A 57,460-nucleotide genomic window follows, 5' to 3' on the forward strand; every position below is an offset into this window, starting at 1 on the left:
ATGGAGACAACATAAAAAATAGAGAAATCCGAATTTGAATTCATTCAAATTCGGATTTCTCACTAATTGAAGCTAGTTATGTCCCAGCCTCTTTCAACACTTTATTGCGTTACGCGTGCTGTCCAACGAGAAAGGTCGGCATCTTTCGCGTCAACAAGCTCTGCAGGGAAGATAAATGTCCATGGCTTTGTTGAGTTTGGTTGCACAGTTAATATTGGATCCATTTTAAATGAACCTTTTGCAATTTGTTTGCCTGTTGCGTCAATAATTTCTAGTGGTAATTGTTCTAGGTTAATAGCTTTATTATGTCCGTTACGAATGAAGATAGACACATTAAAATTACCGTTATCAGCAAGTTTCGCTTGTAGGCCGGTGAAGTTTACTTCTGTTTCACCTAACTTAGGTAAAGTTTTTACGATTTTTGCAAGTTCCTCTTTTTGTGCTTCAGGTAGTTGTTTTTCCCATGATGGGTCTAATTCTAATTGGTGACCGCGAAGGGAAACAAGGTTAAATGCGATTTTCCAGCCATCTTCTGGTATTTCATCGACTTTTATCGTTGATTTTTCAAATTCAAATACCCATGGACGAGCACTTTCTGCTGGAATTGTGCCAAGTGCTGCAAAGTCGAATTTTTTAGATGCTACAAGCTCGTCATTTTTATCCATAATAAACAGCTCAATTTCACCAAGCTCAATTGCTTGAGGTAATGATGAGCGGAAAAATGCACGCACATGCCATTTTTTAGAGCGCATATCTTCTTCTATACTAATAGAAGAAAGTGATAATTGATTTGGCTTTAATGGTTCTAGCTCATTAGCAAGGAAATTAAATATATATTTTTGCTCTTGAGGCACTTCCCAATCTGGATGATAAGATAATTTCGTCACAACATCCTGATTATTGTCTGTATTTTCTACTTCGATGTTTTGAAGTAGATCCTTAGAATCGATTGTATTTTCTTGCCCTAGTTTGTCTGATTTTTTAAAGAATGAGAATAAGCCCATTATTGTACCTCCATTTGTGCTTCAATCATTTTCATGAAGCCTGTAATTTCAATAATAATAGAACGACGTAATTCTTGGAAATTCATTCCAAATAACTCGAGGCCTTCACGTTGGTAAATTCGCATCGGGTCTTCTTGTTGGTAATGACGTAAGCCGATTCCTTCTTTTAAATGTGCCATGTTTTCTAAATGTTTTACCCAGCCATTGTCTAGGTAGCTTAGCATCACTTGTGGAATAACATTCATTACTTTTGCGTTGTCAGAAAATTTTTCCATATGATCAAGCAACTCTTGTTCAGAAGGTTGAATATCAGCTAAAATTTGTTTTACTTTACCCACTTCACGGTCTATTGTGACAGGAGTAATAAATAGTGAATTGAGAGAGCTTTCCATTTGATCGTAATCCCATTCCACTGAAGGGAGTTCATCTGGAGCAGCTTCGCGAACAGCAAAATCAACCGTTTCACTTAGCATTTTTTTTAGCTCACCCATTAAATCTTCACCAGCTAAAATTTTATCACGTAGACCGTAAATAACTGTACGCTGGTCATTGATAACATCATCTAATTTTAGGTTGTAATCACGCATACCGTATTGAGAGCCTTCAACAATACGTTGTGTACGGTTAATAAGTTCTTGAACCTCTTTATTTTGGATAATGCCTTTTTCATCAACAATCATTTTTTCTGAGAATTTTTCAACCTCTTCTTTTGCATAACGGCGGAACATATCATCTTCAATAGAGAGAATGAAGAGGCTTTCACCTATGTCACCTTGGCGACCTGAACGACCACGTAGCTGATTATCTACACGGCGGCTTTCATGCTTTTCGGTACCGATGACATATAAGCCTCCAAGCTCGTGAACGGCTTCATCTAGCACAATATCTGTACCTCGGCCGGCCATATTTGTTGCTACAGTAACACGACCTTTCTGACCAGCTTGTGAAATCAGCTCAACCTCTTGCTCAACTGTTTTAGCGTTCAGCAATTGGAATTTTAAGCCTGCTTTCTTTAAGTATTCGGCTACTGTTTCAGATTGCAGTATTGACGTTGTCCCAATTAAAACAGGTTGTCCCTTGTCGTGACGACGTTTAGCTTCAGCTGCTACGAACTTATATTTATCTTCTTGTTTGTTGAAAATAATATCAGGCTGATCGACACGTTGACGTGGACGGTTTGTTGGAATTTGAATAACTTCCATGCCGTATACTTCACGGATTTCTTTTTCCTGAGTTTTCGCCGTACCCGTCATCCCAGAAAGCTTCGGATACATACGGAAATAGTTCTGAATTGTAATCTGTGCCTGTGCTTTATTTTCTTCAGTAATCGTTACGCCTTCTTTTGCTTCAATTGCTTGATGTAAGCCATCAGATAGCGAGCGACCTTCTAAAATGCGACCTGTGAACATATCAACAAGCTCGATTTTGTCATCTTTTACGATGTAATCAACATCACGCTTGAACATTACGTGTGCACGAACTGCTTGGATCACATAATGGTAAAGTGTTTGGTGTTCAAGATCATAAAGATTATCAACATTGAAGGCAGCCTCAACCTTTTCAATGCCTTTATCTGTTAAAGAAGTAGCTTTTGTTTCTTCATCAAAATCGTAATCTTCTTCTTCTTTAAAACGTTTTGCTAGCATAGAGGCAATGCGATGTAGTTCATCATTCGCAGCCATTTTCCCAGCGATAATAAGTGGTGTTTTTGCCTCATCAATAAGGACACTATCGACTTCATCGATAATGGCGAAGTGATAAGGACGCTGTACTTTATCAGCTAAGCTATGAGCCATGTTGTCGCGTAAGTAGTCAAATCCGAACTCAGTACCTACACCATATGTAATATCGGCGTTATAGGCTTCTTTTTTGGCATCTGGCTCCATCATCGGTATATTTAAACCAACTGTTAAACCAAGGAAACGATGGATTTGGCCGACAAGCTCGTAGTCACGCTTAGCTAGATAGTCATTAACAGTAATAACGTGAACACCTTTACCTTCTAATGCGCGTACATACGAAGGAAGAGAAGCGACAAGCGTTTTACCTTCACCTGTAGGCATTTCTGCAATATTGCCTTCAGTTAAAACAAGACCACCGATAAGCTGTACATCAAAATGACGCATACCTAATACACGTTTTGAGGCTTCGCGTACAACAGCAAATGCGTCTGGGATGATAGATGTAATTGGTTCACCTTGCTCTAAACGATCCTTGAAAATAAAAGTCATTTCTTTTAATTCATCATCTGACTTATTTACATATTTTTCTTCAAGACTATTGATTTGATCTACTATTTTATAGTAGCGTTTTAATTGACGAGCACTAGTTTGCTCATTGTTGCGTTTGAAAATTGAGAACATGAAATATACGCTCCTTTTAAGTTGTCTAAATGCTAGACACTACATTATTTTATCAAATTTTACGAATGATGACTACATTTGACATGCAGCATTCTTCCAATTTGAAAAAGAAGAATAATATTTGTGAAATGGTGGAAAATAAATAGAAAAAGTATATTTCGGCGTCTGTTCGTGCTATAATCAATTAGAATTTAAATGTAGATTATTTTTTTGAGGAGGAGAGACATGCTTTACGTGTCTTTAATAGCAGCATTTGTTGCTTCAATATTGTTAACTCCACTAGTTAAACGATTAGCATTCAGAATAGGTGCTGTCGATGCACCAAACTATCGAAAAGTACATGCACGAATTATGCCAAGACTTGGGGGATTGGCGATTTTCCTTGCGTTTTTAATAGCTGTGGCTATATTCCAACCGATTTTGATATACAATGAAAATGGCAGCGATTTTTTACTGGCAATTATAATTGGAGCTTGTATTATCGTAGCAACAGGTGTCATAGACGATATGCGTGAAATTTCCGCAAAAGCAAAATTAATTGGTCAGCTTGTTGCGGCACTTATCGTTATTTTTGTAGGTGGCATTCAAATTGATATGATTAATTTACCATTTGTAGGTGAATTAAATTTTGGATTACTAAGTATCCCTTTAACAATTCTTTGGATTGTTGGTATTACAAATGCCATTAATTTAATTGATGGCTTAGATGGCCTAGCAGCAGGTGTTTCAACGATTGCTCTTATTACTTTAGCCGTTATGGCATTTATTATGGGCAATATGTTCGTTTTAGCAATCGCAGCCATTTTAGCAGCAGCAACATTTGGATTTTTATTTTACAATTTTCACCCAGCGAAAATCTTCATGGGAGATACAGGAGCCTTATTCCTTGGCTTTATGATATCAGTGCTCGCATTGCTTGGATTTAAAAATGTAACGGTCGTAACATTAATTATCCCAGTTATTATACTAGGTGTGCCAATTTCTGATACATTCTTCGCGATTGTTCGTCGCGTGCGTATGAAGAAAAAATGGTCTGATCCAGATAAATCACACTTACATCACCGTTTACTAGATATGGGCTTCACACATCGTCAAACAGTACTCATTATTTATGGGATTGCCATCATGTTTGGTTTAGCAGCCATCATTTTCTCAATGGCAAAGGTATGGGGTGCCATTTTACTCGTAGCTGTCATTTTAACTGCAATTGAAATTTTGGTTGAAGTCATCGGACTCGCGGGTAAGAACTATAAACCACTATTGAATTTTGTGCGGATATTTAATAAATAAAACATTCAAGCAATCATCCATTTTACGGATGGTTGCTTTTTTACTTTATGTGATCTTACTTAGGTGGCATAGAGGGAAGTGGGCTTGTAAGAAGTTCGAATCTTTGCGAAAAAGCCCTCAGGTAGAGTGGAGAATTACTCGGGTGAGGTGGGGAAGTGCTCAGGTGGGTCGGAGAACGGCTCGGGTAAAGAGAAAAACTTTTATGTTATGGCAGCGTTCCTTGCTTGGTTAGCGGCGGAATTTCGGATTTTAGCGGCGATATTTGCCTGATTAGCGGCGCAACTTTATGTTTTAGCGGCGTTCTTCCTTAGGTTAGCGGCGCAACTCACACTTTTAGCGGCGAATCCCAATATAAGCTGCCCAATTTGACAAAAACTACTCAGGTAGGCTGTTAAACTCCTAGGGTACGGTGGATATCTGCTCAGGCAAGGAGGAAATCCGCGTAGGTAAATCTCAGAACTGCTTAGGCAAGGAGAAAATGAGAAAATCCGCTCAAGTGTAGAACTCAGAACTGCTCGAGTAACATAGAGCAAAACTCAGGTCAATAAGTGCTCCAATCTATAATTTCCACGTTAAGCAAACATCACGAAATCATGCCAAACAAAAAGCCTTTCCACAATTTAAAGTGGAAAGGCTTTTATAGTTACTGAGTGCTATCTTTATCTGTTGAATCTTCGCCAGCAGCGTTATCTTTATCAGTATTTTTATTCGTTAAGCTACTAGATGCTTTATTTGTGTCAAGATGGTTTTTTAGCGTTTGTGATACTTCATCAACCGATTCTTGATTTAATTGGTAGTAGTAAATACCAGTAGACATATCATCTGTACCATCTAATGTTAAAGAATCGATACGTGGCATCCCTTGTGATAAATAAGATAGGAATGACTTCATTTCGCTAAATGTCATATTTGTCTTCATGTTATCACCAAGTGCTCTAATGACATCATCGTATTTTGTAATGGATTCTACCGAAGAAACTTTATTGATGATCGCTGTTAAAATCTCTTGTTGACGTTTGCCGCGTTCAATATCATTGTCTTGCTTACGTGTTCTTGCGAGTGCAAGTGCTTGACTTCCGTTTAAATGCTGTAAACCAGGCTCTAAGTTGATGGCATTGCGATCGAATTCGTCTTTTTCGTGTAACTTGTACGGTACATCAGCTTCAATTCCACCTAATGCATCAACAACGTCAATAAACGCATTAAAGTTCATACGAACATAGTAGTCAATTGGCACATCTAATAGTTTTTCTACTGTATCAATTGTTGAAATTGTTCCACCATGAGCATGTGCATGAGTAATTTTATCATTACGTCCCATTGAAGGAATATATACATAAGAATCTCGGGGGATACTCAACATTTTAATTGTTTTTGTCTTATTATTTAATGTTGCTAGAATAAGGGCATCTGAACGTGAGTTCTCAGAGCCTTGCCCGCGATCTTCACTATCATCAACACCGACAAATAGGATTGAAACGTTATCGTGTACTGGTTCAACCTTCTCATTACGAAGTGCTGAAATGTCTCGACCTTTTAATTCTTCATGTGCTGAGTCAGCTGCATGCTTTACTTGCTTCGTAATATATACACCATAAGCAGTTGCGCAAATTAGTAAACTAGCAACAAGAAGAAGGGAAACTTTTATAATTATGGAAGCTTTGGAAGACCTCTTTTTGCTTTTAATTCTATTTTTCATTTTTAATATATTCTCCTCTGAATTTTGGGAATAATAAAGCGATTAAACTAAACTTATTCAAGTAATCTTAGAAAATGTGTAAAAGATAAAATAGCTCAATATTAAAATTATACTATGGATATTTAGCATTCGACAATTAAAACTATTTATTTCACAACAAATTCAATAAATTGAGCATTCTCAAAAGCAATATTTGCTTGTCCGTTTGTCATTTCTGTTACCCAGTTTTGGAATTGTTCTTCTTCCTCTTTTAATACGGATACAATAATTTCGACGCCTTCTAAATAGCGAATTTCTTCTAAAGTATATGAAGAACCTCGAATTTCATTTTCTACTTTACCTAGCCAAGTGTAATCAATGGAAATGTTCATAAAATGGTGAAGCTTGCGTTCAACTACTTGGGCAGCAAGTAATCCTTCTGTTGTCGCTTTTCCATACGCTCGAATAAGACCGCCACCGCCAAGCTTAATGCCACCAAAGTAGCGTGTGACGACAACGACCGTATCTTTTAACCCTTGTTTTTTTAGGACTTCTAACATAGGGACGCCAGCTGTGCCACTAGGTTCCCCGTCATCATTTGCTTTTTGAATATGATCATGCTCTCCAATAATATAGGCTGAACAATTATGTGTAGCATTATGATGCAATTTTTTTATGCGTTCAATAAAAGAAATTGCATCCTCTTCCGTTTCTGCACGTTCTATATAAGTAAGGAAGCGAGATTTTGAAATAACAATTTCACTTTCTCCGTATCCTTTTACAGTTAAATAGTTTTCTCTCATCAGTATCAATCTCCTTTAAAGTAGAGTTCTATTCTATAATTTTCATAAAGAAAAAGCATTAAATTTTAACATGAGAATGCTATAATAGGTGTAGACTATGTAATTGGTCTATTGAAATAGTAAGTAATCATAAGACATTAGACTGGGGAGTATACTATGTTTTCAAATGATACCTTCGATTTAAAGTCGCTTGATGACATATTTAATCGAATGTTAGAAACAATCATGAGCTCAAAAGATGATATCTTTATTATAAGCGAACAAAGCCGAAGAAATTTCGAAGATATGAAAATAGAGCTAGAAATTGTTCGAAAACAAGTTTCAATTGTTATTGATGAAGGCGATGCTTTAGAAAAAAGTACACAGCTCGCTAAGCAAAGACTTGTGTTAGTAAGTAAAGCTTTTGATAATTATACCGAAGAACAAGTTAGAGAAGCATATGAAACTGCACATGATTTTCAAGTGAAACTCTCCGTTATTAGAACACAAGAAAAGCAACTACGTGATAAAAGAGATGATTTAGAGAGAAGATTAAGAGCGTTACTCGATACGATTGAACGTGCAGATCATATTGTCAATCAAGTAAATGTCGTTTTGAATTACTTAACTTCAGATTTAAAAAATGTTGGTTTGGCACTTGAACAAGCAAAAATGAAACAAGATTTTGGTATACGAATTATTGCAGCACAAGAAGAGGAGCGCAAACGTCTATCTAGGGAAATTCATGATGGACCTGCTCAAATGCTGGCAAATGTACTGATGCGCACTAATTTAATAGACAGAACGTATCGTGAAAAGGGCATTGAATATGCTTTGGCTGAAATTGCTGATTTAAAGAAAACGGTGCGTAATGCATTATCAGAGGTGCGACGTATAATCTATGATTTAAGACCAATGGCACTTGATGATTTGGGAATTGTTCCGACATTAAAAAAATACTTATCGACAGTGACTGAATATAATCCTGGAGTTGAAGTTCATTTCCAATCGAGAAGCACCGAAAAGCGTATACCATCAAATTATGAAGTATCTATTTTCCGGTTAGTGCAAGAATGTGTTACAAATGCCATGAAGCACGGGAAATGTAAAGATATTTGGGTAAAACTGGAGTGGTTGAAAAATGCCGTAAATATCGTTGTAAAGGACGATGGTATAGGTTTCAATCCACAGGAGGTTAAAGACCATTCCTTTGGGATTTTAGGTATGAAAGAACGTATCGAAATTTTGGATGGGACAATCTCAATTAAAAGTGAGATAAATCGAGGTACGACGGTTTTATTTAAAATTCCGTTAGAAGTAGTGTAAAACGATTGTTGGAGAATTTTAGGGGGTAAAGACAAATGACGAAGATTATAATTGTAGACGATCACCAGCTATTCCGCGAAGGAGTAAAACGTATTTTAGATTTTGAAGATACATTTGACGTAGTAGCAGAAGGTGACGATGGTACGGATGTGGTTTCTTTATATGCTGAAAATCAACCAGATGTTGTACTAATGGATATCAATATGCCGGGGAAAAATGGAGTAGAGGCAACGGCAGAATTAATTAGTGAATTCCCAGATGCGAAGGTTATTATGTTATCCATTCATGATGATGAAACATACGTAACACATGCGCTAAAATCTGGATCACTTGGCTATATGCTAAAAGAGATGGATGCTGACGAAATTGTTGAAGCCATTAAAGTAGTTGCGAATGGTGGATCTTACCTACATCCAAAAGTAACTAAAAATTTAGTAGCGGAATTCCGTCGTCTTTCTGAGCATGAAAATAAAGGTAACTTCCATCAAACAGAAATTCGTCGCCCATTCCATTTACTAACAAAACGTGAATGTGAAGTATTACAATTATTAACAGATGGACAATCTAACCGTACAATTGGTGAGACCCTGTTCATTTCTGAAAAAACAGTTAAAAACCACGTTTCAAGCATTTTACAAAAAATGAATGTAAACGACCGTACACAAGCTGTTGTTACAGCCATTAAAAATGGTTGGGTTGAAGTACGCTAATAACATATATTGAAATTAAAGCTGTTTTTAAAGGCTACTATCTTATTTAGTAGTTTTTAAAGCAGTTTTTTTAGTGAAAGTTACCCACAATAGCCAAATGTCATATAAAAGGTGTAACAATTTATACATAGTAATAGTGCAACATTTTAAAACCATGGGCGTCATAAGGAAGGCGTAACACCTAAATGTTGAAAATGCACAACAAAATTCCTACAACGGGATTTATATGCTACAATATGCGCGGGAGGTTTTTTGATGTTAAAGAAAAGTTTTCTAGCAGTTTTTACCCTATTAATGTTAACTACATTAGTGTTAACTGCCTGTGGTAATAAAAAAGATGATGAAATGAGTGCAGAAGAAAGACAAAAAATCATTGATGATGGAACCGTCGGGTTTGAAAAGAATGGTGGGGAAATAACAAAGGCAGAAAATATCCCTGCTGAAGAAAACAAAGCGATATTAGCAGCCTTTAATGAATATATTACGGCTTTCAATTCAAAAGAAATTGATCGTTATATGCAAACACTCTCAAAGAATCCAAAAGGTTTCAATTATGAGGGAGAAAAGAACTACATTAAAGAAGTATTTAAACAGTCAGACGTTAAACGAGATGCTAAAGATACTACGATTATAAAATATAGCGAAAATGAAGCACAGGTCTATTCAAATTTAACATCGCATATAGTACAAACTACAACAAATATAAAGCATGAAAGTGCAGGACAACAAGTGACAGTATTCGTCAAAGAAGATGGACTCTGGAAGGTTACTAGCGTCTTCTATACTGGAGATGAAACGAAATCAACTACTGGCAAATAAAATGAGGATATCTTCATTCAGGCTCATCACTAAGAGTTGAGGTTGGGTGATTTTCTGAGATTAGCGTCAAGAGCGAGCTAGATAGAGGAACGAAGGCAAAAAGCATCACGCCCAACAACTCATTGGACTTGCCTAGCTGGAACGGAAATCAACCCCAAGTTATAGTGATGAGCCTGTATTTATTTAATAGAAGGATTAATTGAATGAAGATAAATCTGTATACATAGAAAATGAATGTGAAATGGAAGCTAAGTTTAACAATTTAGCAGATGTCTAGAAGGTTGAAAAAGGGGAGTGTACTTACTTCTATTCGACATTTAGACGAGATTACGTAACGTCGTAATTCATTTCACATTCATTTCTTTTTATCTGTAGTAAAAGCGAAGCGACAGCAACAATTTTTTTATCTGTGCGAAAGCGAAGCGACAGCAACAATTTTTTTATCTGTGCGAAAGCGAAGCGACAGCAACAATTGCGCCGAGGCGCAATTGCATGTAAACTATTTAGAATAGGAGAGTGGACATGGATGAGGACAGCAATCGTAACAGATAGTACTGCATATATTCCGGCTGAGGAACGAGAACGCTTAAACATTCATATGATTCCGTTAAGTGTAAATATCTCAGGGCAACTATTTGCAGAAGAAGTAGATATCACAGCATCTGAATTTTATGATAAAGTACGCGGGGCAAAAGAATTCCCAAAAACAACGCAGCCCCCAATTGGAGAATTTGCCTCTCTCTTTGAAGAGCTGGCAAAAGAGTATGATGAAGTAATATCAATTCATTTATCAAGTGGAATCAGTGGAACATATCAAGGTGCAATTCAAGCAGGCGAGATGGTAGAGGACATTGATGTGTACGCTTTTGATAGTGAAATATCCTGTGCGGTACAGGGTTTTTATGCTTTAAGAGCAGCTGAAATGGCGGCTCAGGGCTCTTCTGCAAAAGAAATTCTCGCTACATTGGCAGACATGAAGCAATCAATTCGTGCTTACTTCATTGTAGATGACTTAGCGCACTTACAACGTGGGGGACGTTTGTCTTCAGCAGCGGCATTAATTGGCGGCTTATTACAAGTAAAGCCAGTACTGCATTTTGTGGACAAGGTTATTGTACCTTTTGAAAAAATTCGTACGCGTAAAAAAGCATTAAAGCGTGCGGAGGAGCTACTAGCTGAGGATGTTCAAAAGTATGAAGCACTGGACGCTGTCGTGATCCACGGCAATTGCCAGGCTGAAGCAGAAGAATGGCTAGCACAACTAGCAGCAACCTACCCGAGCGTGAACTTTAAATTAAGCTATTTCGGTCCCGTCATTGGCACGCATTTAGGTGAAGGCGCAATGGGGCTAGGCTGGACAAAAAAATAATATTAAGTGAGACAGTCTCTACAGCAAATTTGTAGAGGCTGTTTTTTTATTTTTGGGTATACCGTTTTGTCGGGTGAAGCGGGGGATCGCCTGTAATTCTTCAACATCGCTGATAAAAGTAAGAGAATCGCTGATAAACCCGTGAACATCGCTGATAAAAGTAAGAGAATCGCTGATAAACCCGTGAACATCGCTGATAAAAGTAAGAGAATCGCTGATAAACCCGCGAACATCGCTGATAAAAGATCAGAAATCGCTGATAAACTCACGAAAATCGCTGATAAAAATCAGTCACATGAAAGGAGCAAAGCAATGACATACAAAGGTTGGTTGTTGCCACCTGCATTACGAGATTTTTATGAAGGACGTATTTGGTTAAAGGAGCATGCCCCATTTTCCAAGGAAGATATCGAGAAATCAATCAATCTTCAATACTTCCATATAATAGAAGGGATTCAAAAAGAGCCACATTTAAGATGCAATCGGTGCCGTAATGATAATCCTCAGCAATTTACAACGTTTGATTGTTCAAAGTGCCAGCAGCAATGTGTATATTGTAGACATTGTCTGAATATGGGGAGAGTGAGTAGCTGTACGCAATTGATGATTTGGACAGGCCCTCACGCAATTAGAACAAGAAAGCATGCACTCAAATGGGCGGGGCAATTTACAGTGCTTCAACAGCAGGCGGCAAAGGAAATGCTAGAAAGTGTTAAAGTAAAACGTTCCCATCTTATCCATGCAGTATGTGGGGCTGGAAAAACAGAGCTACTTTTTCCGACTGTTCATTATGCGTTAGAGCAGGGCTTACGGGTATGTATCGCTACGCCTCGTACAGATGTAGTGCTAGAGTTATATCCACGCTTTCAAACAGTTTTCCCGCAAACGATGATCCATGCTTTATATGGTGGTTCACCAAAACAGGTTGGTTATGCCCAACTTGTGTTGGCGACAACTCATCAACTGTATCGGTTTGAGCGGGCGTTTGACGTCATGATTGTTGATGAGGCGGATGCCTTTCCATATACATTTGATGAAACCTTACAAAGCGCAGTGCAAAAGGCAAAAACAGAAAACGCACCAATAATGTTGGTCACAGCAACACCTTCGCATAAATTACTTACTCAATATCAAAATGAGAGCTATTCATTTATCCCAAAGCGCTATCATAATCGTCCATTACCAGTCCCTCGATTTCATTCCCTATGGAACTATGAAAAAAGCTTGAAACGAGGAAAGATCCCGCGAAAGATAAAGCAATGGACAGAGGAACGCCTTGCACGAAAAGAGCCTTTTCTATTATTTTTCCCGACAGTAGAGTTAATGAAAATAGCTACGCCTCTTTTTCAGTTATTAGATGGAAGCATCATGGCAGTACATGCTGAGGATCCTGGACGTAAAGAAAAAGTGCTTAAATTACGAAATGAAGAAGTTCCGGGTTTACTGACTACGACCATTTTAGAAAGAGGGATTACGATCAAGAATGTACAGGTTGCAGTGATTGGGGCAGAATCAACCATTTTTACTTCAAGTGCACTTATACAAATTGCAGGACGAGTTGGTCGAAATGCCAATTTTGCAGATGGAGACGTTGTATTTTTCCATCATGGTATTACGATTGAAATGGATGATGCGCGTACTAAAATTCTTTATTATAATAAGAAAGGATTTTCACAATGAATAAAATTGAAACACTATGCTTATTATGCTCACAGCCTTTGCAATCAGCAATTTCATGGAAAATGCTTTTAACCAAACAATTTCACCCAACCATTTGTGATAGATGCTCGGCTCGATTTGAATATTCCTCAACAGTAACAGCACTTTACCAATATAACGATGCGATGAAAGATTATTTGCATCAATATAAATTTCTACAGGATGTAGCTCTCGCTAAAGTATTTCGGCAGGAACTATATGCGCGCTTCAAACATGAAAAAGCAACCATTATACCGATTCCTATGCACCCACTTAAGCAAAGGGAACGTACCTTTTCGCATATGGAGGAGTTATTAAAGGCAGCTAATATTCCTTTTTTGCAACTCTTAGAAAAGACGACGACAGAAACTCAAAGCTCCAAAAATAAAGAGCAGCGTATCCATGCAGCTTCTCTTTTCCGTTTGATGGATGGAGCACATGTAGAGCATAAAGAATATCTTCTTTTTGACGATATAAAAACGACAGGAACTACTTTACAGCATGCCACCGAGATTTTAATGAATGCGGGTGCTAGAAATATCAAAAGCTTCACACTAATTAATGGATGAAAATGCTAATGCATTGTGTATAATAGATTACGAGTAAATAAGATTCGTATCTAGCAGTTATATGTAAGAGGAGGAAGAGTGATGGCAGAGGTTCGTAATTGTCCGAAATGTAATGAGTTTTTTAATTATACAGGGGTCAGAGAAGTATGTCATAAGTGCGCTCAATCTGAAGAGGACTTATATCAAATCGTTTATCGCTTTTTACGTAAACGTGAAAACCGTGCTGCGACAGTAGAACGTATTGTTGAAGCAACTGGAGCTGAAGAGGAGTTATTGTATAAATGGGTACGCAAGGGACGCTTACAGACTGCGATGTTCCCTAATCTTGGCTATCCATGTGATAACTGTGGTCATCTAACGACAAAAGGTAAGCTATGTACAAAATGTCAGGATGAATTAAAGTCGGAGCTACGTACATTTGAAGCGGCGAAGGAGTTCCGTGATAGTGTTGCAGAACGTGATCGTGTAACATATCACGCAGAACGAAAACGCTAAAGGCCTAAAGTGTGTTAATTTTAAACAAAATTAGCACACTTTTTTATATTTGAAAACTTAACATTATGTGAGACAATCCGAAATAATAGGAAGATAAGCTTTTTAGATAGGGGGTTATTAAATGAAAATTACATCTTATGGGATTAATGCAGTGAACGCCTATAAAAATCAGGTGCGCGATGTAAAATCAAGCGCTAACAAGGCATCTTTTGCAGATAAAATCGAAATTTCAAAAACTGCACAGGAGATGCAAGGAGTTTCAACATACAGCACAGAGCGTGCAGAACGCGTACAACAACTAAAAAAAGATATCAATTCAGGTGAATACAAAGTGGACGCTCGCAAAGTTGCAGAAGATATGCTGAAATATTATCGTTTCTAAGGAATATCAGAAAGGGTGCTTAGCAAAATGTCTACAGAAGCGATCTGTTCTACATTAACAAAGTTAGAAAGAATGCATAAAAGCTTACTTGAACTAGCCATTAAAAAAACCGAAATCATTACAGCTGGCGATATCGAAGCACTAGACCAAATGCTCAAGGATGAGCAGGCACATGTAGCAGCCATCGATAAGCTCGAGCAACAGCGTCAGAAACAGGTAACGGATTACCTTGGGGCAAAAGGATTTGCTTCAACTGACAAAGCAACTGTCGCAGATGTCATCAAGGCTGCTGAACAACAGACTGAAAAAGACACGCTCTCAGCTGTTCGCAATAGATTATTGCAAATTATCAATGACTTAAAAAAACAAAACGATTTAAATCAAAAACTAGTGTTCCAATCACTACAATTTGTCAATCTGACATTGGATAATGTACGACCTCGGACTGAGCAAATGAACTACTCTGGCAGTGAGGTTCGCGGCACAAATTCAATGGCCAAAAAATCATATTTCGATTCTCAAGCATAGTTTCTTGCACCCATGCAAGAAACATTTGCTTGAAATTAAAAACGTTATAAAAGGGAGGAAAAAAAATGCGCTCAACATTTATGGGCTTAGAAGCAAGTAAACGCGGTTTATTTACACAACAAACGGCTTTATATACAACTGGACATAATATTTCCAATGCAAATACATTAGGTTACTCTCGCCAACGAGTAAATATGCAAGCGACGCAAGGTTTCCCACAAGCAGGTTTAAATCAACCTAACTATCCAGGACATCTCGGAACTGGGGTAGAAGCGGGATCGATTCAACGTGTGCGTGACGAATTTATCGACCGTCAAGTCCGTCAAGAAACAAACAAGTTAGGCTATTGGGAATCACGTTCAAATGCGATTTCTCAAATGGAAGATATCATGAACGAACCGTCTCAATATGGTTTAAACGCAGCATTAGAACAGTTCTGGAAAGGACTTCAAGATGTCAGTACAAACCCAGAAAATGCAGCCTCTCGTCAAGTAGCGATCAAACGCGCTGAACACCTAGCTGAATCATTTAGATATATGGACAAGCAGCTGAAAACAATTCAGGGTAATTTAGGAAACGAAATTAATGTAGCGACGGATCGTATCAACTCACTCTTAAAGCAAATTGCTGCTATCAATAAACAAGTGCAGGAAGTAGAACCGAATGGTCATGTACCGAACGATTTATACGATGAACGTGATGTGTTAATCGATGAATTAAATAATTACATACCTGTATCCATTAAACGTGTCGAATCTGGCGGAAATGCTAGTGCTGTGGCTGAAGGAAGCCTTACAGTTGTGCTCAAATATGGTACAGAGGAAATTGAACTAGTGAATGGTAGAGACTTCGCTACTATCGAAGTAAATGGCACTGTCGCAGATCCAAGTGGTTCCAAGCAAATTAATGGCAACGACTTGTCCAATGTGTTCTCATCTATTCAAGTAAGTGGACTTGGTAAATCAGAATCCATTACATATGACCAGTTAGAATCAGGTAAAGGGAAACTGTTATCTCTTATTGATTCGTACGGATATGATAGTCCAGATGGGCCAAAAGGTTATTACGTTGAAACATTAGAAGACCTTAATGATTTGGCAGCTAAATTTGCTAAAGCCTTCAATGACCTGCACAAGGAAGGTTATGATTTATCAGGTGTTAAAAATAATGATGATTTCTTTACTGGGGAAAACGGAGCAATAACTGCAGGCAATATTAAGGTAAACGATGTTTTCATAAAAGATCCTTCTAAATTAGCTGCTTCTGACGCAGCAAATGAAGAAGGAAATGGTAAATTTGCACTTGAACTTGCTAATCTTCAATCCAAAAGCCAAGCTGATTTAAATGGTGCGACATTTAACTCTTTCTATCAAGGAATGATCGGTAAACTAGGAACAGATGGTGAAGAAGCATATCGCTTAAACATGACTTCAGAAAAATTATTAGTAACACTTTCTGGTAATCGTGCCTCAGTAAGTTCAGTGTCCCTTGATGAGGAAATGACAAATATGATTACGTTCCAACAAGCATATAATGCCAACGCACGTATGATTACAGTTGTCGATGAAACATTAGACAAAATCATTAACGGCATGGGCCGTGTAGGACTATAGAAAATACTCTAGTATTATGATAGAAAGGGGCTTTAAAAAAATGCGCGTAACGCAATCCATGTTATCGAATAACATGCTTTTAAACTTAAATAACAGCTACGGTAAAATATCTAAGCTACAAGACCAAATCACTTCAGGTACAAAGATAACTCGTCCTTCCGATGACCCAGTTATTGCAGTAAAAGGAATGGGCTATCGCCGTGATTTAGGTCAAGTAGAACAATATACACGTAATATGAATGAGGTTAATAACTGGTTAGATACAACAGACGAATCGCTCAACCAAGTTGGTGAGCAGATGAAGCGTGTGCGTGAGCTAGTGATTCAAGCGGCCAACGATACGAACACACCGGATGAACGTGCGAAAATTAAAGCTGAAATCGATCAAATTCGTCAGCAAATTCAAGATGTAGGAAACACAAAGATTGCTGATCGTTATATTTTTAGTGGTACGAAAACAGGTCAGCCGCTTTTTGAAAATGGCGCACTTAATACAAATTTAAATTCTGAAGACGTAAAGATTGAAGTTTATGATGGCATTCAGATGAACGTGAATACTCCTGGAGCTGAACTATTTCAAAATATTGATGATATGATGGGGGAAATTTCAGATCTTTTAGATCCTGAACGTCCTGGTGGTCCAGCTACTGGTGAAGAAATCGGTAATGCGCTTGGAGGAGTAGCTGAACAAAGCACTGGAGATGATATTACTGCAATCCATAATAAAATTCTCGAGGCTCAGGCTGATGTCGGGGCACGTCAAAATCGTGTAGAGTTAATGGAGAATCGTCTTGCTATCCGAGAAGTAAGTGTAACAAAGCAAATGTCCGATAATGAAGATGTTGATTACGCAAAAGCAATTACAGAAATGATCACTCAAAATTCCATTCATCAAGCAGCATTATCTGTAGGTGCACAGATTATTCAACAAACATTAGTAGATTTTATTAGATAAAATAGTCTTTCAATTTGATTCAGATTTGAGAGATCTTAACGAATAAGATTAAAAGAAGCGTTTGGACATTTTGTTCAGACGTTTTTCTTGAAAGGAGAGATGTAGATGAGACTCCCACAAATTCAAATTCATACAACAGATGCGAAAATAGACCTTAATATATCAAAGTCACAACAGTATATTAAACAACCAAACGCAACACAGCGTATTAAACAACCCGCAGCCATTCTCGAAATAAATACAACTCGCAGTGTACTAAAAATCGATTCTTCACAGGCTAGACGCGATTTAGGATTAATCGGCCCCTTTGAATCAAGCGCAAACTACGCAGAACAAGGAAAACAAGAGGTTCTTAAGGGGATGGCGCGAAGAGCAAGAGAAGGGCGTCAAATGATGGATAATGCTGGTAAAGGACATGGGCGTGCGACAATTCAGGGTATTGCAAAACAAAACCATGGTCCTCACCAAGTGCAATTTAATATTAAGTTTGTACCATCTGTAGGATCAGTCAAAATCGACTATACGCCTGGGGCAACGGACGTTAATATCCAGCGTAGAGAACCAATTATTGACGCAAAGGTGAACAAACCAATTCACGAATACACGCCAGGTAAAGTAACTGGTACAATGGTACAAAGACCAGATGTTAACATCGATGTCATCATTTAAAGGAGCGTATGAAATAATGAAAATTGCTACAAAATTTTTAGGTGAAGTCGAACTTGGGGAACAGGATATATTAACGTTTGAGCATGGATTACTTGGATTAGAGAATGAAAAAAATTTTGTATTATTACCTATAGATGCAGATCTTCCTTTAGCGATGCTGCAATCTGTTGATAATGTGGAAATTGGTTTTGTAGTTGCCTATCCGTTCGCCTTCAAAAAAGATTACAGCTTTGATATAAGTGAAGATGATCGTGAGCAGCTAAAAATTGGAAAGGAAGAGAACGTACTTACATACGCTATTGTAACAATGAAGGAAACATTCCAAGAATCCACTATGAACTTGCTTGCGCCTTTAATCATTAACATGGATAAAAAATGCGGTAAACAAATTGTTCTTCAAGATAATAAATCTTATCCATTACGTTATCCAATGCAAACATTGGAAGGAAGTGCGAAATAATGCTAGTCCTTTCTCGAAAAAAAGATGAATCTATCATGATTGGCGATCAAATCGAAATTAAAATACTAGCTGTCGAAGGTGAGCAAATTAAAATCGGCATTGTCGCGCCAAAAACAGTTAAAGTACACCGTTCCGAAGTTTTTGAAGCTATCCAAGCACAGAATAAGGAAGCTTTATCAGCATCATCAAGCTTCTTAGAACAGTTAAAGAAGAAATAAAGTATATGTGCCGTAGTTATAATTGCAAACTAGTAATTTATTACATAAAAAAATAAAAAAACTTTAAAAAAACTATTAAACATTTCCAACTAATTACGATATATAGATTGTGAGGGGCAGGAAGTACATAAATACTACCTAATCCGAAATTCCACACGGATGTGGAATAACAAAACAAACATTCAAGGAGGAATTCCAAATGAGAATTCAACACAACATTTCAGCTTTAAACACACACCGTAACTTAGGCTTCAACAACGCTCAAGCTTCTAAAAACCTTGAGAAATTATCTTCTGGTTACAAAATCAACCGCGCTGGTGACGATGCTGCTGGTTTAGCAATCTCTGAAAAAATGCGTGGACAAATCCGTGGTCTTGACATGGCAACTAAAAACGCTCAAGATTCAATCTCTTTAATCCAAACTGCTGAGGGTGCTCTTAACGAAACACACGCTATCCTACAACGTATGCGTGAATTATCAGTACAATCTGCGAACGATACTAACGTTAACGCTGACCGTGACGCACTTCAAAAAGAAGTAGAACAATTACGTGAAGAAATTACTCGTATTTCTACAGACACAGAGTTCAATACTCAAAAATTATTAAACTCTGATTTCAAAGATAAAGTATTCCACATCGGTGCTAATGAAGGTCAAAGCATTAAATTATCTATCGCAGACACTTCTTCTAAAGCATTAGGTCTTGAAGAAGGTGCACAAGTAGTAACAGCAGGTGCTGGTGCAACAGCTGGTGCTGGTTCAACTGGTGCTACATGGTTCTCAGCAGGTGCAACTATTGTATCAGCAGTAGCAGCAACATCAGTAGCAGCAGCTATTGATGAAGTGAAAGCTTCAGCTGATGGTTTCTACAGTGACACAACAAGTGCTTTAGTTAAATCAGCTGCTAGCGGTCAAGCAGTTACAGTTGGTGGATTGGATATCTCATCTCAAACTTCAGCTGACAAAGCAATTACTACATTAGATGCAGCAATTAAAACAGTTTCTGATACACGTTCTAACCTAGGTGCTGTTCAAAACCGTTTAGAACACACAATTAATAACTTAGGTGCAACTTCTGAAAACTTAACAGCTGCTGAATCACGTATCCGCGATACAGATATGGCTGCTGAAATGATGTCGTTCACTAAGAACAATATCTTAATGCAAGCTGCACAATCTATGCTTGCTCAAGCTAACCAACAACCACAAGGTGTTCTTCAATTATTACAATAATTGAAATAATGGAAAAGCCAATCCTGGAATATGGGATTGGTTTTTTCTATTTTTACAATTAGAAAAATATGAAGCTGTATTTAAAAGAAAGTAGCCATATACATAAAAGTATTATCTTGATTGTCGATATAATATAAAAAGAATGATAAAAATTTTAATTAGAAAGTTGGTCAATATATGCTAATAGATCAGAATATAGATATTCTTATTAAAAACAATAAACATTGGATTGGGAATAAAGAAAATATTACACAACCTATTCATTATTTGATGACAGATATAGAATTAAATGTGGAGTATTTTGAAAACAATACAGGGAAAATTTATGAAGTAAAAGATGTTTATGATGATAATTTTCAAATAAATAAAGAATTAAGACAAATTATTTTTATTATTGGTATGAATTCTTTAAAAGAAATTGAAGAGCTATACAGAAAAAAACATGAAGATACATATATTATTGTTATAGAGCCAAGTCTTTCTATTTTTAATTATAATTTGAATTTTAAAGATTTATCAATTTTTAAAGATGAGAAAATTTTTCTATTTGCAGATGATGATATAACTATGATTAATGAATTTTTAAGAATAATTTTTTCTGATTTCAAAATGCTGTGTCTATTAAAAAACAGTGAGGTATATCTAACCTATTTTTATCGACATTTTGAAATTCAAAAAGCAAAAAACTGTGTGAAAGATATTAAAGAAATAATACGTAGTATGGTGTTATCATATGGTAATGATGTTAAAGATAGTTTAATCGGCTTAAAACAAAATCTAGATAATCTTAAGTTTATTCCTAACTCAAGAAATCCATTAGGTGTAAAGGATAAACTAAAAGGCTATCCAGCAATTGTTGTAGCAGCAGGTCCTTCATTAAATAATAATATACAACATCTAAAATCTGCTCAAGGAAAGTCTGTAATAATAGCAGTAGATACTATTATTTCTAGACTTTTAAGTGAAGGTATAATCCCGGATTTTGTATGCTCTGTAGAAAGGGACCATTTAACTTATGAATATTTTTATAAGGATAAGAATTTCCCGAAAACAGTTACGTTAGTTGGACCGTTATTATTGGATACACAAGTATTTGAAACATTTAAAGGCGAATTTTTATTGCCTTTTAGAACAGAGGTAAAAGAGTATCAGTGGCTTCAAAATAAACTTGAAATCGATGGAGATGTGGGAATGCTGATGGGGATGTCCTGTGCTCATGTTGCATTTGGTGTAGCTCATTTACTTGGATGCTCACCCATTACGTTAATTGGCCAAGATTTAGCATATGGTGAAAGTGTGACGCATGCATCGGGAACACTGTATGATGATGTAACTAAAAGAGTAATGAATACTAAAGATGATGAAATTGTAGAAGGTTACTATGGTACGCCTGTTCGTACGACGAAGATATGGACTATGTTCCGAAATTGGTATGAAAATAAAATACTAATGCTTAATTTAGATGTAATAAATGCAACCGAAGGTGGTGCTAAAATTAAACATACACGTCAATTATCGCTAAAAGAAATGATAGATGTTTATTGTAAGCAAGAAATTCCATCTGTTTACGATCTAGTAGTGGCTTCAGATAAGTATAAAATTGATGTAGAGAATGTAAAAAAATCATTCGAAAAAGAAATAGAAGCGTTTGAAAGCTTTAATTTGCAGTGTACTCAAATGATTTATTTATTGAGAAAATTAGAAATTAATGAAGATTCCATTCAAACAAAGAAGCAACAATTATTACAGTCTCTATCTGTAACAGATGCATTAGTTGAACGATTAATGCTCCATCCATTATTAACTCATAATTTACAATCAGTTATTATTCAGTATATGTGGAATAAAAATAGTATTTCAGATTCCTTTACTGTAGAGAATTTATTGTTAAAGCGTAAATATCAGTTAAAAGTATTAGAACCTATAGCAGGAACAATATCAGAGGTTGTAGATTATCTGAAGGGAAGTTTAGAGAAATCCATAGTAGAAGGATAGGGTTAGTCATATGAAAGTATTAGTAACAGGGGCAGATGGCTTCATAGGTTCTCACTTAACAGAGGAATTAGTTAGAAAAGGTTATAACGTAAGAGCGTTTGTAAACTATAATTCGTTTAATTCTTGGGGATGGTTAGATCAATCCCCTAAAGAAATTAAATCACACGTAGATGTCTTTTCTGGGGATATACGTGATCCGTATGGAGTTAAAGAAGCAATGAAAGGTTGTACACATGTGTTGAATTTAGCTGCACTGATTGCGATTCCGTATTCATACCATTCACCAGCGACATATGTTGATACCAATGTGACTGGGGCTTTAAATGTTGTACAAGCTGCAAAAGAACTAGGGATAGAAAAGGTTGTACACACTTCTACAAGTGAAGTTTATGGAACTGCTTTATACGTCCCTATTGACGAGAACCATCCATTACAAGGACAATCACCGTATTCAGCATCTAAAATAGGGGCTGATCAGATGGCGTTATCATTCTATCGTTCATTTGGCACACCTGTATCGATTATTCGTCCATTTAATACATATGGACCACGTCAATCAGCACGTGCGGTAATTCCGACGATTATAAGCCAGCTTGCGAGTGGAAAAACAACAATCAAGTTAGGCGCGGTTAGCCCAACGCGGGACTTTAACTATGTAAAAGATACAGTAGAAGGTTTTATTTCTGTGATGAAATCACCTAATTCAATTGGTGAGGTGATAAACATTGGTTCAAACTATGAGATTTCAATTGGTGAAACAGCACAAATGATTGCAAATATTTTGGGTGTCAATTTAACAATTGAAACAGATGAACAGCGACTTCGACCAGAAAAAAGTGAAGTAGAGCGTCTTTGGGCAGAAAATAAAAAAGCGAGGGAACTATTAGGTTGGTCACCACAATATGGTGGAAAAGAAGGGTTCAGACGAGGTCTTGAAGAAACTATCCAGTGGTTTACAGATCCAAGAAATTTATCTCAGTATAAGGCAGATGTTTATAATATATGAATGAACAATGGGTACAATTTGTCAATGATGTAAAGATGATGTATGGTAAAGAATTTGTTCCTTTACATGAACCAACATTTAATGAAAAAGAAATTGAATACGTAACGGATTGTGTAAAATCAGGCTGGGTTTCTTCTGTAGGTACATATGTGACTCGTTTCGAGGAAGAGTTAGCAAAATTTGTTGGAGTAAAGCGAGCTGTTGCAGTAGTCAACGGCACTGCTGCATTGCATATTGCATTAAAGGTTGCTGGTATTAAGGCTGAGGATGAAGTACTTATGCCCTCGTTAACTTTTGTAGCAACAGCCAATGCTGCTTGTTATCTTCAAGCAACTCCGCACTTTGTTGATGTTAATGAGGAAACATTAGGTGTCGATCCCATTAAATTAGATAAATATTTAGAGCACATTGCTGAGTTTAGGGATGGTGAACTTTTTAATAAACAAACAAATTGCCGTATTAAAGCATTAGTACCAATGCATACTTTCGGGCACCCGTGCTCCATAGATAAATTAGTTGCACTTTGTGAGAAATATAATCTCGTGTTAGTTGAAGATGCAGCTGAGTCTTTGGGAAGTTACTATAAAGGAAAACATACAGGTAGCTTCGGAAAGGTTAATGCAATAAGTTTTAATGGTAACAAAATAATTACAACTGGTGGTGGTGGAGCAATTCTAACAAATGATGAAATGTTAGCTGATTATGCTAAACATATTACTACAACTGCAAAGGTCCCTCATAAATGGGAATATGTGCATGATGAGATTGGTTATAACTATCGTATGCCGAACATTAATGCTGCTCTTGGTTGTGCACAATTAGAAAAAATGCCGGAATTTATCGAACAAAAACGTAAATTGACGGAGAAGTATGAAGAGCTATTATTAAATATGAAAGGTGTACGTTTATTTAAAGAGCCAACAAAATGCACTAGCAATTACTGGATTCAAACCCTTATTTTAGATGAGGGGTATGATAGAGATGAGATTCTTGCATTTATGAATAATAACGGTATTATGAGCCGTCCTATATGGCAACCAATGCATTTCCTACAAATGTTCGAAAAATGTCCAAGAATGGATTTAGCACAAACAGAAAAATGTAATAGTCGGGTAGTGAACATTCCGAGCACACCAACTAAATTTTTTTAAAATGTTAATCTAATTTAGAAGAGTATTACTTTGAGAAGTGTAGCAATTGTGGGCGGAGATAGCTAGTATAACAGCGGTAAAGCAAGTGAGGAAACATTTTTTATGAATCAATCAACAGTGGATGCTTACACTAAAGTTTAATAAGTTTTTTAGAGGACGGATTGTAATATTAAGTGCAACACCCAGAAGTCAATATAAAGGAAGCCCATAACGACCTCGTGTAGAATGTAGTTACCACACCAACATTCAAACGGAGGAATCGTTATGAGCTATACCCATCTTACCATATCAGAACGTGTAAAAATAGAAACATACCTGGAACTGGATTATTCAATTCGTAAAATAGCAAAACTCTTAAATCGTCAACCTTCTACGATTTCCAGAGAAATAAAACGCCACGCCGGTAGTACGGCTGACGAAGCGCAAGTACGTTACCACCAAAATAAATCCAACTGTGGTGCCAAGTCAAAATGTACGCCAGAAGTAAAAGAAGCTGTTCAAGAAAAGTTGCGGGATACTTGGTCGCCTGAACAAATTGTCGGCCGCTTGTATCAAGGACAGCTGAGTTTTAAAACCATCTATCGCTGGATTTAGGATGATCTTTTAGAAGTGCCTATAACCGTTCTCCGTCAAAAAGGAAAGCGTCAAAAGCCCCGCGAAACAAGGGGAAGATTTAACATTGGCACACCAATTTCTAAACGCCCAAAAGAAGTACGTAAACGTGAAACCTTTGGACATTGGGAGTTAGATACAGTTGTATCTGGACGTGGGAAAGCAAAAGGTTGTGTAGCAACATTTATTGAGCGAATGACACGGTGGTATGTTGGCTTTTTGATACCAGATCGCTCAGCTCAATCAATGGAAAGAGCAGTACGTCTTCTGCATACTAAATTACCAAAAGGCACTATAAAAACAGCCACAACAGACAGAGGTAAAGAATTTAGCTGCTATAAAATGTTAGAAAAAGACTTGAAAATTGATGTTTATTTTGCGGACGCCTATTCTTCTTGGCAACGCGGAAGTAACGAAAATGGAAATGGATTACTTCGCGAATTCTTCCCTAAGCAAACAAATTTCGATGAAGTATCACCAAAAGAACTAACAGAAGCATTAAACTATATCAACAACCGACCAAGAAAATGTCTTGGTTGGAAAACTGCAAACGAGGCATTTGATGAGCAACTGTTGCACTTAATTTGACAAATCATCAGATAATAAAAAATCATATCTGTTTTTGATAGGGAGTAAAAATGAAAAAAAAAATATGTGTAGTGACTGCAACTAGAGCCGAGTATGGACTATTAAGTGGTTTACTTAAAGAAATTTCGAAAAGTGAAACATTTTTATTACAAATGATTGTTACGGGTATGCATTTATCACCGGAATTTGGTTTTACCTATAGGGAAATTGAAAATGATGGTTATAAAATAAATGATAAAGTTGAAGCCTTATTATCTTCTGATTCAGCAGTTGGTGTAGCAAAATCAATGGGGCTAACTAGCATTGGTTTTGCTGAGGCTTTAGATAAATTAAGACCAGATTTAATTATTATCTTAGGAGATAGATTTGAGATGTTAGCTGTTGCTCAGGTTGCTCTTATCTTACAAATTCCTATTGCTCATATAGCAGGTGGGGATGTAACAGAGGGAGCTTATGATGATGCCATTAGACATAGTATCTCTAAAATGTCAAATCTTCATTTTGTTACAAATGAAATTGCAAAGAAGAGATTAATTCAATTAGGGGAAGATCCACAGACTGTCTTTAATGTAGGAAGTTTAGGGATAGATAATATTAAAAATACAGAATTATTATCATTAAAAGAACTAAGTAAGCTGATGAATTTCAATTTTCTTAAAAAAAATATATTGATTACATTGCACCCTGTAACAGTAGAAACTTCATATACCAAAAAATATGCGCAGATTTTATTAGAAGCTTTAGACGAAATCAAAATATTATTTGATATTGGTTTTATTTTCACTAAGGCAAATGCAGATAATGGTGGAAGGGAGATCAATTATCTGTTTGAGAATTATTGTAAAGATAATAAAAATGCTAAGATTTATGATTCCTTAGGAAAAATAAAATATTTAAGTTGTTTACATTATATTGACGCAGTGGTGGGGAATTCCTCAAGTGGCTTGTATGAAGTTCCATCATTTAATAAAGCAACAATAAATATAGGAAATAGGCAATTAGGAAGATTGAAAGCCTCATCAGTTATTGATGTAGATTTTGAAAAAAATCAAATAAAAAATGCTATTATCAAAGCACTTAATAAGAATATTGCTACTGAGAACCCTTATGGAGAAGGGGAAACGGCCTATAAGATTATAGATATTTTAACTAATGTAGAATGGAAAAAAACTAAGAGATTCTTTGATATAGAAGGGATAGATAGTTAGTGGGTACATATATAATAGCGGAGGCAGGAGTTAACCATAATGGTGATATAAATTTAGCTAAAAAGCTAATTGACATAGCTAAACAGTCCAACGTAAATGCTGTAAAATTTCAAACGTTTAAAACAGAATTAGTTGTTAGTAAATATGCTGTTAAGGCAAAATACCAAATCGAAAACACGGGGAATAATGAATCGCAATTTGATATGGTAAAAAAACTTGAGTTATCATTTCATCAATTTTATGAATTAAAGAAGTATTGTGACTTATGTGAGATAGAATTTTTATCTACACCATTTGATAATGAAAGTGCAGATTTTTTAATAGATGAATTAGGTATGGAAACTGTAAAGATACCATCAGGCGAAATTACCAATGGACCTTTCTTATTACATTTAGCTAAGAAAAGAAAGAAATATATAATTTCTACAGGAATGTCCAACATTGGGGAAATTGAAGAAATGTTGGGAGTAATGGCTTTCGGTTTACTCAATACTCAAGTTCAACCATCAAGAACAGCTTTTAAAAGTGCTTATTATTCTCCAGAAGGACAAGCACTATTGAAAAAACATGTAATATTACTACACTGTACTACTGAATATCCTGCACCAGTAAATGAAATAAACCTTTTAGCGATTAATTCTTTAAAAATGGCATTTGATTTAGGTGTTGGGTACTCAGATCATACTAATGGAATATCTATTCCTATTGCTGCAGCTGCATTAGGTGCCAAAGTAATCGAAAAACATATTACTTATGATAAAAATGCAGAGGGACCAGATCATAAGGCATCATTGTCACCAGAAGAATTAAACCTTATGGTAAAAGGGATAAGAGAAGTAGAATTGGCATTAGGTAATTCTATAAAAATTCCGAGTCCTTCTGAAATAAAAAATATTCAAGTAGCAAGAAAAAGCATTGTTGCTAAAAAAGCAATAAAGAGTGGTGAACATTACTCCGAGGAAAACTTAATAATTAAAAGACCTGGAACAGGTATAAGTCCAATGAAATATTGGGATTTACTAGGTAAAGAGGCTGAAGTTGATTATAGTCAAGATGAGGAAATAAAATAATGATAGTAGATTTAAATTATGCAAGTAATATATTTAATAAATATTTTCCTGATGTTTCAATTTACTATCATCCTAAATATATTAATAATGAAAGACTAAACGATGTCAATTCCAAACCTAGATTTTTTATATTTGAAGAGGAAAATCAAGTTTTTTATCACGCTTTTGTAGAAAATAGTGTGGACATTAATGGGATGGTATATCGAGATATCCAAGCACCAAATGGTTATGGTGGTCCATTAATTGTTGGTGAAAAAAACTTTCAAGAAAGGGCTTTTAATTACTATTTAAAATGGGCAAGTGAACAAAATTATATAATTGAATTTATGAAATTTCATCCATTATTAAAAAGCAAAGATTATTATGGTGAAAAACTTTTTAATAGAAAAACAATAGCTATAGATTTAGAGCACCAGGAATTGACTTTATCATATAAAAGTAGGATTCGAGGCAATATAAGTAAGGCTAAAAGAGAAAAAATTTCAACCGTATTTTCTAAAGAGGAACGGTATATAAAGGCGTTTACTAGCATTTATCATAATTTAATGCGTAGCAAAAAAGCAGATGCAGAATATTTTCTCTCAGAACAGTATATAACAACCTTAATTAAGGAAGAGTTTGTACAATTAGTTTCTGCTGTAGATAGAGAAGGTCATATATTAGGAGGTATTATTTTTTTACAAAATGGATATATTAGCGATTATCATTTATCTGCAACAAATGAAATGGGAAGGAAATTTTCTGTAACGTCACTTTTAATTCATGATTATGCTATATATGCAAAAATGAATAAATTGAAATATCTATATCTTGGTGGTGGTTATGATACGGAAACAGAAAATTCATTATATCGTTTTAAACAAGGTTTTTCTGATATAGAACTAGATTATTGTATTGGATATTATGTGCATAATAATAATATATATAATAAATTGAAACTAACACATAATATAGATGAAAATAATCATAGAATAATATTTTATAGATAGGTGAGTGAGTATATTGGCTTGGGAACAAATTTGGGAAGAAATTTTTAGAAATAATGAATGGGGAAAATACCCAGCAGAAGATTTGGTTAGATTTATTGCGAGAAATTTTTATAAAGTAGAAGATAGAAAAAGTATCAGAATACTTGAGGTAGGAAGTGGTCCTGGTGCAAATGTGTGGTACATTGCACGTGAAGGTTTTTCGGTATATGGTATAGACGGTTCCCCTACTGCAGTTAAAAGAGCAAATGAAAGATTAGATAAAGAAGTTCAAGGATGGAATGGAGAAATTATACAGGGGGACTTTACAGTTATTCCATATGAAAATGACTTCTTTGATGCAGTTATTGATAATGAATCTATATGTATTAACTCATTTGAAGAATCTAATAAGATATTTTCGGAGATTTATAGAGTTTTAAAATCAAATGGTAAGATTTTCACCAAAACTTTTGCGAATGGTAGCTGGGGTGAAGGAACAGGAGAAAAAGTTGGGTATAACTCATGGATTGTATCTGAAGGTCCTTTAAAAGGGACAGGATACTGTAGATTTAGTACTAAAGAAGATGTATTAGATTTATTAAATAATTTTCAAATTGAAGAGTTTGAATATATAACAAGAAGTTATCAAAATGGAGAGCATGAAATAAAGGAATGGGTTGTTGTGGCTAGTAAGAAATAGTCTCTAATATTTTTATTGTTTTATTGAAAAAGAAGGTGAATTCTATTAACAGATGGGAAGAAATATTAGTTTATCCTACAATTTCTTTATTTCATACAATGAAAATCATTAACGAATCTTCTTTTAAGTTTGCAGTTGTTGTAGATGAAAAACAGAGATTACTTGGTACCGTAACTGATGGTGATATTCGACGAGGTATTTTGCGTGGAGAAGGCCTTGAGGTTCCGATCACTTCAATTATGAACCCTAATCCAATTAGTGCGCAAACTGGACAAAAGCTTAATAAATATAAGCAATTAATGAAAACCAAGATGCTTAAGCAATTACCTATAGTAGATCAATCAAATAAAATAATAGATATTTTATTTATGGATAACCTTGATATGTCGTTGGACCATCAAAATAAAGTTGTTTTAATGCTAGGTGGACTAGGTACTAGGCTCCGTCCACTAACAAATGAAATACCGAAACCAATGCTGAGGGTAGGGAATAAACCAATTTTAGAAACAATTATTGAAGGTTTTAAGCAAAATGGTTACACGAATTTTATTTTCTCTGTAAATTACAAAAAGGAAGTTATTCAAGACTATTTTCAAAATGGTAAAGCTTTTGATGTGACAATTGAGTACATAGAAGAAGATAAGAGAATGGGGACTGCCGGGGCACTTTCATTAATAAACAATCGACCGGCTGAGCCGTTTTTTGTTATGAATGGAGACCTACTTACACAAATAAATTTTGATCAACTTATGCAATTTCATAAAGAACATCAATCAATTGCAACAATGTGTGTAAGAGAATACGAATATCAGATTCCTTATGGCGTTATTGAAACAGCTGGTACAAATCTATTATCAATAAATGAAAAGCCAATACATCGTAGCTTCGTTAATGCTGGTATTTACGTACTTAATCCAGAAGTGTTCGATTTTATACCTCAGGATGAATATTACGATATGCCTACACTTTTTGAACAATTGATTGAAAAGAAAATGAAAACATCTGTTTTTCCTATTCATGAATATTGGTTAGATATAGGGCAGGTAGATGATTTTAATAGGGCAAATAAAGAGTTTAAGGAGCTCTCATTATGAAGCACAAAATATTAGCGATAATTCCAGCACGTGGAGGTTCTAAAGGTGTACCACGGAAAAACATACGTGAATTAGCAGGTAAACCTTTAATTGCATGGACTATTGAAGAAGCAAAAAAGTCTAAATACATTACAAGTCTAATTGTATCCTCTGAAGATTCGAAGATTATTAAAGTGGCAAAGCAATACGATTGTGATGTACCATTTATTAGACCATTAGAATTAGCTTGTGATGATACACCAGGCATTGCTCCAGTATTACATGCTATTCAACAGTGCCCGGGTTATGATTATGTCTTATTATTACAGCCAACTTCTCCGCTACGTACAGTTGATGATATTGATGGTTGTATTGAATACATTTTACAAAAGAAAGCAAAATTTTGTGTTTCTGTCACTGAGCCAGATAAATCGCCCTATTGGATGTATACTTTAGAGGATGGAAGCATGCGTCCTTTAATAAAGCAAGAACAAATTGCAACAAGAAGACAAGACTTACCTGTTGCTTATGCATTAAACGGAGCAATTTATATTGCTGAGATAGAGGCGCTTTTACACGAACAATCATTTTTAACAGAAGAAACGATAGGATTTGTTATGTCAAATGAACAATCATTTGATATTGATACTTTGCTTGATTTCGAGATATGTGATTATTTGATTCAAAATAAAGTTAAATAGCTTTAGGAAGTAAAAATGATAAAGTTTAATTCAATGTTTATTGAAAATTAAAAAGCAGTATTAATGCTATACTATTTCGCATAAAACACAATTTGGTAGTATGCAACGATTTTAGTACTTAGAGAATGGCTTACAGGTTAAAATGAGGAAGGGATATTCATACAAATTCACTTATATCAAATTGTAAGGCCGAAAAGGTATTTATTAAAAAATGGTACACTGTCTGCTGAGAATTTTGAGCAGGTAGGTAAAATTGTTGAAGTAAGACTAAAACCTTTGTTTGTATAGGTTACAGAAATTTGTGAAAATCATTGGCTAATATGGAACATAGAAAGCGATAGCGTAATTTTGTATTATGCTATCGTTTTTACTTTGTCAAAATGAGTAAAGTAGATAATAGATTGTTGGGTGTAAAGAAAAATATAATTATAGAGCCATTCTACTAATATTCAAAGTGAAAGCAGAAATTGAATAGATTAATTAGTGGAAAACTTAAAGTATGTTTGATTTATGGGGGTATCTATAGTTATACCTATTTGTCATCGTCGAAAATGGTGGATCTATTGGATCGCTATAACAATCAATGGCTTAATGTTCCCAGGATGATACACACATTTACCTGAAAAAAAGACCCAAAAAACTATTGTTGAAAAACGAGCATTACTTTGAAGGAGTTTTACTATTGAGACAAGAAATGAGTTAACCAGTAGAAGGCATTTAATATTAAACAATGTACGAATTAAAGCAATCAGTCTCTTGTGAATTTTTGTTGAATATAGCATTTCCTGCCAACATATAAACTACACTCAATGCCAAAGTTGAAGAAATAACAAACTAACATCATAGAATTGGTAATACAGTTGGTTCTACTTTAACTACTGCAGACCTTTTCCGCTATTTTCTATTTTTTTTGTGAAAAAATAATTTTACAGTCCGATAGTATAAATACAAAGTAATTTATCTCACGGAGGGGTTTATTATGCGTATTGCTTCACAAAATACAGAAATGTCAGTTCAGAAAAACGTTGGGAATAACATAGCAACAACAGAAAAAAAGAATTCTGATACCCAATCTCAAGTTGCTATTATAGGAGAAAAAGTGGTTTCTAAAAATAAAGCGCAATTTGGTCTTGAAACATCTGAATTTCCAATTGATGAACTAAAGCAAGCAGTAAACACTGTGAATGAATTTCTAGAGGTGGATCATAGACGGTCAAAATTTGTGTTACATGAGGGGTTGGACAAATATTTTATTCAACTTGTCGATTCGGACACAGAAGAAGTGATTAAAGAAATTCCGCCTAAAGAATTATTAGATGCTTTTTATGAAATGCAGAAACAAGTAGGAATGATTGTAGACGAAAAAATTTAAATAATACATTGGAGGTTTTTCGTATGGTAAATCGAATTGGTGGTTTAGCGTCAGGAATGGATATTGATAGTCTTGTAGAAAAAATGATGAAGGCAGAAAAGGCGCCATTAAATAAACTTTATCAAAAAAAGCAGACTTATGAATGGCAACGTGACGCGTACCGAGATGTCAATAAGCAAATCAAAGCGTTTGATGATTTTTTATCAAAAGAAATGCTTTTACAAAAAGATATTTGGAAAAAGACTACAACAAGTAGTAATAATGCAATTTCTGCTACAGCAACAACGTCAAAAGATGGTGCTAGCTTAGATATTTCTTCAGTTTCACAACTAGCTACTTCAACAAGACGTGTAGGTAACATTGGTACAACATTATCAGGTGGCGGTGCTATCACGAAGTCCACTACTTTAGAAGACATCGGTGTCACTGGTGATCAGACTATTGAAATGAAAGTTCTTCAAAAAGACGGTACTTTTAAAGATGTTAATTTATCATTTAAACAAACAGATTCAATTGATAGTGTGATATCTAAATTAAATAATGGGACTGGACTTTCAGCATTTTATGATGAGCGGTCAGGTCAAATATCGATTACAACTGATGCAACAGGTACTGGTGGTAAGTTAGATTTAGAACAAGGTGGAACTACTCAAACTATTGAGGATGTAAACTTATATGTTACAAAAGATTCTGCTGGTATTTTTCAAAAACTTGGTTTTGGGGTAAATCCTGATTTGTCTCATTCAGGTGGAGTATCAAATCCAGCGAATGCTTTAAATACAGATGGACAAAATGCAAAATTAACTGTTAATGGAATTGACATTGAACGATCTTCTAATACATTCGATTTGAATGGTTTTACGGTTACTCTAAATGATACATATACGGGAACTAAGCCAATTAGCATTACAACTAAAACTGATTCAGACCATTTGTTTAATCAAATTAAAAAATTTGTAGACACATATAATGGTCTTGTAGAATCTTTAAATAATGTAACAAAGGAAAAAAAATATAGAGACTTTACACCATTAACAGATGAACAAAAAGCTGATATGGAAAAATCGGATATTGAAAAGTGGGAAGAAAAGGCGAAAAGTGGTATTCTTCGAAGTGATTCAATGATCCGAAGTGGTCTTTCTGCATTACGTAGCAATATGTACGAAAAAGGTGGTAGTACTAACGCTGAGCTAGATACATTGTATGAGTTGGGGATAACAACATCTAATGATTATACTGACGGTGGTAAATTAAAAATAGATGATGAGAAGTTACGTGCTGCAATTGCTAAAGATCCAGAGGCTGTTGTAAAAACATTTACCAATACAGTTACCGAAAATAATCCAGGAGAACCAGGGGTTGTTCAAAAGTTACGTTCTTCAATGAGTACATTTACTACTAACATTGAGAAAAAAGCTGGTAAAGCAACTATGACAGAACAAAACTACTCAATTGGTAAAAATTTATTAGATGTTGATAGTCGAATAAACACTTGGAAAGTTAAATTAGAGAATATTGAACAGCGTTACTGGAAACAATTTACAGCTATGGAGCAAGCGATCAATAAAGCGAACCAGCAATCTAGTATGTTCATGCAAGGTGCAGGTGGAGGCTTCTAATTAGTAAGGTAGGAGAATGATATGCAACAAATAGATCAACTATTGCAGGTGTCAGCTAACTTATTTAAACTTTTGGGCGACATTCCAAAAGGTGAAGAGCGCGATGAATATATTGATAATATTAACAATATGTTAGACAAGCGGGGAAAAATTATTGAAGATTTGGTTCAAGATAGCTTTCAATTCGACGAACAGAATCGGATTCATCGAACGTTACTTGAATTAGATAATGGGATAAAAGAACGATTGGCTACTGTCATGAGCGCCGTAAAGCAGGATATGGCAAACCTACAGAAAACAAAGAAAAGTGAAGGACAATACTTCGATCCCTACTCGAATGTTCGTGTAATGGATGGCATGTATTATGACAAAAAGAATTAACTTTTTATCCCCATTTAGCGTAGCAGAGGCCGATAGCTAAATGGAAGATAAAGCTCTGGCGGATGTAATGAATTTTGAATTGTGACCACATAATTCAAAATTCAGACCCAATTCCGTCGAGGCGTAATTGACCTATTAGCTTTTCTTCGTAAGATGGTTTAAACTAGTAAATAAGTAACCTTTCAAAGGAGTTGTCCTTTATTGGCAGCAAATCTAACAGCACAAAACGCGTACAAACAAAATAGTGTTACCACTGCTTCCCCTGGTGAGCTGACATTAATGCTTTATAATGGATGTTTAAAGTTCTTGCACAAAGCGAAACTAGCCATTCAAGAAAAGAATATTCAAGAAAAAAATACAAATCTTATCAAAGCACAAGCAATTATTAGCGAGCTGATGGCAACATTGAATATGGATATCGAAATATCAAAAAATATGCTTGCACTTTATGAATATATGAATCATCGTTTAGTCGAAGCAAATATTCAAAGTGATGTCGCTATCATTGAAGAAGTTGAGGGATTAGTGACGGAATTCCGTGATACATGGAAGGAAGTTATTCGCATCAATCGACAGCAGCAATACGGCCAGGGAAACGCTGGACAAATTTAGACAACATAGAGGCCATCGATTCAAGATGGTCTCTTTTCTTTGCAAGAAATACGAGACACGAACTTTATATCGTACAAAAGGGAAACATTTAATTAGTCGTAAAATAGGTCTTTATCCGGTAAAATATGTTACTTATTCCCTCTGGATGTAAAACATGCATCGTGTCATAATCAAGCTACATAGATGTTTAGAATAGTATTGAGGTGGGAAGATGATATTTAAGCGCCAAGAAGGCTTTCGATTTAAATTTGAGGAGCCTGTTAAAATGACTTTTGCCATTTATGAGGAAGGTAGAGTCGATCAAGCGCAAACGGCAATGGCTGATTTGCTTGATATTAGTCCACGAGGGTTAAAGATGTTTACTGAGGTGGATTTAGGTGTCAATCCTCGTCCTTTGGATTTACGCTTTATTCTGGATACAAGAGAGGTACGAGCTTATGGTGAAGTCATTTGGAGCCGTCCTTTTGGTAATGGTAAGCAGTATGGTGTGAATTTTAATAATCAAGAAGCGGTTGAGGATTTGATTGTCGAAGAGTTGAAACTACGCCGAAGAAGAGAAGCTGATGAGGCAAAACTAAATAGCATTAATTCATAAAGGAAGTATTCATCAGTGGGGGATGATTTTGTTCATCCCATATCTAACTTCTTTGCTTTCGCAAATGCTACACATTATTTCAGGAAAAAATTTTTTTGAAAAAAAGAATTATTTTAGAGGAATTTCGCACACTTGTGTAGAAGTATAAAGTATAGCAGTTATAAAGGAGGAGTTTACATGTTAAACTTTAACATTCGCGGTGAAAATATTGAGGTAACTCCAGCTATTCGAGAGTATGTTGAAAACAAAATCGAAAAAGTTGAACGTTATTTTAACGAAGATGTTAACGCCAATGCTAACGTAAATTTAAAGGTTTATAATGACAAGCAAACTAAAGTGGAAGTTACAATTCCAATGAAGAACTTAACTCTTCGTGCAGAAGAGCGTCATAATGATATGTATGCTGCGGTTGACTTAATCGTTGATAAATTAGAACGTCAAATCCGTAAGCATAAAACAAAGGTAAACCGTAAATTCCGTGAGCGCGAAGGTACAGGCCTTTATTTTGCTACTTCTCAAGCAGCCGCTGATGCAGTTACAGAGGAAGATGAATACTCAATTGTTCGTACAAAGCAATTTGATTTAAAACCGATGGATCAAGAAGAAGCTGTCTTACAAATGAATATGCTAGGGCATGATTTCTATATCTTCACAGATGCAGAATCAAACGGCACAAATATTGTCTACAAACGCAAAGACGGTAAATATGGCTTAATTGAAACAACTTAAATTTTAATATGCACAAGGGCTCTCGCGAAAAGCGGGAGCCTTTTTTATCTTCATTCAGTAGGAATTCTTACCTCAATTTTCACCGAACGCCTACTGAATGAAGATAAGCCTCTGGCAGATATCACGGATTTTGAATTGTGCTAGCACAATTCAAAATCCGGACGCAATCACGCCAAGGCGTAATTGATATGATTTCCTTTCATGCTAAGGACTCTGTTTGCATGAAACTGTTACACAATGGTAAAATGAAAGTTGAGACTATATAGGAAGTGAAAAAATTCATGGCAAACCTATTAAATAAATTATTTGATTTCAATAAACGTGAACTAAAAAAATTAGAAAAAGTCGCTGACCAGGTTGAGGGATTCGCTTCTCAAATGGAACAGCTTTCAGATGATCAATTACAAGCGAAAACAGAAGAGTTTAAAAAACGCTATGCCGACGGAGAGCATTTAGACTCGATCCGTGCGGAAGCTTTTGCCGTTTGTCGAGAAGGGTCAAAGCGTGTGTTAGAGATGTACCCATTCCGTGTACAAATTATGGGTGCTGCTTCACTAGATGAAGGTAATATTGCGGAAATGAAAACCGGTGAAGGTAAAACGTTAACGGCTACGATGGCTGTTTATCTAAATGCCATTACTGGTAAAGGCGTACATGTTGTGACAGTCAACGAATATTTAGCGAGTCGTGATGCTGAAGAAATGGGGCATTTATATAATTTCTTAGGCTTAACGGTTGGTTTAAACTTGAACAGCTTATCAAAAGAAGAAAAACGTGCAGCCTATGAAGCTGATATTACGTATAGTACAAACAATGAGCTTGGCTTTGACTATTTACGTGATAATATGGTGCTTTATAAAGAAGAACGTGTACAACGTCCGCTACATTTTGCGGTAATCGATGAGGTTGACTCGATTTTAATTGATGAAGCGCGTACTCCATTAATTATTTCGGGTCAGGCTGGGAAATCAGCGCAGCTTTATAAACAGTCTAATGCGTTTGTTCGTATGTTAAGTGCGGAAACAGATTACACATATGAAGAATCTACAAAAGGTGTTACGTTAACAGATGCTGGTGTTGAAAAAGCAGAGAAAGCATTTGGCATTGATAACCTGTTTGATTTAACACATGTGCGTTTAAACCATGCGATTAACCAGTCGTTAAAGGCACATGTAAGTATGCATAATGATGTTGATTATGTTGTACAAGAGGGCGAAATCATTATTGTTGACGGCTTTACAGGTCGTTTAATGAAAGGTCGTCGTTACTCAGATGGACTGCATCAGGCAATTGAAGCTAAAGAGGGCGTAGAGATTCAAAATGAATCGATGACGATGGCGACAATTACGTTCCAAAACTACTTCCGTATGTATCTAAAGCTTTCGGGTATGACAGGTACTGCGAAAACAGAGGAAGAGGAATTCCGTAATATTTATAATATGAGTGTTGTGGCGATTCCTACGAATAAGCCGATTGCTCGTGATGACCGTCCGGACTTAATTTTTGCTTCGATGGAAGGGAAATATAAAGCGGTGGCGGCAGATATTGCAGAGCGCCATAGAGCTGGACAACCAGTTCTTGTCGGTACTGTTGCTATTGAAACATCTGAAATTATTTCGAATTTATTGGATAAACATAAAATCCCACATAACGTATTAAACGCGAAAAACCATGAGCGTGAAGCAGAAATTATTGCGAATGCTGGTACGCAGGGTGCAGTAACAATTGCTACGAACATGGCTGGTCGTGGTACGGACATTAAACCTGGAGAAGGTGTAATGGAGCTTGGCGGTTTAGCGGTAATTGGTACGGAGCGTCATGAATCTCGTCGTATCGATAATCAGCTACGTGGTCGTTCTGGTCGTCAAGGGAACCCGGGGATTACTCAATTCTATCTGTCACTAGAAGATGAATTAATGCGTCGTTTTGGCTCCGATAATATGAAGAACATGATGATGAAATTAGGGATGGATGATTCACAGCCACTACAATCTAAAGTTGTTTCAAGAGCAGTAGAATCAGCTCAAAAACGCGTTGAAGGTAATAACTTCGATGCTCGTAAACGTCTATTACAATATGATGATGTGTTACGTCAGCAACGTGAGATTATTTATAAAGAGCGTTACGACGTATTAGAAACAGAAAATATGCGTGTGCTTGTTGAGTCTATGATTCAAGAAACGATCGACAACGTTGTCGCATTGTATACGCAAGGTGAGCAAAAAGATTGGCATTTAAAAGCAATTGATGACTATGTTGCAGCAAACCTATTAGATGAAGGCGATTTGAAGGTGGAAGATTTCCAAGGTAAATCCGCAGAAGAGATTAACCAACTAATTTCTAACGCTGTCCAAACGCGTTATGATGAAAAAGAAGAACAGCTTACGCCAGAGCGTATGCGTGAATTTGAAAAGGTTATCTTATTACGTTCAATTGATACGAAGTGGATTGATCATATCGATGCTATGGATCAGCTACGTCAAGGTATCCATCTTCGTGCATATGGTCAAAATGACCCGCTTCGTGAATATCAACAAGAGGGCTTTGCTATGTTTGAGGATATGGTCGCTTCCATTCGCGAAGATGTAGCAAAATATGCGATGAAGGCAGAAATCCATAATAATTTAGAGCGTGAGGAAGTTGCAAAAGGTCAAGCTGTTAATCCGAAAGAGGATGGCGGCTCAGCTCCGAAAAAGCAACCTGCTCGTAAGGCAGAAAATGTCGGGCGTAATGATTCATGTCCATGCGGAAGCGGTAAGAAATTTAAAAACTGCCATGGTGCAGCTCAATAATTTTTCGAAAAAGATCATTTTAACTTTATGTTAGAATGGTCTTTTTTCTATGTTTTAGGATGTTTTCACGATACTCATTCTGCTAGCTAAGACCATAGAAAATGTGCGAACAATCGTTAGTTAGTAAGTAGGAGGTTTTTCAATAAAGTTTAAATGAAATGAAATAACGGAAAATTCAGAAAAAGATATATGATACTACAACAATAGGTAAATAGTTCAATAAAAAGGGTAATGTTTATAACTTTTTTCTGATTTATTATAAAGATGAATAGTTGGAAAGTTTCGTTGATTTGAACCTGATTTTTGAATAAAGGGGGTGATTCATGAGTGGATATAAAAAATCCTCGAGAAATGATGTCATGGCCAGACCTTCCCGAGGAATTACATTGGATAAATACTATTTTAAGGAGGATTGACATGCATAATGATGACATTATGAGTAGTAAAACGATGCTGTATATACCGGAGTATGATGCCCATGGTAACTTGTGTACACGTGTAATAGAAAGGGATTACGAATATATATCAAAATTAGCGCCGACAAAATTAATGGATTATAATCTACGTTATTTTGGTTCTAGCTTAAGAGGGGCTTTCGATGGCTCGAGAATGATACTTGGAAAGTTGAATAAAAATCCAATTGTTGTTCATGAACAAAGTAATATTGTATGGTTTCCAAGTATGTCTTATTTACGACAGGAATGTATATGGTTTGCTGTTCATCATATTCAGGACTATCTAGCTGTCGATAAAAAGAATACAAAAGTAATTTTTATGAACGGCTATGAAACTAATGTGGACTTAAGTGTTAGAGCATTTGAAACCAGAATTCAAAGAGCTTATTTATTAAAATATAAACTGGAAAAACGAACAAAGAATTTATTAGTTCAATATGATCAAGGTAAAGTATTCCAACGTATAGCGAACGATGTTATCTTTGAGGATGAAGCTGAAAAAGACTGAAACGAATCCTCTGTGTTGTAAAAAAGTATGTTTTCCGTCGTAAAAACGTTATAATAAAGAGATCGGGGCTTTAAAAATGAAGTATCAGTATTTTAAAATCATTTTATTGCTGATTTTTAAACTTCTATCATACAAGTTTGCCCCCTTAATAATGTTCGGAGGATTTAACAATGATTGAATTAGCAGATGTACGTAACGCGTTAGACACTTCAGCCAAAAAATTGGCGGATTTTAGGGGGTCTCTTTGACTTAGAAAACAAAGAGGCACGCATTCAAGAATTAGATGAAATGATGCTTGAGCCAGCTTTCTGGGATGATCAGCAAGGGGCACAGGTAATCATTAATGAGAGTAATGGCTTAAAGGCAACAGTTAATGAGTATAAAGATTTATTGGAAACGTATGAGAACCTAGATATGACGCTAGAGCTATTGCGCGAAGAGCCTGATGAAGAATTGCAGGAGGAGCTAGGCAATGAATTAGAAGAATTCCAGCAAAAAATGGGCGATTTTGAGCTGCAATTACTATTAAGCGGTCCATACGATCAAAATAATGCGATTTTAGAGCTGCATCCAGGAGCAGGTGGTACGGAATCTCAGGATTGGGGCTCAATGCTACTTCGTATGTACACACGCTGGGCGGAAAAACGTGGCTTTAAAGTCGAAACAGTTGATTATCTTCCAGGCGATGAAGCAGGGATTAAATCTGTAACATTGTCCATTAAGGGTCATAATGCTTATGGCTATTTGCAAGCAGAAAAAGGTGTCCATCGTTTAGTACGTATTTCACCGTTTGACTCTTCTGGTCGTCGTCATACATCGTTCGTTTCTTGTGATGTTATGCCTGAATTCGATGACAATATTGAAATTGATATTCGTACAGAGGATTTAAAAATTGATACGTATCGTGCAACAGGTGCAGGTGGTCAGCACATTAATACAACAGATTCAGCTGTTCGTATTACGCACATTCCAACTGGTACTGTCGTACAATGTCAGGCAGAACGTTCACAGATTAAAAACCGTGAAAAAGCAATGACGATGTTAAAAGGGAAACTCTATCAATTAGAGATCGAAAAGCAGCAGGCACAGCTAGATGAAATCCGTGGTGAACAGAAGGAAATCGGCTGGGGTTCACAAATTCGTTCATATGTATTCCATCCATATTCAATGGTGAAGGATCATCGTACAAATGAAGAAACAGGTAATGTAGGAGCAGTGATGGATGGCGATGTAAATCCATTCATTAATGCATATTTACGTTCGAAAATCGGGTAATGAAAGCCCCTCAAAGGCACAATGAAACTGTGCTTTTGAGGGGTTTTTTAGTTTGATAGACCATTCAAATTAAAAAGGTGGATGATACGGAGTGTCTTGGCTAATCTCCTTACGTTCATTCATGTAATGTTTATAAAGCATCGATGCATTGACAAATTGCTTGCTAATCGAAGCATATTGAATAGGTAGCTCAATCTGTTTATCATTTTTCAGTGTAACGATACAACCCATTTTACTCGGTACAATATTCGAAATGGCGTGAAGTCCAATCCAAATATTGTGGATAGAGTTAGGAGAAAACGTTGGTAGGAAAATACAAGGATAACCATAATCATAAGCAACAACGATTGGAAGCTTATGTTGATTGCCGAAAAAGCGTTTGGCGGAATGTCTTGCTGCTTCATAGGTTGTTCCAAGTGAGATACAAGATTTTCGTAATATATGCATTGGTTTCCGTGTGACGATCAGCTCATTATGCTTATCAATTACCCTTGTGAAAATTTTAGAGTCATACTGCATTGGCTGAAGTAAATAGGTGTTGAAAGACATTAAATATCCATTGATGTAGTTTGATGACATCTATGTAAACCTCCTTTTTCTATTTGTTACTGAAGTGTAGAACACAAATTTAAATTCTGAAAATATAGATAAAAAGAGAAAACCGTTGATATATCAAGCGATTGTATAGAGAAATTGCTTGAAATTGTACGAGATTAATAGTAAATCGAAGTGATTTTCAGTTCTTAAGCATTGCATTTTAATTTCAATTTTCTTATAATTTAGAAAAGGATCGAGGTGAGATCGTTGGATAAATATTATTCGTATACAGATTTTCTGAAAGCCGTTGGTCAGTCTAAGAAAGTTGATGAGGCAGAGAAATTATTAAACGAGATTTATTTAGATTTATTTTTAAATCATATCCAGCGTATGCATCGTGAAGAGCAGCTCATGGTTCTGATAGATAGAGCACTCGATGAAAAAGATGAAAAGGCATTTCATCTATACGCAGCCGAACTAGTAATTTTACACCAAGATGCAAGTGAATAATATGACGAGCCCGCTCTCCACTTATTAGAGAGCGGGATTTTTTTGCTATTTTCGTTCTAGCTGATCAGATTTACCGTCAACCCGAGCAGATATCCGTTCCATCTGATCAGATTTACTGGCAACCGAGATCCCCTCTAAGTTAGGGCATTTACATTTACCCATCTCGATTAGCTAACATTTGGAAAGGGTAATCTATTTATAGATAGGTTGTAATTAGTACATACGTTCTATCGCGATCACCTTAAATATAGCATACGGAAAAATTTTTACAAACATTCGTTCGTTAAATGTTCGAAATTTTAATAATGCTATGCTAAAATATATGTATCAAATTGGTAGGAAAGGACGGGGACATGTGTGCAAACATTTGATTTACAAGCGCCATATACGCCTAATGGAGATCAGCCACAGGCAATTGCGGAATTAGTGGAGGGTGTCCATGCAGGTAAACGTCATCAAACGTTGCTCGGTGCAACAGGAACAGGAAAAACGTTTACGATTTCTAATGTCATTAAACAAGTAAAAAAACCGACGCTTATTATGGCACACAATAAAACATTAGCGGGTCAATTATATAGTGAATTTAAAGAGTTCTTCCCTAATAATGCAGTTGAATACTTTGTCAGCTACTATGATTACTTTCAGCCAGAGGCCTATGTACCGCAGACGGATACTTATATCGAGAAGGATTCAAGCATTAATGATGAAATTGATAAGTTGCGTCACTCTGCAACATCTTCATTATTCGAGCGTGATGATGTCATTATTATTGCATCCGTGTCCTGTATTTATGGTCTAGGTTCTCCAGAAGAATATCGTGAAATGGTCGTATCGGTACGGACTGGAATGGAAATTGAACGTAATCAGTTGCTTCGAAAATTGGTCGATGTACAGTATGAGCGTAATGATGTGAGTTTTACACGTGGTACGTTTCGGGTACGTGGCGATGTAGTGGAAATATTCCCTGCATCCCGAGACGAACAATGTATCCGCGTGGAATTTTTTGGGGACGAGATCGATCGAATTCGCGAAGTGGATGCGTTAACTGGTGAAATATTAGCGGATCGTGATCATGTAGCTATTTTCCCAGCATCCCACTTCGTTACGCGAGAAGAAAAAATGCGAAAAGCCATTGAAAATATTGAAAAAGAGTTGGAGGAGCGTCTAGCTCTTTTACGTGCAGAGGATAGATTATTGGAGGCACAGCGTTTAGAGCAACGTACTCGTTATGATTTAGAAATGATGGGTGAAATGGGCTTTTGCTCAGGTATCGAAAACTATTCGCGTCATTTAACATTGCGTGAAGCGGGGGCAACTCCATATACGCTACTTGATTATTTCCCTGATGATTTTTTACTTGTTGTCGATGAAAGTCACGTTACTTTGCCACAAGTTCGAGGGATGTATAACGGTGACCAAGCACGTAAAGGTGTGCTAGTTGAGCATGGTTTCCGTTTGCCATCAGCACTAGATAACCGCCCTTTACGTTTTGAAGAATATGAGAAACATATACATCAAGCTATTTATGTATCGGCAACACCTGGCCCGTATGAGCTTGAGCATACTCCGGAAATGGTGCAGCAAATTATTCGTCCAACTGGGTTGCTTGATCCACAAATTGAGGTACGTCCTATTGAAGGGCAAATTGATGATTTAATCGATGAGATTCAAGGTCGTATTGCTCGTAATGAACGAGTGCTCGTGACGACATTGACGAAAAAAATGTCAGAGGATTTATCAGCTTATTTGAAAGAAATGGGCTTAAAGGTGGAGTACTTGCATTCAGAGATTAAGACGCTAGAGCGAATTGAAATTATTCGCGAGCTGCGAAAAGGTACTTACGATGTTTTAATCGGCATTAACTTATTGCGAGAAGGGCTAGATATTCCTGAGGTTTCCCTTGTGGCGATTTTAGATGCTGATAAGGAAGGATTTTTACGTTCAGAGCGTTCATTAATTCAAACGATTGGACGTGCCGCGCGTAATGCCAATGGTCATGTCATTATGTACGCAGATAATATGACGGATTCGATGAAAAAGGCGATTGAGGAAACGAAGCGTCGTCGAACACTGCAAATGGCGTATAACGAAGAGCATGGCATAACACCGAAAACGATCGTTAAGAAAATTCCTGATGTTATTCGTGCGACACAGGTGGCAGAGGAAGAAGAATCCTATGTAACGAAGGCAACAAAAGGTAAGAAGCTGACGAAGGCGGAAAGAGATCAGTTACTTGCTACTTTAGAAGTAGAAATGAAGGAAGCGGCAAAAGCACTCGATTTCGAACGTGCTGCTGAGCTGCGCGATACAATATTTGAATTGAAGTTAGAAGGGTGAATGGCTTGTGAAAAATACTGAAATAGTCGTGCAGGGCGCACGAGCACATAATTTAAAAAATATTAATGTCACAATTCCACGTGATCAACTAGTCGTGCTAACAGGTTTATCAGGCTCAGGGAAATCATCATTAGCTTTCGATACGATTTATGCCGAGGGGCAACGTCGTTATGTAGAATCCCTTTCAGCCTATGCCCGTCAATTCCTTGGTCAAATGGATAAACCAGACGTCGATGCGATAGAGGGATTATCTCCTGCTATTTCAATCGATCAAAAAACGACGAGCCGTAACCCACGTTCTACAGTTGGGACAGTAACGGAAATCTATGATTATTTACGTTTGCTATTTGCGCGCATCGGGAAGCCTATTTGTCCGAATCATGGTATTGAAATTACGTCCCAAACGATTGAGCAAATGGTCGATCGTTTATTAACTTTTCCAGAAAGAACGAAAATGCAGTTGCTTGCTCCGATGGTATCAGGGCGTAAAGGAACGCACGTAAAGCTACTGGAAGATTTAAAAAAGCAAGGCTTTGTTCGGGTACGTATTGACGGTGATCTACGAGATTTAGATGATGCGATTGAACTTGATAAAAACAAAAAGCATTCAATCGAAGTAGTCATCGATCGTGTTGTGATGAAGGAAGGTGTCGCAGCACGTCTTAGTGATTCCTTAGAGACAGCATTACGTTTGGCAGACGGGCGTGTACTTGTTGATGTGATGGAGCATGAGGAATTATTATTTAGTGAGCATCATGCTTGTCCATTATGTGGATTTTCAATAGGTGAGCTAGAGCCTCGCATGTTTTCATTTAATAGTCCGTTTGGAGCTTGTCCGAGCTGTGATGGTTTAGGCTCGACACAAGAGGTAGATCTTGATTTAGTAGTGCCTGATTGGGATCGTAGTCTATTAGAGCATGCTATAGCACCGTGGGAACCAACAAGTTCTCAATATTACCCACAATTATTAAAGGCTGTGTGCGATCATTATGATATCCCAATGGACGTTCCAGTAAAGGATCTTCCGAAAGAAAAGATGGATAAAATATTATATGGTTCTGGTAAAGATAAAATCCATTTCCATTATGAAAATGAGTTTGGCAATGTGCGAGATCAAATGATTGAATTCGAAGGTGTTGTCCGTAATGTTGAACGACGTTTTAAGGAGACAACGTCTGATTATGTGCGTGAACAAATGGAAAAATATATGGCGCAGCAAGCATGTCCATCTTGTAAAGGCTATCGTTTAAAGCCTGAAACATTAGCTGTAAAACTAGCAGATAAACATATTGGTGAAGTTACACAGTATTCAATTCAGGAAGCTGATACATTTTTCAAAGAACTGGATTTATCAGAAAAGGATATGAAAATTGCTCGACTTGTTTTACGTGAAATTGAAGAACGACTGGGCTTCCTTGTCAATGTAGGGTTAGATTATTTAACGTTAAGTCGAGCAGCAGGGACGCTTTCAGGGGGAGAAGCTCAACGAATTCGCCTTGCGACACAAATCGGCTCGCGTTTAACTGGCGTTCTCTATATTTTAGACGAGCCATCAATCGGCTTGCATCAACGTGATAATGACCGTCTTATTAGTACACTGCAAAATATGCGTGATATAGGCAATACGCTAATTGTTGTCGAACACGATGAAGATACAATGCTGGCGGCTGATTACCTCATTGATGTTGGTCCTGGTGCAGGTGTGCATGGCGGTCAAATTGTAGCGGCAGGAACACCGCAGGAAGTAATGGAAAATGAAAAGTCATTGACGGGGAAATATTTAAGTGGCAAGAAGTTTATTCCATTGCCAATTGAGCGACGCAAACCGAATGGACGCAAATTATCGATTAAAGGTGCCAAGGAAAATAACCTTCGAAACGTGAAAGTTGATATACCACTTGGCTTATTCGTTGCCGTAACAGGGGTTTCTGGTTCAGGTAAATCGACGCTTATTAATGAAATTTTATATAAATCATTGGCTCAAAAGCTTAATCGTTCGAAAGTGAAGCCAGGAGAACATAAAGAAGTAACGGGGATGGAAGAGCTCGAAAAGGTTATTGATATTGACCAATCACCAATCGGTCGTACACCTCGCTCTAACCCTGCTACGTATACAGGCGTTTTCGATGATATTCGAGATGTTTTTGCAACAACAAATGAAGCAAAGGTACGTGGCTATAAAAAAGGTCGCTTTAGCTTCAACGTTAAGGGAGGCCGCTGTGAGGCTTGTCGTGGTGACGGTATAATAAAAATTGAAATGCATTTCCTACCAGATGTTTACGTGCCGTGTGAAGTCTGCCATGGAAAGCGTTATAACCGTGAAACGCTTGAAGTGAAATATAAAGATAAGAGCATTGCAGATATTTTAGATATGACGATTGAAAATGCAGTAGTATTCTTCGAAAATATTCCGAAAATCCAACGTAAGCTACAAACGATCGTGGATGTAGGATTAGGCTATATGAAATTAGGACAACCTGCTACAACTCTATCCGGTGGTGAGGCACAGCGTGTAAAATTAGCCTCTGAATTACACCGTCGTTCAACAGGTAAATCATTCTATATTTTAGATGAGCCGACAACTGGCTTACATGCGCATGATATTGCACGTTTACTCGTTGTTTTACAGCGTCTTGTAGAAAATGGCGATTCTGTGCTAGTCATCGAACATAATTTAGATGTCATCAAAACAGCAGACTACATTATCGATTTAGGGCCTGAAGGCGGAGACAAAGGTGGTACTATTGTGGCGACAGGTACACCGGAAGAAGTCGCTGAAGTAAGTGGCTCTTATACCGGGAAATATTTAAAACCGATATTAACAAGAGATCGTATGCGTATGGAAGCTGTTTTAACAAAGGCTTCTCAATAACTATAAAAAGTTCGCAAACTCCTTAATAGGGATTTGCGAACTTTTTTTACGTGCGTCCGGCAGGCGGATGTCGATAAAAATCGGAATTTGGAGGTGATAAAAGTTGAAGGTTTATCGATAAATTTCAAAAGTTGGGCGATAATACTTAAAAGTGTTCCGATATAATTCAAAAGTTGGATGACTTTACGTTAAAACGTATGTCATGTGGATAGTTGATTGGAGTGGAGGGTGGGCGACTCCTTGGAGATTAGCAATAGAGGAACGAAGGCTAAAATCATCACGTCCTGTGATAACGCCTTCGTGACCAACATCGGTGCTGCTGCCGCTACGTTAGCACTACGCTTTCGCGCAAAAAACATCTGTTGGCCCAAGCGGCTCATCGGACGCCCCCAGGAAGCTCTGCTCTGCGCGAAAGCGAAGCGTCAGCGGCAAATGTTTTATCTGTGCGAAAGCGAAGCGTCAGCAACAAAGCGCCCAGCCGGAACGGAAATCAACCCCACGCTTATGGTAATGAGCCTAAAAAAGATATATACCCATTATTTTCATTTATGGTGAAACTTTTCACAAAATGAATCGTATAAATAATATAACGAACTGAGGGAGGCTATTTTTATTATGCAAAATGAACGTCAACGAATTTTAGAACTTGTGGAAAAAGGAACAATTTCAGCGCAAGAGGCGATTACATTATTAGAAGCATTAGAGCAACCTAGCAAGTCCACTCAAAATGTTATGAATGATGTGGTGAATGAGGACCAGTATTCCTCAACAGAAAAAGAGCCAGTATTTAAAGATGACAGTCAAAACGATCAACAATCGCAAAAAGATGAAGATTTCTCTAAAAATTTCCAAGAAGAAATGCGAGATTTCCGTAAAGATTTAACACAAATTGGTTCACTCTTTATGGATATGATGAATACGGCAGTAAAAAAGGTCAAAGAATTTGATGTCACTTCTCCATTTGGTGATAAATTCGAGTTTACACATACGGAAGAAGTTTCAGCAGAACGTGTAGACAAAATAATTGCTGAATTACCGAATGGCAATTTTTCATTGGAAACTGCTGAAGGAGATAGCTTCCAAGTTATTTGCAAGGTAAAGGCACCTCTTGTTAATGATAGTGAAGAAGAAACGCGAGCTAACTTCCTAGAGCAATTCGTTGTCAAGGAAGATGGAGATTCACTACGAATTTTAAGTCAACTTAAGCTTGTTCAAGTAAATGTTAAAGTACTTGTTCCAAAGGATAAATTAGAAAAATTATCAGTACGTTTAATGAACGGTAGTGTTACTTTACAAGATACGGATATCGAGCGATTAAAAGTAAAAACATTAAACGGTGCGATTAAAGGCTCTAAGTTTAACTTTGGAAAGGCAGAAGTAGATTCGTCTAATGGTTCCATTGAATTAATAAATGTTCGTGGTAAAGATTTAGAGGCTGAAACATTGAATGGCCGTGTCTATTTAGATGGCGCATTGGATGAAGTTGAAGCAAAATCGGTTAATGGACATGTTGTTGTCACAACTTGCTCTACTAATTCATCGAAAATCAAAGCACAAACAGTCGCGGGAGCTGTTGAATTGTATGTGCCACGTACAATATCGTTAAGCGGTAAAATTGTTACGAATTTTGGTAAAGTAGATGTCGGTATTCAAGACGCTTCAAAAATTGAATCACAGGATCAATTTTTATCAAAAGTAGTACGTTTTGATAAAGAAATAGAAAATGCTAATCGTTTATTTATCGAAGGTGAGTCTAAAACAGGTGCAGTATTAGTACGCTATACAACAACTGACGAGCAGCAAATTTAACAAATATAAAGCATTCAGGCTATGCAAAACAACATAGCTTGAATGCTTTTTTTTATGCTTGAAGACTCTAGAAAGCAGAAATCGACATTTCCTCAATTGGGCTCGATTTTTGTTTTCTTGTATGTCAAGTTTATGATATTTTTATGGCAATCAAATAACGAAATAACAGGAACTACCACGTAATGAAATGAAACTGTAATAATAAAGGGAGAAATAGAGTGCTATAATAGAGAACGAAATACCTCTTACATGGTAAGAGATTTAGGTGGTTTAAATATGATAGAAATGAAGAATGTGACAAAGAAGTACTCAAATGGCGTTGTTGCGACAAATGGGATTTCCGTTAACATAAAGCAAGGTGAATTTGTCTATGTTGTAGGTCCAAGTGGTGCAGGTAAATCTACATTTATTAAATTAATGTACCGTGAGGAAAAAGCTACTTCTGGAGATATCACTGTTAATGGCATAAATTTAGCAGAATTGAAAAATAAAAAGGTACCTTTTTTACGCCGTCAAATCGGTGTCGTTTTCCAAGACTTCAAACTGCTACCTCGTTTGAATGTTTATGAAAATGTAGCGTTTGCACTAGAAGTAATCGAGGAAGACCCAATAGAAATTCGCCGTCGGGTAATGGAAGTTTTAGAGCTCGTGGGGCTGAAGCAAAAGGCAAGAATGTTCCCTAATGAGCTTTCAGGTGGAGAACAGCAGCGTGTTTCGATTGCACGTTCTATTGTGAATGTGCCGAAGGTCGTTATTGCGGATGAACCTACTGGGAATCTAGACCCTGAGACATCTTGGGACATTATGAATTTATTCGAAGAAATTAATGCAAGAGGTACAACTATAGTAATGGCAACCCATAACCGCGAAATCGTAAATACGATTCGTCGTCGAGTAATTGCAATTGAAGGCGGAATGATTGTCCGTGATGAGCACGGAGGTGACTACGGCTATGAAATTTAATACGGTAAAACGTCACTTCCGAGAAAGTTTTAAGTCTCTTGGCCGTAATAGCTGGATGACTATTGCCTCAGTGAGTGCAGTAACAGTTACATTAATATTAGTAGGCGTATTCGCGCTTATTATGATGAATTTAAATAAAGTAGCATCTGATTTAGAGAACGATGTTGAAATTAAAGTGTTAATCGATGAAACAGCAGATAAAGCTGCTGAAAAAGCGCTCATGGAAAAAATAAAGAAATTACCAGATGTCGCAGAGATGAACTATTCGACAAAGGAAAATGAATTAACGAAATTAGTAAAAGATTTTGGGGACGATTTTAAACTATTTGAGCAAAGTAATCCATTACGTAATGTTATTTATGTGAAGGCTTCAGATCCTCAAAAAACAGCTACTGTTGCTAAAAAAATTGATAAATTTGAGTATACATATGACGTTATGTATGGTGAAGGCAAAGTAGAAAAACTATTTAATTTCTTAAATATTAGCCGCAACGTAGGGATAGTGCTTATTTGTGGATTATTATTTACAGCAATTTTCTTAATTTCTAATACGATTCGAATTACTATTATTGCACGTCGTGATGAAATAGAAATTATGAAACTTGTCGGAGCAACGAATTCTTTCGTGCGTATCCCATTTTTATTAGAAGGAATGTGGCTCGGAATTTTAGGTTCTATTATTCCGATTGCGGTCATCGCAACCCTTTACCACAATGTATATAAAATTATTGCGCCTCGATTAAAAGGCGAACTTGTTCAAGTACTGGATTTCTCACCTCTTGTGTACCAAGTAAGCGGTCTACTATTACTCATCGGTGTACTAATTGGTATTTGGGGAAGTTTCATGTCAGTACGTAAGTTTTTAAAAATCTAGCTTTCGTTAGGCTTCGCACTAAGTTGTGTTAGCAGGAATGACAATCAACCAAAATTAATAGTCGAAAAGGAGTTCAACCGGTGAAAAGTATGGCGAAAAACTCATTGAAAACACTTGCTGCAGCATCTGCACTATTTCTTTTTATCCAAACTCCATCAGCGTATGCAACTAGTTTATCGGATTTAAAAGATGAAAAAAAACAAATTGAATCAAAAAAAGATGGCTTAAATTCATCCATCAATAATAAAACAAATGCTATTTCTGAAAATGATAACAAGCAAGAAAAATTATTAGATCAAATTAAAACATTAAATGCTGAAATCGACAAAACTAACGGTACTATCAAAAATGTATGGGCAGATATTCAATCTACAAATGAAGAGATAAAAACTTTAGAAGATTCTATTGCGGAGCTTCTGCACAAAATTGAAGAGCGTGATTTATTGTTAGAGGATCGTGCTCGTGCCATTCAGGCGGGTGGTTCCGTTAGCTATTTAGACGTACTACTTAGTTCTAATAGCTTCGTAGATTTTATCGACCGATTCTCTGCGGTCAATGCATTACTTGAAGCGGATCGACAAATTATCCAGGATCAAAAAGAGGATAAGCAAAAATTAGAGGAACAAAAGCAAGTCTTAGAAGGAAAACGCCAAAAACTCGAAGATAAAAAAGCTGAGCTTGATCGTTTGAAAGCATCATTGGATGGACAGAAAGCTGAGAAAAATAAAGTAATTGATCAATTAGAAAAAGAACAAGAAAAGCTGAAGTCAGAAAAGGTATTGCTTGAAAAAGAATATTCTGAGGCTCTTGAGATTAGCGCGGAATTACAACAAAAAATCATTGATGAGCAAAATCGATTAGCTGAAGTTGCTCGTCAACAAGAAGCGAAACGTAAGGCAGCAGCCGCAGCCGCAGCCAAGGCCAATGCATCTAATTCGAGCAATAGTGGTGGTGGATCTGGATCATCAACAGTCAATGCCCCACAATCGAATGGTACTTGGGTTAAACCAACAAATGGTCGTTTAACATCAACTTATGGCTGGCGTGAATTTGGCGGTTCAGAGTTCCATTATGGAATCGATCTTGCAAATAGTATAGGTACTCCAGTATGGGCTGCTGCTGACGGTGTTGTTTCCTATGCTGCGCCACTTAGCACATATGGTAATTGTGTCATCGTTACACATTCTATCAACGGTCAAATTTACACGACAGTGTATGCACACTTAAATTCCTTTAACGTTAGTGTTGGCACAGAAGTATCCCAAGGTCAACAAATTGCTGCCATGGGTAATACAGGACGTGTAACAGGACCGCACTTGCACTTTGAAGTGCACATCGGCCCTTGGCGAGGACAAGCAGTCGGAAGTGACAATCCACTAAAATATATTCCAATTTAAAAACTTAAAAAGCTATACATTAGGATTCTTCTAATGTATAGCTTTTTTTAATTTCCATTAAGTTTCTATTAAATCAAGATGAAAGCGAATGTTTGAAAAGACTAGTTAAGATTGCATAGTGTCATAAACTGAGAAGAATTGGCAGGTAGTTAGCACGAAACGTTGGGGGATCTTCGCGTGTGTGCTTAGAAATAATAAAGAAGGATAGAAACGGCAAAGTGATGGATAAAACCATCAAAACTGTGGATAGAACCTGCGGAATGATGGATAGAACCATCATAACTGTGGATAGAACCATCAAAAAGATGGATAGAACTATCGAAACTGCGGATAGAATAGGCGAAGTGATGGATAAAACGTAAATAACGTTTTTGGAAAGCGATATAATATGCTCATCTCAATTTTTGACGTTAAAAATATATTCATCTGTAGAACCTGAGCTTTTTTAGCAGATGCATTATTTGGAAGCCTCTTTCCTAGTGTGTCATCATTTTATGTAATATATTTGTAGTATGAATACCTAAATGGGTACTTCAATAGAATTTTTCATAAAGAGTCTATTCTTTGCATGTTTCAGGGAGATTTTTTGAACACAGTGTGAAATGACAGTTCATATAAAGATAATATGCTATGCTGTAGCTATCTGGAGGATTTATTAGATGAATAATACAGAATGGTTTTCTATTCGGGCACTAACATTACCAGCAACAAATGTCGCTCTTCTTGCGGCCTTTTTCATTGTATGGCTAGTTTTACGGGTGCAATTTCCGAAGAAATGGGCGGGGGTATATGGTGACGCGATCTTTACCTTTATTATCGTTTGGAAATTTAGCATAATTGTCACTGATCTTAAAGCTGTTATCGCTCAACCATTTGCGCTCCTTTATTTTAATGGTGGGACAATTGGTGTCTTTTTAGGAGTAATGGCAGCATCATTACAGCTTTGGTGGAAGCGGCAACAATTTCAGTTTGACGCAACTGGAGTGGCTGCCTGTAGTTGGGCAATCATTTTAACGCAATCGATATATCAATGGCTTGTAGTGTTACTAAATGATAATCAACTCACTAGCGAAGTGATAACTTTACTTGTACTAAGTATACTAACAGTCCTCATATTATGGAAAATAACAGCTATCAATCGTGCTTTATTTTTATATACGATTGGTTTTATGATTGTTGCTCTCTTTCAGCCGTATGGTTTATGGCAACCGGCTGTAGGTGTGAGCGTCATATTACTAATATTAGGTATAGTGATTCAGCGTTTTGCTGGCACATCTAAATGATATGGTTCAAAAATGAAGTACTGAATTATTGGGAGGTAAGGAATGAAAAAAAATATTGGGCTACTTATCGTCGTGTTATTAGTAGCTGTGATGATTGGTACATATGTTAAACAGCAGATTGATAAGGATCGTGAAATTGAAACAACTTCTCTTGGAAAAGAAATGGATGAACGAAAAATTGGTTTAAGCAATGGAGATACGCCACCGGATTTTACTTTAACAAGTTTAGATGGTAAAAACGTGACTTTGAGTGAGCTTCGTGGAAAAAAAGTTGTGTTAAACTTTTGGGCAACATGGTGTCCACCGTGTAAGGCAGAAATGCCACATATGCAAAATTATTATGAACAATATGCTAAAAAAGATAATGTAGAAATAATAGCTGTCAATTTAACAACTCAAGAACGGGATGTTACAGCTGACGCAAAAGTAGACTCTGTGATGACATTTAGAGATAGCTTTGATTTAACATTCCCTATTTTACTTGATCAAGACCCGAAAAACTCAATCGGCATTGCCTATCAAATAATAACGATTCCTACAACCTATTTTATTGATTCAAATGGATATATTCAACGTGCTATTAAAGGGCCAATGAATGCAGAAATGTTAAAAAAATATGTAGATGCATTAGATTAATCAAATCAAAGAATCTGCTCGTTTTCTTGAAGAAACGAAGCAGATTTTTTATTTGTTTATAAAGCGTCCACGATTCGTGATGGAAACCCGCGGTAGGGATAAATACTAACGATTGTCGATAGAATACCTGCGCTAGAAATCAAATACTCCCGATACGCAATAGAATACTCTTGAAACAAAAATCATAGTATTCAACAAATTATTTTGAAGTTTAATCTTGTATGTTTGAAAAATAAACTTCATACAGTAGAAGAGACGGAGGAGGGAAGGTTTGCGCAAAATAATGGCTGGTGTCGGCGTACTTGCTAGTAGTCTATTGCTAGGTAGTGGAGTTTATTTTGACTGGTTTAATTTAGGGGATAAAAAGGAGCCGGTCGTTGCAGAGGTTGATTCGATTAATGAAGCGTTGAATTTAATTGAGGAAAAATCTGTATACAGTACGAAAAAAGATGCATTGGTGGAGGGAGCACTTCGTGGTATGGCAGATGCTATAAAGGACCCTTACAGCACCTATTATTCGAAGGAAGAGGCGGAACAGCACCGACAAATGTTAGCCGAAGAAAGAGTAGGCATTGGGATTGAGCTATCTGAAAATAACGGAAAATTTATTGTTGTATCTCCAGTTCGTTCATCCCCGGCAGATAAGGCAGGAATGCGCTCTCTCGATGAAATTGTACAAGTTGATGGCGTTCGGGTAGATGGAAAAACGATGAGTGAATTAATGCATTTAATTCAAGGGGAGAAGGGGACGAAAGTAACTATTGTCGTCTATCGTCCAAGTGAAGATAAACATATTAAAATGACGATGGAACGAGCTGCAATTTCTAATAAAACAGTAACGAGCGAAGTAGTGAACGTAGAAAATGCTCCGATAGGTTATGTGGAAATCTCACTTTTTGGTGAGAAAACGGCAAATGAGTGGGTTGCCGAAACGAGTAAATTGCTTCGACAAGATATAAAAGGGTTAGTAATTGATGTGCGGGATAATCCGGGTGGTTATTTACATAGCGTCGCAGCGCTACTGAGCACAGTATTGGAGAAAGGCAAAGTGTTTGCTTATATGCAAAATGCTGAAGGTGCTATGGAACCATTAAAAACGGAATCAAAAAGCTTTGATGAAAAGTATTTACAGACCATGTACAAGATGCCGATAGTTGTTTTACAGAATGCGGGCAGTGCATCTGCTAGTGAAGTACTTAGTGGCGCATTAAAAAGCTGGGGACGTGCCTCCCTTGTTGGTGTCAAGAGTTTCGGAAAGGGAACAGTACAGGAGTCTTGGTCGCTGAAAAATGGTGGAGAGCTTAAATTGTCCACAAATAAATGGCTGACACCAAAGCGCGAATGGATTCATGGGCAAGGTATTGAGGCTAATTTAGTGGTTGAACCAAATGAATTATTTGCTTTCCAAATGCACCCGCTATCAGGGAAATTTAAAGAGGGCGATATGAGTGAAGAAATTGCTTATACGCAAAATGCTTTGAAAAAGCTAGGTTTTAAAATTGCTCGTTTAGACGGTTACTTGGATGAATCGACGGAGGAGGCTGTTAAGCTTTATCGGGAGGATAAGAAATTGAAAAAAGCAGAAGATAATTATAATATAGACACTACCTTCTTTAATAGCTTAAACGAAACGTTGAAAAAATATAAAGAGGACCGTCAAAATGATTTACAGTTCCAAATGGCGACAAGCTTTTTATTGCACAATATTGAAGGAGAATAAAAAAGGATTTTTTTGTTGATATTTTGATTTTGTATTCCCGTATATAGCTGACTGTAGCGGAGGGCTATTGTGCTTCTGTCGCAGAGTGAAGCTTTTCACAGAAAGTGAGTAGCCCGTTGTAGCTATATAATTGATATTAGCCTTGATATAGGAACATATCTAAAGAGCATGTTTTGAAAAAATGGATCAAAGCATGCTCGTATTTAATTTTAAAACCCTTGTTCACTAAAGCCCTCATTAGCTTAATAAGGAAATGTAAAAATGATTTTCTTATGACTCTTATAGGGGTGGTAATATCGTGTTTGCAGCATTCGATTGAGTCGGAATTTGAATTCAAATGTCATTAGAGCTTAATCCTTATTCTTTATCGCAAAATTCATATGCTTCTTTAAGATACATCTTTTCTTTTCCACAATTCAATTGGTTTCTAATAAACAATGTACTTCCCATTTAATCACTTTAATTAAGTAGAAATCTTTTTATTATATTCCCCTTATTGAACTAAACTGAATTTTAGATAACAATAAAACATTAAATTCACTTAGATTGTGAGTCTAATATTAAATTGTTTTCTTAATCATATTTAATAGGTAGTTTCTCAATGAAATGAAAAACTATCGATTTTTTTAGAAAAAGTGTTGACCTTTTTGAATTAAGAGTGTAATATTATACAAGTCGTTAAGACAGCTGTTGAAAAACGAATAACTTAAAGGCAATTAGTTATTGACATCTAGCAAACGACATGATATTATATAAGAGTTGCTGTTGAGAAACGGCAACGAAATGAACCTTGAAAACTGAACAAGCAAAACGTAATCAATATAGTTTTTAGTAGCTAACCTTGAGTTGGTGAATGAAACAAAATTTTGGACATCAAACATGATGCCAGCAAAACAATTTGAGCTAATCAAATTTCTTTTTATGGAGAGTTTGATCCTGGCTCAGGACGA

General features: G+C 36.5%; 51 protein-coding genes and 1 pseudogene. 47 read left to right on the top strand and 5 right to left on the bottom strand.

Annotation, left to right across the window (positions count from 1 at the left end):
• Window positions 1-101: 101 nt before the first annotated feature.
• Window positions 102-1,004 carry an accessory Sec system S-layer assembly protein gene (locus ACQKOG_RS24065; protein ID WP_370078373.1) on the bottom strand — a complete coding sequence of 301 codons (903 nt, stop codon included), beginning with the start codon at window positions 1,002-1,004 and terminating at the stop codon, window positions 102-104.
• On the bottom strand, window positions 1,004-3,367 hold the full coding sequence (secA2, locus tag ACQKOG_RS24070) for an accessory Sec system translocase SecA2 (RefSeq protein WP_427448388.1): 2,364 nt from the start codon (window positions 3,365-3,367) through the stop codon (window positions 1,004-1,006). The genes ACQKOG_RS24065 and secA2 overlap by 1 nt, the downstream gene beginning before the upstream one ends.
• 225 nt (window positions 3,368-3,592) lie before the next feature.
• Here secA2 and ACQKOG_RS24075 point away from each other — a divergent pair, with 225 nt between their 5' ends.
• Window positions 3,593-4,657 carry a glycosyltransferase family 4 protein gene (locus ACQKOG_RS24075; RefSeq protein WP_427448389.1) on the top strand — a complete coding sequence of 355 codons (1,065 nt, stop codon included), beginning with the start codon at window positions 3,593-3,595 and terminating at the stop codon, window positions 4,655-4,657.
• A gap of 643 nt (window positions 4,658-5,300) precedes the next feature.
• On the opposite strand, the gene ACQKOG_RS24080 is transcribed toward ACQKOG_RS24075, so the two are convergent.
• Together ACQKOG_RS24080 and ACQKOG_RS24085 are read right to left on the bottom strand one after the other, a co-directional pair.
• Complete coding sequence (locus ACQKOG_RS24080; protein ID WP_370078367.1) at window positions 5,301-6,356, bottom strand: LCP family protein; 1,056 nt, start codon at window positions 6,354-6,356, stop codon at window positions 5,301-5,303.
• Between the two features lie 146 nt (window positions 6,357-6,502).
• The gene (locus ACQKOG_RS24085) at window positions 6,503-7,138 is read right to left on the bottom strand and encodes a YigZ family protein (protein WP_370078365.1); all 636 of its coding nucleotides are present in this window, start codon (window positions 7,136-7,138) and stop codon (window positions 6,503-6,505) included.
• Window positions 7,139-7,294: 156 nt separating this feature from the next.
• Between ACQKOG_RS24085 and ACQKOG_RS24090 the strand changes: the two genes are divergently transcribed.
• The 34 genes and pseudogenes from ACQKOG_RS24090 (at window position 7,295) to prfB (ending at window position 41,572) form a co-directional block, all read left to right on the top strand.
• Window positions 7,295-8,443 (top strand): sensor histidine kinase, encoded by a 1,149-nt coding sequence (locus ACQKOG_RS24090; RefSeq protein WP_370078363.1) that lies wholly within the window; start codon window positions 7,295-7,297, stop codon window positions 8,441-8,443.
• Between the two features lie 35 nt (window positions 8,444-8,478).
• Window positions 8,479-9,153: a response regulator gene (locus ACQKOG_RS24095; RefSeq protein ID WP_132360514.1), complete on the top strand. Its 675-nt coding sequence runs from the start codon at window positions 8,479-8,481 to the stop codon at window positions 9,151-9,153.
• Between the two features lie 255 nt (window positions 9,154-9,408).
• Complete coding sequence (locus ACQKOG_RS24100; RefSeq protein WP_370078361.1) at window positions 9,409-9,972, top strand: nuclear transport factor 2 family protein; 564 nt, start codon at window positions 9,409-9,411, stop codon at window positions 9,970-9,972.
• A gap of 526 nt (window positions 9,973-10,498) precedes the next feature.
• Window positions 10,499-11,341 (top strand): DegV family protein, encoded by an 843-nt coding sequence (locus tag ACQKOG_RS24105; RefSeq protein WP_370078359.1) that lies wholly within the window; start codon window positions 10,499-10,501, stop codon window positions 11,339-11,341.
• Window positions 11,342-11,653: 312 nt separating this feature from the next.
• On the top strand, window positions 11,654-13,021 hold the full coding sequence (locus ACQKOG_RS24110; protein WP_427448390.1) for a DEAD/DEAH box helicase: 1,368 nt from the start codon (window positions 11,654-11,656) through the stop codon (window positions 13,019-13,021).
• On the top strand, window positions 13,018-13,608 hold the full coding sequence (locus ACQKOG_RS24115; protein ID WP_427448391.1) for a ComF family protein: 591 nt from the start codon (window positions 13,018-13,020) through the stop codon (window positions 13,606-13,608). Before ACQKOG_RS24110 ends, ACQKOG_RS24115 begins: the two co-directional genes overlap by 4 nt.
• Window positions 13,609-13,689: 81 nt before the next feature.
• Window positions 13,690-14,103 carry a TIGR03826 family flagellar region protein gene (locus ACQKOG_RS24120; protein WP_370078355.1) on the top strand — a complete coding sequence of 138 codons (414 nt, stop codon included), beginning with the start codon at window positions 13,690-13,692 and terminating at the stop codon, window positions 14,101-14,103.
• 121 nt (window positions 14,104-14,224) lie between these two features.
• The gene (flgM, locus tag ACQKOG_RS24125; protein WP_370078353.1) at window positions 14,225-14,485 is read left to right on the top strand and encodes a flagellar biosynthesis anti-sigma factor FlgM; all 261 of its coding nucleotides are present in this window, start codon (window positions 14,225-14,227) and stop codon (window positions 14,483-14,485) included.
• 27 nt (window positions 14,486-14,512) lie between these two features.
• Window positions 14,513-15,013: a flagellar protein FlgN gene (locus ACQKOG_RS24130; protein ID WP_370078351.1), complete on the top strand. Its 501-nt coding sequence runs from the start codon at window positions 14,513-14,515 to the stop codon at window positions 15,011-15,013.
• Window positions 15,014-15,078: 65 nt separating this feature from the next.
• On the top strand, window positions 15,079-16,626 hold the full coding sequence (flgK, locus tag ACQKOG_RS24135; RefSeq protein WP_370078349.1) for a flagellar hook-associated protein FlgK: 1,548 nt from the start codon (window positions 15,079-15,081) through the stop codon (window positions 16,624-16,626).
• 40 nt (window positions 16,627-16,666) lie between these two features.
• Window positions 16,667-17,581 carry a flagellar hook-associated protein FlgL gene (flgL, locus tag ACQKOG_RS24140; RefSeq protein ID WP_427448392.1) on the top strand — a complete coding sequence of 305 codons (915 nt, stop codon included), beginning with the start codon at window positions 16,667-16,669 and terminating at the stop codon, window positions 17,579-17,581.
• 105 nt (window positions 17,582-17,686) lie between these two features.
• On the top strand, window positions 17,687-18,250 hold the full coding sequence (locus ACQKOG_RS24145) for a DUF6470 family protein (protein ID WP_370078346.1): 564 nt from the start codon (window positions 17,687-17,689) through the stop codon (window positions 18,248-18,250).
• Window positions 18,251-18,266: 16 nt separating this feature from the next.
• Window positions 18,267-18,710, top strand: a complete 444-nt coding sequence (fliW, locus tag ACQKOG_RS24150; protein ID WP_427448393.1) for a flagellar assembly protein FliW — start codon at window positions 18,267-18,269, stop codon at window positions 18,708-18,710.
• Window positions 18,710-18,928, top strand: a complete 219-nt coding sequence (csrA, locus tag ACQKOG_RS24155; protein WP_198696064.1) for a carbon storage regulator CsrA — start codon at window positions 18,710-18,712, stop codon at window positions 18,926-18,928. The genes fliW and csrA overlap by 1 nt, the downstream gene beginning before the upstream one ends.
• A gap of 199 nt (window positions 18,929-19,127) precedes the next feature.
• Complete coding sequence (locus ACQKOG_RS24160; RefSeq protein ID WP_370078342.1) at window positions 19,128-20,162, top strand: flagellin; 1,035 nt, start codon at window positions 19,128-19,130, stop codon at window positions 20,160-20,162.
• A gap of 177 nt (window positions 20,163-20,339) precedes the next feature.
• Window positions 20,340-22,157, top strand: coding sequence for a motility associated factor glycosyltransferase family protein (locus ACQKOG_RS24165; protein ID WP_370078340.1), 1,818 nt, complete (start codon window positions 20,340-20,342; stop codon window positions 22,155-22,157).
• A gap of 10 nt (window positions 22,158-22,167) precedes the next feature.
• Window positions 22,168-23,163 (top strand): NAD-dependent 4,6-dehydratase LegB, encoded by a 996-nt coding sequence (locus ACQKOG_RS24170; protein WP_370078338.1) that lies wholly within the window; start codon window positions 22,168-22,170, stop codon window positions 23,161-23,163.
• Window positions 23,160-24,314, top strand: a complete 1,155-nt coding sequence (locus tag ACQKOG_RS24175; RefSeq protein ID WP_370078336.1) for a LegC family aminotransferase — start codon at window positions 23,160-23,162, stop codon at window positions 24,312-24,314. The genes ACQKOG_RS24170 and ACQKOG_RS24175 overlap by 4 nt, the downstream gene beginning before the upstream one ends.
• A gap of 264 nt (window positions 24,315-24,578) precedes the next feature.
• A pseudogene (locus ACQKOG_RS24180) lies at window positions 24,579-25,514 on the top strand (IS30 family transposase).
• Between the two features lie 50 nt (window positions 25,515-25,564).
• Window positions 25,565-26,722 (top strand): UDP-N-acetylglucosamine 2-epimerase, encoded by a 1,158-nt coding sequence (gene neuC / locus ACQKOG_RS24185; RefSeq protein WP_427448394.1) that lies wholly within the window; start codon window positions 25,565-25,567, stop codon window positions 26,720-26,722.
• Window positions 26,722-27,792 (top strand): N-acetylneuraminate synthase, encoded by a 1,071-nt coding sequence (neuB, locus tag ACQKOG_RS24190; protein ID WP_370078333.1) that lies wholly within the window; start codon window positions 26,722-26,724, stop codon window positions 27,790-27,792. The genes neuC and neuB overlap by 1 nt, the downstream gene beginning before the upstream one ends.
• Complete coding sequence (locus ACQKOG_RS24195) at window positions 27,792-28,781, top strand: hypothetical protein (RefSeq protein WP_427448395.1); 990 nt, start codon at window positions 27,792-27,794, stop codon at window positions 28,779-28,781. Before neuB ends, ACQKOG_RS24195 begins: the two co-directional genes overlap by 1 nt.
• Before the next feature lie 4 nt (window positions 28,782-28,785).
• Window positions 28,786-29,460 carry a class I SAM-dependent methyltransferase gene (locus tag ACQKOG_RS24200; protein WP_427448396.1) on the top strand — a complete coding sequence of 225 codons (675 nt, stop codon included), beginning with the start codon at window positions 28,786-28,788 and terminating at the stop codon, window positions 29,458-29,460.
• A gap of 44 nt (window positions 29,461-29,504) precedes the next feature.
• Window positions 29,505-30,554 (top strand): nucleotidyltransferase family protein, encoded by a 1,050-nt coding sequence (locus tag ACQKOG_RS24205; protein ID WP_370078487.1) that lies wholly within the window; start codon window positions 29,505-29,507, stop codon window positions 30,552-30,554.
• Window positions 30,551-31,234 carry a cytidylyltransferase domain-containing protein gene (locus tag ACQKOG_RS24210; RefSeq protein WP_370078327.1) on the top strand — a complete coding sequence of 228 codons (684 nt, stop codon included), beginning with the start codon at window positions 30,551-30,553 and terminating at the stop codon, window positions 31,232-31,234. The genes ACQKOG_RS24205 and ACQKOG_RS24210 overlap by 4 nt, the downstream gene beginning before the upstream one ends.
• A 979-nt stretch (window positions 31,235-32,213) precedes the next feature.
• On the top strand, window positions 32,214-32,606 hold the full coding sequence (locus ACQKOG_RS24215; protein ID WP_370078325.1) for a flagellar protein FlaG: 393 nt from the start codon (window positions 32,214-32,216) through the stop codon (window positions 32,604-32,606).
• Between the two features lie 23 nt (window positions 32,607-32,629).
• Window positions 32,630-34,225, top strand: coding sequence for a flagellar hook-associated protein 2 (locus ACQKOG_RS24220; RefSeq protein WP_370078323.1), 1,596 nt, complete (start codon window positions 32,630-32,632; stop codon window positions 34,223-34,225).
• 21 nt (window positions 34,226-34,246) lie between these two features.
• On the top strand, window positions 34,247-34,606 hold the full coding sequence (locus tag ACQKOG_RS24225; protein ID WP_370078321.1) for a flagellar protein FliT: 360 nt from the start codon (window positions 34,247-34,249) through the stop codon (window positions 34,604-34,606).
• A 201-nt stretch (window positions 34,607-34,807) separates the two neighbouring features.
• On the top strand, window positions 34,808-35,218 hold the full coding sequence (gene fliS / locus ACQKOG_RS24230; RefSeq protein ID WP_370078319.1) for a flagellar export chaperone FliS: 411 nt from the start codon (window positions 34,808-34,810) through the stop codon (window positions 35,216-35,218).
• Window positions 35,219-35,429: 211 nt separating this feature from the next.
• Window positions 35,430-35,813 carry a PilZ domain-containing protein gene (locus ACQKOG_RS24235; protein WP_370078317.1) on the top strand — a complete coding sequence of 128 codons (384 nt, stop codon included), beginning with the start codon at window positions 35,430-35,432 and terminating at the stop codon, window positions 35,811-35,813.
• A gap of 177 nt (window positions 35,814-35,990) precedes the next feature.
• The gene (gene hpf, locus ACQKOG_RS24240; protein WP_370078315.1) at window positions 35,991-36,542 is read left to right on the top strand and encodes a ribosome hibernation-promoting factor, HPF/YfiA family; all 552 of its coding nucleotides are present in this window, start codon (window positions 35,991-35,993) and stop codon (window positions 36,540-36,542) included.
• A 281-nt stretch (window positions 36,543-36,823) separates the two neighbouring features.
• Complete coding sequence (gene secA / locus ACQKOG_RS24245) at window positions 36,824-39,334, top strand: preprotein translocase subunit SecA (RefSeq protein WP_427448397.1); 2,511 nt, start codon at window positions 36,824-36,826, stop codon at window positions 39,332-39,334.
• Between the two features lie 417 nt (window positions 39,335-39,751).
• Complete coding sequence (locus ACQKOG_RS24250; protein ID WP_402872583.1) at window positions 39,752-40,297, top strand: competence protein ComK; 546 nt, start codon at window positions 39,752-39,754, stop codon at window positions 40,295-40,297.
• A 170-nt stretch (window positions 40,298-40,467) separates the two neighbouring features.
• Window positions 40,468-41,572, top strand: a protein-coding gene (gene prfB, locus ACQKOG_RS24255; protein WP_427448398.1) for a peptide chain release factor 2 whose coding sequence is annotated in 2 segments (ribosomal slippage) — window positions 40,468-40,542 and window positions 40,544-41,572 — 1,104 coding nt in all. Because the reading frame shifts where the segments join, the coding sequence is not laid out codon by codon here.
• A 69-nt stretch (window positions 41,573-41,641) separates the two neighbouring features.
• Here the strand turns inward: prfB and ACQKOG_RS24260 are convergent.
• Window positions 41,642-42,151 (bottom strand): competence protein ComK, encoded by a 510-nt coding sequence (locus ACQKOG_RS24260; RefSeq protein WP_370078307.1) that lies wholly within the window; start codon window positions 42,149-42,151, stop codon window positions 41,642-41,644.
• Window positions 42,152-42,376: 225 nt separating this feature from the next.
• On the opposite strand from ACQKOG_RS24260, the gene ACQKOG_RS24265 reads away from it, so the two are divergent.
• The 12 genes from ACQKOG_RS24265 to ACQKOG_RS24320 all read left to right on the top strand — a co-directional run bounded on the left by ACQKOG_RS24265 (window position 42,377) and on the right by ACQKOG_RS24320 (window position 56,510).
• The gene (locus tag ACQKOG_RS24265; RefSeq protein WP_370078485.1) at window positions 42,377-42,619 is read left to right on the top strand and encodes an IDEAL domain-containing protein; all 243 of its coding nucleotides are present in this window, start codon (window positions 42,377-42,379) and stop codon (window positions 42,617-42,619) included.
• Between the two features lie 357 nt (window positions 42,620-42,976).
• Window positions 42,977-44,956 carry an excinuclease ABC subunit UvrB gene (uvrB, locus tag ACQKOG_RS24270; RefSeq protein WP_370078305.1) on the top strand — a complete coding sequence of 660 codons (1,980 nt, stop codon included), beginning with the start codon at window positions 42,977-42,979 and terminating at the stop codon, window positions 44,954-44,956.
• A 7-nt stretch (window positions 44,957-44,963) separates the two neighbouring features.
• On the top strand, window positions 44,964-47,828 hold the full coding sequence (gene uvrA, locus ACQKOG_RS24275; RefSeq protein WP_427448399.1) for an excinuclease ABC subunit UvrA: 2,865 nt from the start codon (window positions 44,964-44,966) through the stop codon (window positions 47,826-47,828).
• Window positions 47,829-48,068: 240 nt separating this feature from the next.
• A complete protein-coding gene (locus tag ACQKOG_RS24280) occupies window positions 48,069-48,383 on the top strand; it encodes a hypothetical protein (protein ID WP_370078301.1) in 315 nt (104 codons plus the stop codon).
• Between the two features lie 60 nt (window positions 48,384-48,443).
• The gene (locus ACQKOG_RS24285) at window positions 48,444-49,637 is read left to right on the top strand and encodes a DUF4097 family beta strand repeat-containing protein (protein WP_415732554.1); all 1,194 of its coding nucleotides are present in this window, start codon (window positions 48,444-48,446) and stop codon (window positions 49,635-49,637) included.
• Between the two features lie 276 nt (window positions 49,638-49,913).
• The gene (gene ftsE / locus ACQKOG_RS24290) at window positions 49,914-50,600 is read left to right on the top strand and encodes a cell division ATP-binding protein FtsE (protein WP_402872600.1); all 687 of its coding nucleotides are present in this window, start codon (window positions 49,914-49,916) and stop codon (window positions 50,598-50,600) included.
• Window positions 50,590-51,474 (top strand): permease-like cell division protein FtsX, encoded by an 885-nt coding sequence (gene ftsX / locus ACQKOG_RS24295; RefSeq protein ID WP_370078295.1) that lies wholly within the window; start codon window positions 50,590-50,592, stop codon window positions 51,472-51,474. Before ftsE ends, ftsX begins: the two co-directional genes overlap by 11 nt.
• Window positions 51,475-51,554: 80 nt before the next feature.
• Complete coding sequence (locus ACQKOG_RS24300; protein WP_370078293.1) at window positions 51,555-52,871, top strand: murein hydrolase activator EnvC family protein; 1,317 nt, start codon at window positions 51,555-51,557, stop codon at window positions 52,869-52,871.
• Window positions 52,872-53,050: 179 nt separating this feature from the next.
• The gene (locus ACQKOG_RS24305) at window positions 53,051-53,233 is read left to right on the top strand and encodes a hypothetical protein (protein WP_370078291.1); all 183 of its coding nucleotides are present in this window, start codon (window positions 53,051-53,053) and stop codon (window positions 53,231-53,233) included.
• Window positions 53,234-53,530: 297 nt separating this feature from the next.
• Entirely contained in the window at window positions 53,531-54,154 is a 624-nt protein-coding gene (locus ACQKOG_RS24310) for a hypothetical protein (RefSeq protein WP_370078289.1), read from the top strand.
• Window positions 54,155-54,196: 42 nt separating this feature from the next.
• Window positions 54,197-54,790 carry a redoxin domain-containing protein gene (locus ACQKOG_RS24315; RefSeq protein WP_370078287.1) on the top strand — a complete coding sequence of 198 codons (594 nt, stop codon included), beginning with the start codon at window positions 54,197-54,199 and terminating at the stop codon, window positions 54,788-54,790.
• A 271-nt stretch (window positions 54,791-55,061) separates the two neighbouring features.
• A complete protein-coding gene (locus ACQKOG_RS24320; protein WP_370078285.1) occupies window positions 55,062-56,510 on the top strand; it encodes a S41 family peptidase in 1,449 nt (482 codons plus the stop codon).
• The last annotated feature ends 950 nt before the right edge of the window (window positions 56,511-57,460 follow it).

The organism is Lysinibacillus sp. NPDC093216, assembly GCF_050280325.1.
GTDB lineage: Bacteria > Bacillota > Bacilli > Bacillales_A > Planococcaceae > Lysinibacillus.

Bases quoted from the DNA above. Each gene is read 5' to 3' on its own strand.
- flgM (WP_370078353.1), top strand. From the start codon at position 14,225: ATGAAAATTACATCTTATGGGATTAATGCAGTGAACGCCTATAAAAAT.
- ACQKOG_RS24145 (WP_370078346.1), top strand. From the start codon at position 17,687: ATGAGACTCCCACAAATTCAAATTCATACAACAGATGCGAAAATAGAC.
- ACQKOG_RS24235 (WP_370078317.1), top strand. From the start codon at position 35,430: ATGATATTTAAGCGCCAAGAAGGCTTTCGATTTAAATTTGAGGAGCCT.
- ACQKOG_RS24225 (WP_370078321.1), top strand. From the start codon at position 34,247: ATGCAACAAATAGATCAACTATTGCAGGTGTCAGCTAACTTATTTAAA.
- ACQKOG_RS24110 (WP_427448390.1), top strand. From the start codon at position 11,654: ATGACATACAAAGGTTGGTTGTTGCCACCTGCATTACGAGATTTTTAT.
- ACQKOG_RS24095 (WP_132360514.1), top strand. From the start codon at position 8,479: ATGACGAAGATTATAATTGTAGACGATCACCAGCTATTCCGCGAAGGA.
- ACQKOG_RS24075 (WP_427448389.1), top strand. From the start codon at position 3,593: ATGCTTTACGTGTCTTTAATAGCAGCATTTGTTGCTTCAATATTGTTA.
- ACQKOG_RS24175 (WP_370078336.1), top strand. From the start codon at position 23,160: ATGAATGAACAATGGGTACAATTTGTCAATGATGTAAAGATGATGTAT.
- ACQKOG_RS24250 (WP_402872583.1), top strand. From the start codon at position 39,752: ATGCATAATGATGACATTATGAGTAGTAAAACGATGCTGTATATACCG.
- ACQKOG_RS24165 (WP_370078340.1), top strand. From the start codon at position 20,340: ATGCTAATAGATCAGAATATAGATATTCTTATTAAAAACAATAAACAT.
- secA2 (WP_427448388.1), bottom strand. From the start codon at position 3,367: ATGTTCTCAATTTTCAAACGCAACAATGAGCAAACTAGTGCTCGTCAA.
- ACQKOG_RS24170 (WP_370078338.1), top strand. From the start codon at position 22,168: ATGAAAGTATTAGTAACAGGGGCAGATGGCTTCATAGGTTCTCACTTA.
- ftsX (WP_370078295.1), top strand. From the start codon at position 50,590: ATGAAATTTAATACGGTAAAACGTCACTTCCGAGAAAGTTTTAAGTCT.
- ACQKOG_RS24285 (WP_415732554.1), top strand. From the start codon at position 48,444: ATGCAAAATGAACGTCAACGAATTTTAGAACTTGTGGAAAAAGGAACA.
- ACQKOG_RS24195 (WP_427448395.1), top strand. From the start codon at position 27,792: ATGATAGTAGATTTAAATTATGCAAGTAATATATTTAATAAATATTTT.
- ACQKOG_RS24210 (WP_370078327.1), top strand. From the start codon at position 30,551: ATGAAGCACAAAATATTAGCGATAATTCCAGCACGTGGAGGTTCTAAA.
- ACQKOG_RS24105 (WP_370078359.1), top strand. From the start codon at position 10,499: ATGAGGACAGCAATCGTAACAGATAGTACTGCATATATTCCGGCTGAG.
- ACQKOG_RS24310 (WP_370078289.1), top strand. From the start codon at position 53,531: ATGAATAATACAGAATGGTTTTCTATTCGGGCACTAACATTACCAGCA.
- ACQKOG_RS24160 (WP_370078342.1), top strand. From the start codon at position 19,128: ATGAGAATTCAACACAACATTTCAGCTTTAAACACACACCGTAACTTA.
- ftsE (WP_402872600.1), top strand. From the start codon at position 49,914: ATGATAGAAATGAAGAATGTGACAAAGAAGTACTCAAATGGCGTTGTT.
- flgL (WP_427448392.1), top strand. From the start codon at position 16,667: ATGCGCGTAACGCAATCCATGTTATCGAATAACATGCTTTTAAACTTA.
- ACQKOG_RS24080 (WP_370078367.1), bottom strand. From the start codon at position 6,356: ATGAAAAATAGAATTAAAAGCAAAAAGAGGTCTTCCAAAGCTTCCATA.
- ACQKOG_RS24100 (WP_370078361.1), top strand. From the start codon at position 9,409: ATGTTAAAGAAAAGTTTTCTAGCAGTTTTTACCCTATTAATGTTAACT.
- ACQKOG_RS24065 (WP_370078373.1), bottom strand. From the start codon at position 1,004: ATGGGCTTATTCTCATTCTTTAAAAAATCAGACAAACTAGGGCAAGAA.
- neuC (WP_427448394.1), top strand. From the start codon at position 25,565: ATGAAAAAAAAAATATGTGTAGTGACTGCAACTAGAGCCGAGTATGGA.
- ACQKOG_RS24315 (WP_370078287.1), top strand. From the start codon at position 54,197: ATGAAAAAAAATATTGGGCTACTTATCGTCGTGTTATTAGTAGCTGTG.
- csrA (WP_198696064.1), top strand. From the start codon at position 18,710: ATGCTAGTCCTTTCTCGAAAAAAAGATGAATCTATCATGATTGGCGAT.
- ACQKOG_RS24130 (WP_370078351.1), top strand. From the start codon at position 14,513: ATGTCTACAGAAGCGATCTGTTCTACATTAACAAAGTTAGAAAGAATG.
- ACQKOG_RS24220 (WP_370078323.1), top strand. From the start codon at position 32,630: ATGGTAAATCGAATTGGTGGTTTAGCGTCAGGAATGGATATTGATAGT.
- ACQKOG_RS24120 (WP_370078355.1), top strand. From the start codon at position 13,690: ATGGCAGAGGTTCGTAATTGTCCGAAATGTAATGAGTTTTTTAATTAT.
- ACQKOG_RS24115 (WP_427448391.1), top strand. From the start codon at position 13,018: ATGAATAAAATTGAAACACTATGCTTATTATGCTCACAGCCTTTGCAA.
- ACQKOG_RS24260 (WP_370078307.1), bottom strand. From the start codon at position 42,151: ATGTCATCAAACTACATCAATGGATATTTAATGTCTTTCAACACCTAT.
- ACQKOG_RS24090 (WP_370078363.1), top strand. From the start codon at position 7,295: ATGTTTTCAAATGATACCTTCGATTTAAAGTCGCTTGATGACATATTT.
- hpf (WP_370078315.1), top strand. From the start codon at position 35,991: ATGTTAAACTTTAACATTCGCGGTGAAAATATTGAGGTAACTCCAGCT.
- fliW (WP_427448393.1), top strand. From the start codon at position 18,267: ATGAAAATTGCTACAAAATTTTTAGGTGAAGTCGAACTTGGGGAACAG.
- secA (WP_427448397.1), top strand. From the start codon at position 36,824: ATGGCAAACCTATTAAATAAATTATTTGATTTCAATAAACGTGAACTA.
- flgK (WP_370078349.1), top strand. From the start codon at position 15,079: ATGCGCTCAACATTTATGGGCTTAGAAGCAAGTAAACGCGGTTTATTT.
- ACQKOG_RS24215 (WP_370078325.1), top strand. From the start codon at position 32,214: ATGCGTATTGCTTCACAAAATACAGAAATGTCAGTTCAGAAAAACGTT.
- ACQKOG_RS24085 (WP_370078365.1), bottom strand. From the start codon at position 7,138: ATGAGAGAAAACTATTTAACTGTAAAAGGATACGGAGAAAGTGAAATT.